The organism is Pseudoalteromonas sp. BZK2 (assembly GCF_014349195.1).
In the GTDB taxonomy this organism is placed as follows: domain Bacteria; phylum Pseudomonadota; class Gammaproteobacteria; order Enterobacterales; family Alteromonadaceae; genus Pseudoalteromonas; species Pseudoalteromonas simplex.
Genome location: NZ_JACSOG010000009.1, coordinates 1 through 57,671, shown reverse-complemented (window position 1 = coordinate 57,671; position 57,671 = coordinate 1). Strand labels below are relative to the sequence as shown.

The 57,671-nt window shown below is 41.5% G+C and carries 43 protein-coding genes (1 of these 43 running past the window's edge); 19 read left to right on the top strand and 24 right to left on the bottom strand.

Annotation, left to right across the window (positions count from 1 at the left end; translation table 11 throughout):
• The 4 genes from BIZ38_RS07070 to BIZ38_RS07055 form a co-directional block, all read left to right on the top strand.
• On the top strand, positions 1-23 hold the 3' end of the coding sequence (locus BIZ38_RS07070; RefSeq protein WP_187489947.1) for an ImpA family metalloprotease. The gene continues 3,535 nt to the left of window position 1, outside the view; only the last 23 of its 3,558 coding nucleotides appear in the window; its start codon lies off the left edge, out of view; it ends in the stop codon at positions 21-23.
• A 139-nt stretch (positions 24-162) separates the two neighbouring features.
• Positions 163-636: a VOC family protein gene (locus BIZ38_RS07065; RefSeq protein WP_054551851.1), complete on the top strand. Its 474-nt coding sequence runs from the start codon at positions 163-165 to the stop codon at positions 634-636.
• A gap of 96 nt (positions 637-732) precedes the next feature.
• Positions 733-2,046 carry a DASH family cryptochrome gene (locus BIZ38_RS07060; protein ID WP_187489946.1) on the top strand — a complete coding sequence of 438 codons (1,314 nt, stop codon included), beginning with the start codon at positions 733-735 and terminating at the stop codon, positions 2,044-2,046.
• 130 nt (positions 2,047-2,176) lie between these two features.
• Positions 2,177-3,859, top strand: a complete 1,683-nt coding sequence (locus tag BIZ38_RS07055) for a sensor domain-containing diguanylate cyclase (protein WP_054551849.1) — start codon at positions 2,177-2,179, stop codon at positions 3,857-3,859.
• Here the strand turns inward: BIZ38_RS07055 and BIZ38_RS07050 are convergent.
• From BIZ38_RS07050 to fucP, 8 genes are all read right to left on the bottom strand, one after another.
• Complete coding sequence (locus tag BIZ38_RS07050; RefSeq protein WP_187489945.1) at positions 3,845-4,414, bottom strand: DUF2799 domain-containing protein; 570 nt, start codon at positions 4,412-4,414, stop codon at positions 3,845-3,847. The genes BIZ38_RS07055 and BIZ38_RS07050 overlap by 15 nt on opposite strands.
• Positions 4,415-4,528: 114 nt before the next feature.
• A complete protein-coding gene (locus tag BIZ38_RS07045) occupies positions 4,529-6,196 on the bottom strand; it encodes a hypothetical protein (protein ID WP_054551847.1) in 1,668 nt (555 codons plus the stop codon).
• A 112-nt stretch (positions 6,197-6,308) separates the two neighbouring features.
• Complete coding sequence (locus BIZ38_RS07040; RefSeq protein ID WP_138619532.1) at positions 6,309-8,192, bottom strand: propionyl-CoA synthetase; 1,884 nt, start codon at positions 8,190-8,192, stop codon at positions 6,309-6,311.
• A gap of 160 nt (positions 8,193-8,352) precedes the next feature.
• Positions 8,353-10,569, bottom strand: a complete 2,217-nt coding sequence (locus BIZ38_RS07035; protein WP_187489944.1) for a tetratricopeptide repeat protein — start codon at positions 10,567-10,569, stop codon at positions 8,353-8,355.
• Positions 10,569-11,327: a substrate-binding periplasmic protein gene (locus BIZ38_RS07030; protein WP_187489943.1), complete on the bottom strand. Its 759-nt coding sequence runs from the start codon at positions 11,325-11,327 to the stop codon at positions 10,569-10,571. The genes BIZ38_RS07035 and BIZ38_RS07030 overlap by 1 nt, the downstream gene beginning before the upstream one ends.
• A gap of 84 nt (positions 11,328-11,411) precedes the next feature.
• On the bottom strand, positions 11,412-11,792 hold the full coding sequence (locus BIZ38_RS07025) for a hypothetical protein (RefSeq protein ID WP_054551843.1): 381 nt from the start codon (positions 11,790-11,792) through the stop codon (positions 11,412-11,414).
• The gene (locus tag BIZ38_RS07020; RefSeq protein WP_171041543.1) at positions 11,792-12,172 is read right to left on the bottom strand and encodes a hypothetical protein; all 381 of its coding nucleotides are present in this window, start codon (positions 12,170-12,172) and stop codon (positions 11,792-11,794) included. The genes BIZ38_RS07025 and BIZ38_RS07020 overlap by 1 nt, the downstream gene beginning before the upstream one ends.
• A gap of 150 nt (positions 12,173-12,322) precedes the next feature.
• Positions 12,323-13,600, bottom strand: a complete 1,278-nt coding sequence (fucP, locus tag BIZ38_RS07015; RefSeq protein ID WP_187489942.1) for an L-fucose:H+ symporter permease — start codon at positions 13,598-13,600, stop codon at positions 12,323-12,325.
• Between the two features lie 155 nt (positions 13,601-13,755).
• On the opposite strand from fucP, the gene BIZ38_RS07010 reads away from it, so the two are divergent.
• The gene (locus tag BIZ38_RS07010) at positions 13,756-14,886 is read left to right on the top strand and encodes an ROK family transcriptional regulator (protein ID WP_187489941.1); all 1,131 of its coding nucleotides are present in this window, start codon (positions 13,756-13,758) and stop codon (positions 14,884-14,886) included.
• Between the two features lie 32 nt (positions 14,887-14,918).
• Here the strand turns inward: BIZ38_RS07010 and BIZ38_RS07005 are convergent, their stop codons facing one another.
• Together BIZ38_RS07005 and BIZ38_RS07000 are read right to left on the bottom strand one after the other, a co-directional pair.
• Complete coding sequence (locus BIZ38_RS07005) at positions 14,919-16,958, bottom strand: prolyl oligopeptidase family serine peptidase (RefSeq protein ID WP_138599923.1); 2,040 nt, start codon at positions 16,956-16,958, stop codon at positions 14,919-14,921.
• Positions 16,959-17,099: 141 nt separating this feature from the next.
• Positions 17,100-18,332, bottom strand: a complete 1,233-nt coding sequence (locus tag BIZ38_RS07000; protein ID WP_187489995.1) for a TMEM143 family protein — start codon at positions 18,330-18,332, stop codon at positions 17,100-17,102.
• A 236-nt stretch (positions 18,333-18,568) separates the two neighbouring features.
• Here BIZ38_RS07000 and BIZ38_RS06995 point away from each other — a divergent pair, with 236 nt between their 5' ends.
• The 3 genes from BIZ38_RS06995 (at position 18,569) to BIZ38_RS06985 (ending at position 21,802) form a co-directional block, all read left to right on the top strand.
• Positions 18,569-19,477 (top strand): GGDEF domain-containing protein, encoded by a 909-nt coding sequence (locus BIZ38_RS06995; RefSeq protein WP_054551839.1) that lies wholly within the window; start codon positions 18,569-18,571, stop codon positions 19,475-19,477.
• 59 nt (positions 19,478-19,536) lie between these two features.
• Complete coding sequence (locus BIZ38_RS06990; protein ID WP_187489940.1) at positions 19,537-20,121, top strand: YqaA family protein; 585 nt, start codon at positions 19,537-19,539, stop codon at positions 20,119-20,121.
• Between the two features lie 94 nt (positions 20,122-20,215).
• A complete protein-coding gene (locus BIZ38_RS06985; RefSeq protein WP_187489939.1) occupies positions 20,216-21,802 on the top strand; it encodes an L-lactate permease in 1,587 nt (528 codons plus the stop codon).
• A 56-nt stretch (positions 21,803-21,858) separates the two neighbouring features.
• On the opposite strand, the gene BIZ38_RS06980 is transcribed toward BIZ38_RS06985, so the two are convergent.
• Together BIZ38_RS06980 and BIZ38_RS06975 are read right to left on the bottom strand one after the other, a co-directional pair.
• A complete protein-coding gene (locus tag BIZ38_RS06980) occupies positions 21,859-23,787 on the bottom strand; it encodes a phytase (protein WP_187489938.1) in 1,929 nt (642 codons plus the stop codon).
• A 58-nt stretch (positions 23,788-23,845) separates the two neighbouring features.
• Positions 23,846-26,146: a TonB-dependent receptor plug domain-containing protein gene (locus BIZ38_RS06975; RefSeq protein ID WP_187489937.1), complete on the bottom strand. Its 2,301-nt coding sequence runs from the start codon at positions 26,144-26,146 to the stop codon at positions 23,846-23,848.
• A 284-nt stretch (positions 26,147-26,430) separates the two neighbouring features.
• On the opposite strand from BIZ38_RS06975, the gene BIZ38_RS06970 reads away from it, so the two are divergent.
• Positions 26,431-27,348 carry a GGDEF domain-containing protein gene (locus BIZ38_RS06970; protein ID WP_187489936.1) on the top strand — a complete coding sequence of 306 codons (918 nt, stop codon included), beginning with the start codon at positions 26,431-26,433 and terminating at the stop codon, positions 27,346-27,348.
• On the top strand, positions 27,332-28,330 hold the full coding sequence (locus BIZ38_RS06965) for an AraC family transcriptional regulator (RefSeq protein WP_187489935.1): 999 nt from the start codon (positions 27,332-27,334) through the stop codon (positions 28,328-28,330). Before BIZ38_RS06970 ends, BIZ38_RS06965 begins: the two co-directional genes overlap by 17 nt.
• Positions 28,331-28,366: 36 nt before the next feature.
• Here BIZ38_RS06965 and BIZ38_RS06960 read toward each other — a convergent pair whose 3' ends face one another.
• From BIZ38_RS06960 to BIZ38_RS06950, 3 genes are all read right to left on the bottom strand, one after another.
• Positions 28,367-29,437 carry a cytochrome-c peroxidase gene (locus BIZ38_RS06960; RefSeq protein ID WP_054551832.1) on the bottom strand — a complete coding sequence of 357 codons (1,071 nt, stop codon included), beginning with the start codon at positions 29,435-29,437 and terminating at the stop codon, positions 28,367-28,369.
• The gene (locus tag BIZ38_RS06955) at positions 29,430-32,081 is read right to left on the bottom strand and encodes a TonB-dependent receptor plug domain-containing protein (protein WP_187489934.1); all 2,652 of its coding nucleotides are present in this window, start codon (positions 32,079-32,081) and stop codon (positions 29,430-29,432) included. Before BIZ38_RS06955 ends, BIZ38_RS06960 begins: the two co-directional genes overlap by 8 nt.
• 291 nt (positions 32,082-32,372) lie before the next feature.
• A complete protein-coding gene (locus BIZ38_RS06950) occupies positions 32,373-35,132 on the bottom strand; it encodes a cadherin-like domain-containing protein (protein WP_187489933.1) in 2,760 nt (919 codons plus the stop codon).
• A 263-nt stretch (positions 35,133-35,395) separates the two neighbouring features.
• Between BIZ38_RS06950 and BIZ38_RS06945 the strand changes: the two genes are divergently transcribed.
• Positions 35,396-36,748, top strand: coding sequence for a magnesium transporter (locus BIZ38_RS06945; RefSeq protein ID WP_054551829.1), 1,353 nt, complete (start codon positions 35,396-35,398; stop codon positions 36,746-36,748).
• Here the strand turns inward: BIZ38_RS06945 and BIZ38_RS06940 are convergent.
• Complete coding sequence (locus tag BIZ38_RS06940; RefSeq protein ID WP_187489932.1) at positions 36,745-37,644, bottom strand: LysR family transcriptional regulator; 900 nt, start codon at positions 37,642-37,644, stop codon at positions 36,745-36,747. The two genes, BIZ38_RS06945 and BIZ38_RS06940, sit on opposite strands and share 4 nt — an antisense overlap.
• A 107-nt stretch (positions 37,645-37,751) precedes the next feature.
• Here BIZ38_RS06940 and BIZ38_RS06935 point away from each other — a divergent pair, with 107 nt between their 5' ends.
• The 3 genes from BIZ38_RS06935 (at position 37,752) to BIZ38_RS06925 (ending at position 40,672) form a co-directional block, all read left to right on the top strand.
• The gene (locus BIZ38_RS06935; RefSeq protein ID WP_187489931.1) at positions 37,752-39,395 is read left to right on the top strand and encodes an amidohydrolase family protein; all 1,644 of its coding nucleotides are present in this window, start codon (positions 37,752-37,754) and stop codon (positions 39,393-39,395) included.
• A 128-nt stretch (positions 39,396-39,523) separates the two neighbouring features.
• Entirely contained in the window at positions 39,524-39,670 is a 147-nt protein-coding gene (locus BIZ38_RS06930) for a hypothetical protein (protein ID WP_187489930.1), read from the top strand.
• Between the two features lie 96 nt (positions 39,671-39,766).
• Positions 39,767-40,672, top strand: coding sequence for a tetratricopeptide repeat protein (locus BIZ38_RS06925; RefSeq protein WP_187489929.1), 906 nt, complete (start codon positions 39,767-39,769; stop codon positions 40,670-40,672).
• On the opposite strand, the gene BIZ38_RS06920 is transcribed toward BIZ38_RS06925, so the two are convergent.
• From BIZ38_RS06920 to BIZ38_RS06910, 3 genes are read right to left on the bottom strand one after another with little or no spacing between them, the layout of a single operon-like run.
• The gene (locus BIZ38_RS06920) at positions 40,669-41,217 is read right to left on the bottom strand and encodes a hypothetical protein (protein WP_187489928.1); all 549 of its coding nucleotides are present in this window, start codon (positions 41,215-41,217) and stop codon (positions 40,669-40,671) included. The genes BIZ38_RS06925 and BIZ38_RS06920 overlap by 4 nt on opposite strands.
• A gap of 59 nt (positions 41,218-41,276) precedes the next feature.
• On the bottom strand, positions 41,277-41,972 hold the full coding sequence (locus BIZ38_RS06915) for a response regulator transcription factor (RefSeq protein ID WP_200909086.1): 696 nt from the start codon (positions 41,970-41,972) through the stop codon (positions 41,277-41,279).
• Positions 41,973-41,976: 4 nt separating this feature from the next.
• Positions 41,977-43,386, bottom strand: a complete 1,410-nt coding sequence (locus BIZ38_RS06910; protein ID WP_187489927.1) for an ATP-binding protein — start codon at positions 43,384-43,386, stop codon at positions 41,977-41,979.
• A gap of 231 nt (positions 43,387-43,617) precedes the next feature.
• Here BIZ38_RS06910 and BIZ38_RS06905 point away from each other — a divergent pair, with 231 nt between their 5' ends.
• Positions 43,618-44,499 carry an intradiol ring-cleavage dioxygenase gene (locus BIZ38_RS06905; RefSeq protein WP_316247574.1) on the top strand — a complete coding sequence of 294 codons (882 nt, stop codon included), beginning with the start codon at positions 43,618-43,620 and terminating at the stop codon, positions 44,497-44,499.
• Between the two features lie 58 nt (positions 44,500-44,557).
• Here the strand turns inward: BIZ38_RS06905 and BIZ38_RS06900 are convergent, their stop codons facing one another.
• The 4 genes from BIZ38_RS06900 to BIZ38_RS06885 all read right to left on the bottom strand — a co-directional run bounded on the left by BIZ38_RS06900 (position 44,558) and on the right by BIZ38_RS06885 (position 51,999).
• On the bottom strand, positions 44,558-47,077 hold the full coding sequence (locus tag BIZ38_RS06900; protein WP_187489926.1) for a TonB-dependent receptor plug domain-containing protein: 2,520 nt from the start codon (positions 47,075-47,077) through the stop codon (positions 44,558-44,560).
• Between the two features lie 135 nt (positions 47,078-47,212).
• Complete coding sequence (locus BIZ38_RS06895) at positions 47,213-48,193, bottom strand: sensor domain-containing diguanylate cyclase (RefSeq protein ID WP_316247573.1); 981 nt, start codon at positions 48,191-48,193, stop codon at positions 47,213-47,215.
• 150 nt (positions 48,194-48,343) lie between these two features.
• Complete coding sequence (locus BIZ38_RS06890; RefSeq protein ID WP_138619565.1) at positions 48,344-48,721, bottom strand: DP-EP family protein; 378 nt, start codon at positions 48,719-48,721, stop codon at positions 48,344-48,346.
• Positions 48,722-48,744: 23 nt separating this feature from the next.
• Positions 48,745-51,999, bottom strand: a complete 3,255-nt coding sequence (locus tag BIZ38_RS06885; protein ID WP_187489925.1) for a winged helix-turn-helix domain-containing protein — start codon at positions 51,997-51,999, stop codon at positions 48,745-48,747.
• Between the two features lie 238 nt (positions 52,000-52,237).
• Between BIZ38_RS06885 and BIZ38_RS06880 the strand changes: the two genes are divergently transcribed.
• Both BIZ38_RS06880 and BIZ38_RS06875 read left to right on the top strand, forming a co-directional pair.
• Positions 52,238-52,666 (top strand): hypothetical protein, encoded by a 429-nt coding sequence (locus tag BIZ38_RS06880; protein WP_054551821.1) that lies wholly within the window; start codon positions 52,238-52,240, stop codon positions 52,664-52,666.
• A complete protein-coding gene (locus tag BIZ38_RS06875) occupies positions 52,663-52,854 on the top strand; it encodes a helix-turn-helix transcriptional regulator (protein ID WP_054551820.1) in 192 nt (63 codons plus the stop codon). The genes BIZ38_RS06880 and BIZ38_RS06875 overlap by 4 nt, the downstream gene beginning before the upstream one ends.
• 86 nt (positions 52,855-52,940) lie before the next feature.
• Here BIZ38_RS06875 and BIZ38_RS06870 read toward each other — a convergent pair whose 3' ends face one another.
• Entirely contained in the window at positions 52,941-54,140 is a 1,200-nt protein-coding gene (locus BIZ38_RS06870) for an MFS transporter (RefSeq protein WP_187489924.1), read from the bottom strand.
• A gap of 267 nt (positions 54,141-54,407) precedes the next feature.
• Here BIZ38_RS06870 and BIZ38_RS06865 point away from each other — a divergent pair, with 267 nt between their 5' ends.
• Positions 54,408-55,259, top strand: a complete 852-nt coding sequence (locus BIZ38_RS06865; RefSeq protein WP_187489923.1) for a universal stress protein — start codon at positions 54,408-54,410, stop codon at positions 55,257-55,259.
• A gap of 104 nt (positions 55,260-55,363) precedes the next feature.
• Complete coding sequence (locus BIZ38_RS06860; protein WP_187489922.1) at positions 55,364-57,496, top strand: TonB-dependent receptor; 2,133 nt, start codon at positions 55,364-55,366, stop codon at positions 57,494-57,496.
• Positions 57,497-57,671 lie beyond the last annotated feature (175 nt).

The following is a 57,671-nucleotide window of genomic DNA, read 5'->3' as shown; positions in this document are numbered from 1 at the left end:
GGACGCAAAGCTGGCCTGAATAATACACCGCGTTGTTAAGTTGATTGGTATTTATATCTAAAACGTCAGCGAAAGATTTCGCTGGCGTTTTTATTATTAGATTAGTGAAATTAGCTACAACTGCTACCTTTATAACTCACACATTTAACGTTGAGGTGTAACATGGCTGTTTCTGCAATCCCAAAAGGTTACCATGCGGTAACCCCGTATTTGGTTATTGAAGGTGCCACTAAGGCGATAGAATTCTACAAACAAGCTTTTGCTGCTGAACTTGTAATGCAAATGCCTCTGCCTGATGGTGGGGTGGCACATGCTGAAATAAAAATAGCCGACTCTCATATTATGCTTTCTGATAATTGCCCTGATGTGCAATTTAAGTCGCCGCAACAACTCGGCGGTACACCGGTGAGCATTATGCTGTATGTTGAAGATGTCGATGCTGTTTTTGCTAAAGCCTTATCGCTTGGGGCAAAAGAGCTACGCCCAGTACATGACCAATTTTATGGCGATAGGTCAGGGACTCTAGAAGACCCTTTTGGCCACATTTGGACTATAGGCACACACAAAGAAGACCTCAGTGAGCAAGAGCTTATGCAGCGTATGAGCGAGCTTATGAGTAAAGAGCAGGATGCTTAATACCTATCTGCAAATTATAGTTAATCATTTTGTTCTGATATTTAAATCCGGATAAGAAGGGTATTCGTATGTATGTTAAAACATATGAGTTATCCCATGAAAAAACGAGTTTTATATTGGCTACAAAATGATTTACGCCTAGCTGATAATGAAGTTTTATCTGAATTAGCAGATTTTGCTGGCGAGCTTGATTTAGTGTTTGTGATTGAACCGCGTTGGTTTAGGCAAACTAATTACCAACAGAAGCCATATGGGGAACATAAGTACAACTTTTTACTTGAGAGCCTATCTGCATTTGCAAACGCAGTTGAGAATCTTGGCCAAACACTTCATGTGATCACAGGTGAGCCTGAGTATGTAATCAGCCAGCGTTTGCAAAAATATAATATTGAAACATTGGTTTGTACCGAGCAAGTTGGCGTTTATGAGCAAAAACAGCTCGAAAAAATTAAAGCTATATGCCCTCAAGCTGCCGTGAAAACTTATCAGCAAGATACCTTGTTTAAAGCAGCGGACTTACCATTTCAGCTTGATGAATTACCAAAAAATTTTACCGCCTTTCGTAAAAAAGTAGAAGCTGAGCCAACCTTTATAGCTGCACCGCGACCTGCGGTCAGCCGATTACCTCACCCAGTACAGTTATGTGCTGAACACAATATTGCTGACGTAGTTACCCAGTCAGCTAGCTTCAAAGGAGGTTTATTTGCAGCTCAGCAACATTGCAGTGCGTACTTTTCCTCAAAAGCACCAAGCAGCTATAAAGAGACTCGCAATGAGTTAGATGGCTTTAGCAACAGCACTAAGTTTAGTGTTTGGCTTGCTGGAGGCACAATTAGTGCTAAACAACTGTATAACGAAGTTGAAAAATATGAGCATCAAAACGGTGCAAATGAGTCGAGCTATTGGATAAAGTTTGAATTGCTATGGCGCGAATATTTCAAATGGCATGCACTGCAAGCGGGAGCAAAGCTTTTTTTATTCAAAGGTCAAAAGCAAAATGCGCCGCTAACAACGTTTAACAGCCAGCGTTTCACTGCTTGGTGTAATGGCTGCACTCCATTTCCATTGGTAAATGCGATAATGCATGAACTCAACACAACAGGCTTTATATCTAACCGCTCGCGGCAGATTGCGGCAAGTTGTTTGGTTAATGAGTTAGCTCTTGATTGGCGCTATGGTGCAGCTTACTTCGAACAGCAACTTATTGATTATGATGTGGCTGCAAATTGGGGCAATTGGCAATATATTGCGGGTGTCGGTGTCGACCCTAGAGGTGGGCGTCACTTTCATATCAATAAGCAAACAGCGCTTTATGATCCGTTGTCACGTTACATTCGCAAATGGAATGGCGAGCAAACGACCACAATGCTTTTTGACTCGGTTGATGAGGTTGACTGGCCGTCAAGGTGAAAAATACCAATCCGCAATAAATCTGTAAGAGTATATTTATTTGATTATATTTTAGTATTTTTTGCCTTTTTAACTAAAATAATGAATAAGACTTAATTGTTTATCATTAGGCTAGTTATTAAGGCAGATTATGGCATTTAGTGAAGCTTACAATGAACTAAAGTCGCAGCTAGGACTAGATATTGCACAGTTGCTTCTCGAAAGTGGTGATGTGGGAGTTTGGCTCTGGAATGTGCAAACAGGCGAAACAATTTTTAATGATAAATGGGCAGATATCATTGGCTATTCTCTGTGCGAACTAGAACCCGTTTCAATTGATACTTGGCTTACCTTTGCTCACCCTGAAGACTTAGTGAAATCTGAGCAATTATTAAATGAGCACTTCGAAGGTGAATCAGCGCGATATGTCTGTGAAGCGCGTATGAAACATAAACGAGGCCACTGGGTTAAAGTGCTTGATAAAGGCCAAGTACAAACGTGGGATAAAAACGGTAATCCAGAATGGATGGTTGGAATACATATTGATATTACGGAACAATGGCAAAAAGAACGCGAAATTGAATTCCTACATCAAGAACTAAAAAAGTTCACTGATAACCTCCCAGGCTTTGTTTATCAATATGTAATAGACAATAAAGATGAAGCGTTTTTCCCATTTGCTACATCAAAAGTATTTGATATCTATGGCTGCTCTCCCAAAGATATTGAGTCATCAGCAGATAGAGTTATGCAAGCGATACATCAAGATGATCTGGAACGTATTGTACGAAGTATTGAGCATTCACGCGCAGAGCTAACTGATTGGTGTGAAGTGTTTCGCGTTAACCACCCCAAAAAAGGACAGATCTGGATTTCGGCAAAATCATCTCCGATAGCCCGAGCTGATGGCAGTGTAGAATGGAATGGTTATTCTGAGGATGTTACAGAGGAAGTTAAAAGTAATGAGAGAATTAAACTATTAACGGCTGTTTTTTCTACAACTAGCCGAGGGATTCTGATCACCACCGCTGAGTCTGTGATTGTTGATGTAAATCCTGCTTTTGAGCAAATAACAGGGTTTAAGAAGCATGAGGTAATAGGTAAAAAACCTTCAATACTTTCTGCAAAGAAGCAACCAGATGAGTTTTATCAACAAATGTGGACTGAGTTGCTCGATAAAGGCTGTTGGCAAGGAGAGGTATGGAATAAGCGAAAGTCAGGAGAGGTGTTTCCTGAGCAATTATCCATAGATGCATTGTATGATGAAAATGGCTTAGTTTCTCATTATATCGGTGCATTTGATGATATCTCTTCGGCGGTAGAAAAGCGCCAGCTTCTCAATGAGCTAGTTAATCAAGATCCACTTACTAAGCTATTGAATCGCAGAGGACTCGATATTCAATTGCGTGCTTTCTCACAAAGAACGCCAGCAGAGCATAACCAATTTGCATTGATCTATCTTGATCTTGATAATTTCAAACTCGTTAATGATACATATGGTCATGAACAGGGTGACAATTTATTACTGGACATTAGTCAGCAATTGCGTTTACAAATGAGAGATAAAGATGTGCTATCGCGCATTGGTGGTGATGAGTTTGTTATTGTTTTACCTTCATTAACAAAGGCTAGTTTGTGCCAAGATATAGCGCTACGATGTCAGCAGGCGGTTAAAAAAGTAGCGCAAGATTATGAAACGGTTCAACCGGTAAGTGCGAGTTTTGGTATCGCCATGTATCCTTTACACGGACACAGTGCAAAGGAACTTTTGGCCATCGCAGATAAACAAATGTATGAAATGAAATTGGCTCTAAAAGTCTCACCACTCGGTTGATATTTCAACACTAGGCAGTTTATTCAAAAGCGGAAGTAATGCGCGTTCTTTGCGCAAATCTTTACGCTCGTTTTCTAAATCTTTGCGTTCTCGATAAAGCTCTTTTTGCTGAGTATTATTAAGTTGGTTACTGTTAAGCTCGCCACGAATATCTTTTAATCGACGGTCGATATCGTCAATGCGATTATCAATATAACTCAGTCTTTGTTGCACTTGATATCTATCGTTACCTTCTTGCCATGCTTTACGAAACGCTGTGCTATTACAGACACCATTGTATGACGCGCCTTGCATGCCTAACGTAAAGCCATTTTCCGGTTCACAGTATGTAGCGAGGCCCTGATCGTATCCCACTTTATATTTAGCAATGTCAGCATTTACACCATACTCACTGCATTGTGATAGTGCATCTATGCCATCGCGATACTCAGTGCCATCTGCACCATGTTTATAACCAATACCATACCAGTCAGCTTGTAAACATTCATTTTTGCTAACCGAGGTGCAGCCTGCTAATACGATTAGGGGCAGTAGAGGAAGAGTCCATTTTCTCATTAAAATCTCAGCTTATGATATTAATACTTAATAGATTCTAGCCCGAAAAGTTCGTTGTTAGAAAGCTGTTTTTACTTCAAAGCAGTTAATTCAAAATGATGGCCTGAACTTCATTCACCATTGGCAGAATTTCTGAGCAACACGTAAATTAGGCTGAACATTCTTTAAATGAGTTAACTGTAAGATGCAAAGTAAAGTGAAATGGCAGCGCTTTATCAATAAATGGCGGTCAAAAAACATAATTTTAAACCATAGCTTTAATAGTTCTGTGGGCGACATAAGTTTTGCGCTATTCAATTGCCATTGGGTTTGATGCTTGACGGTTATTGGGCAAGGCAAGTGTCCTGGGTAAGTTTGCCAAGGCGCAAGTAAAGCTCGTGGGTAATCGGTTTTTAACCATCGTTGATAAAAACGGTGTTTGCGAACATACTCCACCGGTAAACCCAACGGATACTGTAGGACCTTCCACGAATAAAATGGATGGAAAAACTCCATTTTAAATTCGCAAACCTGCTCGTTAGGAACACTCAAATGGTGGTGTTGATCGTTAAGCAGCAAGAATAATTGAAATGCTTTTTCAAGTGGTAATTCAGCGAGTGGTTCGAAGCTAATTTTTAAGTTAGCTATCAGTTTTTGTTGTAATTGTTCAGCATTATGAACAACTGACTTAGGTAAAAAAGCGTATTGTTGTTTGAGGTAAGCACTGATTAGTTTATCTAAGTTGTTTTCTTTTGCTGCAGCATAAATTTCATCACCGTAATAAATAAGCCCGACACCAACACTACCGCCATTTCCTGACCAGCTTATTTGTGGTCTGCATACGTTAGTGAAATCTTGATGTTTCGCTTTACGCCAATATTTGCCAAGGCGCTGTTCGACTGATAGCCGCTGGGTGTCTGAAACTTGTATTACTTCTAATGGTACTGCATTTTGTGATGCATATTGTTTAGCACAAAATAGATCTTGGCTATCAGATTGCGAAAAGTTAAACGACTTCAATTGCACGCCTTGGCGCAATAACTCACTGTTAATAAGCCTAGAGTCTAAACCGCCAGATAAAGTGCTAAGAATTGTTTTATCTTTATGTTTTGCCTTTGCAACTAAAGTTTTAAAAGCCTTTGAGATCCCTTCAATTGCATCTGGTGCAACGAGCTTTTGTTTTGCAAGTGATACCCAATCAAAATATCTTTTTCTAGTTACACCCTGTTTTGCATTAAAGCATAGCATTTCACTTGGGTATGAGCATTTTACGTCTTTAAACGGCGTATGATCTAAAAGAGGATAACCAAGCACGGCAAGCTCAGTTAATGCATCCGGATTGTTCTGTAGTTGGATATCCAACTGCTTGAATAAATTAAGGTTAGTGGAAAATAGTAAACCATACTGTGTTTGTAAGGTATAAAAAGGTTTTAATCCAAGTGGATCAGTCGCTAATGTTAGGCGCTGGCTCTGCAGATCAAATTGACAAAAGCTAAATACTCCTTCGCATTGCTGCAAAGAAAAGTCGAGAGACTCGCAGCCCGCAAGTGTAATTAGGTCCTGTGTTCTAGAGCTTGATATGAGAGGGTGTCCAATGAGTGTTGCAATTTGCGACTCAGTTCGCAACCAGCTCGCCTGCTGATAGGCATCAAAATCATACTGAAAAATGGCTCCATACTCGCAATTAAAAAAACGAACATGTTTTTCTTCATAGTTACTAAATACATTAGCTAGTTGATTTATATACTTAAAGTCAGTTTTATCTGAATCATTGAATTGGAAATAACCTGCAATAATAGCCATGTTAACCACCTTTTCGTTTGCTAACTTATTAGTAAAGTTGCAAGCCATAGGCCAAAACGAATAAAGGCCTTAAACAAGGCCTTTGGTAACATTACAAAATTACAAACGCAGATCAGCGATTGTTAAGTTGTTGGTTGATTTCATCAAATATACTCGCATCATCAATGGTAGATGGAATTTGTAGTTCTTCACCATCGACCAATTGGCGTAAGTTCTTTCTGAGTATTTTTCCTGAACGGGTTTTTGGTAGGCGCTCAACATGCAAAACATTCTTTAAGCAGGCAATGGCACCAATTTGATGCCTTACAGAATGGACTAGCTGTTGCTCGACTTCTTTGCTATCGCCAAGGTAATCGTCTTTGAGCACTATCATCGCCATAGGTAATTGCCCTTTGAGTGCATCGTTAACGCCAAATACTGCACATTCAGCAACAGCAGGGTGGGCTGCAACAATTTCTTCCATTTCACCAGTTGATAAGCGATGACCCGCAACGTTAATTACATCGTCGGTACGACCCATAATAAATAGATAACCATCGTCATCAATATAGCCGCCATCACCAGAAAGGTAGTAGCCCGGATACTCGCTTAAATAACCCGCTTGAAAGCGTTCATTGTTTTGCCAAATTGTTGGTAAGCAGCCAGGAGGTAAAGGCAGTTTAATTACCACCGCACCATTTTCGTTTGCTGAGCACTGCTGCCCATTCATATCAAGAATTTGTACATCAAAGCCCGGTGTTGGCACTGTTGAGCTACCCGCCTTAGTGGCAAGCTGTTCAATACCAATTGGATTACACGCAATGGCCCAACCTGTTTCTGTTTGCCACCAATGGTCAAGTACGGGCAAGCCGGTGTTGTCTTTTAGCCATTCATACGTGGGAGGATCTAAGCGTTCACCGGCCAAGAATAAACGTTTTAAACTCGAAGTATCGTATTGTTTAAAGCCCTCTGCGGTAGGGTCTTCTTTTTTAATAGCGCGAAACGCAGTAGGAGCACTGAATAAGGCGGTGACTTTGTAATCTTCAACAACACGCCAAAATGCACTGGCATCAGGGGTTCTTATGGGTTTGCCTTCATAAAGTACGGTAGCGCAGCGATAAATAAGCGGTGCATATACAATGTATGAGTGACCTACCACCCAGCCAATATCAGAAGCAGCCCAAAATACTTCGCCGGGTTTCATGCCATACACGGTCTCCATGCTGTAATGCATTGCAACAGCGTGACCACCGTTTTCTCGAACCACCCCTTTAGGTGTGCCTGTGGTGCCTGAGGTGTAAAGAATATAAAGCGGGTCGTCACCTGCAACCGGCACGGCATCGACTGAACTTGCTGCATCAGAGGCTGATTGCCAATCGATGTCTCGGCCATCTTGCATCTCGGCAATGGCTTGCTCACGCTGAAAGACAATACAGTGTTCAACAGTATGCTGGGCGTTTTCGAGTGCTTCATCAAGCAGTGGTTTATATTCAATCACATGATTGATTTCGACCCCGCAAGACGCAGTAAGCACAAGCTTAGGCTTTGCATCATCAATACGCACCGCGAGTTCGTGCGGTGCAAAACCACCAAATACAACGGAGTGAATGGCACCAAGGCGAGCACACGCTAGCATACCAATAACCGCTTGTGGGATCATTGGCATATAAATGACTACGCGGTCACCTTTGCTTACGCCAAGGGATTGCATGAGTCCTGCAAATTTAGCAACTTGAGTTTGTAACTCGCCATAAGTGTATTGTTGTTTAGTATTGGTAACAGGGGAGTCGTAAATTAGTGCAGTTTGGTCGCCATAGCCTGCTTCGACATGTTGGTCGAGGGCTAGATAACAAGTGTTTAGTTGACCATCGGCAAACCAATGGTAAAAATCATTATCGTCATATTGATAAGGGGCACTTGGCTCTTTAAACCAAGGAATTCGTTTACTTTGCTCAAGCCAAAACTGACCCGGATCGCGCTGGAACTGTTGGTATTGTTGTTGATATTCGCCCGCCATTGTGAGGCTCCTATACTTTTTAGTGAGAGATTTGTACAACGTACTAAAAAATATAGGGCGGTTTTTGATTAAATAATATGCGACCTTGGTCGGCATTAATGGGACTAAATGTCGTTAAATCGCCCGGATTTGGGGCGATTTCAGGGAATCGAGATGCTAATTAAACCTGTTGTTCACTAATAAGCGGTAAGCAAATAATGATCTTAACGCCACCTAACTCACTGTGCTCAGCCTTGATAGTACCTTTGTGCGTTTCTATTAGGCTTTTACAAATCGCAAGTCCAAGGCCTGAGCCACCCGTTTGGCGGCTACGCGATTTATCAACGCGGTATAAACGTTCGAATATTTCAACTAACTGATTGTTGGTCACGCCGGGTGGGGTATCTTCAATGCTAAAAGTAATACTCTGCGCTGAGGCTGTCGCTATAAATCTAATTTTGCCCGGTTTATCAGTATAAAAGGTACTGTTTGATAAAAGGTTAGCCAGTACTTGCTTAATTTTATCGATATCCCATGTCACCTTTAAATCAGCAGTAACATGAATGTCACTGGTAAATTCAAAGCCTTTGCTTTGTACAAAAGCAGCAAAGTCTTGCTGCCAAACGGATAATACATCAGCAAGTAAATAGGGTTTTAGGTTCAGGTATAGGCTATCTGAGTCTGCTTGTGCTAGTTGGTGGATATCACGGATCAGTACATTGATATCGGTTAGCTTTCGATTAATGGCATCGTAAGAGGCATCAACGTCTTTTGCGATATTGTATTGCAATGCTTCAACTTGCAATTGTAGCGCTGTGAGTGGTGTGCGAATTTCATGGGATACATCGGCTAGTAAGCGGTTCTTCTTATCAACGACTTCTTGTAATAGTTGTGCTCGCTCGCTGGCAAGTTTACGCTTTTTAAATGAGCGGTAACCAAAGCCTGATATCAATAAAATCACACAGCTTAGGCCGAGTAACCAGGCTTTAAATTGCCATTCACTTTCGCTTAGTTGTGCTGCTTGAATTTGTTTATCTGCGCTTAATTGGTTTATTTCTTGCTGATTTCGCATAAAGGCGACTTGGCTTTGCATCGCGGCCACAGTTAAGTCGTGCTGATTTTTACCCGTTTTATTTTCAAGGGTTTGATAGCGGCTTTGCGATTCAAATGCCTGTTTATAAAGTTGTAATGCAAGGTAAGAGTCAGTGAGTAATTTATTTAAGCTAATTTGATCTTCGACATCTTGTAACTCATTAGCCTGGTTTAAGGCCTGTTCTGCGGTTTTAATTGCTTTTGCATGGTCATTAAGAGCTTGATAGATACGTGTTTGGGTGATCGCTAAAGACACTAAATGGGAGCGGAAATTAAAGTCAGTGGCGATTGCCATGGCGCGATCAATATAGGCTTGCGCTTCACTAATGTTATTTTGTTTTAGAGCAATTAACGCCATTAAATTATATGAACGGCACAATCCTGTGTTTGAAGATGAGGGTAGATAATAGCTAATCGACTTTTCTGCATAGTCTGTGGCTGTTGTAAGCTCACCTTGTTTTAGCGCTGCATAGCCGACCTTCATGGCACTATTACCGATATCGACTTTAGAGCCAATTTCTAAATCCAGAACGTGCGACATTTTAAAGTGCTTTAACGATTGGGCACTGTCACCCATACGTCGATAAACTTCGCCAATTTCATAAAGTGCATCAGCAATGCCTTTTTTATCGTCAAGTTTTTGATGTAAAGAAAACGACAAAGTAAGATTGGCTAGTGCGTCGTGGTGGTCACCAATAATTGCTTCAATAATACCTAAGTTCTGCAATGCAGAGGCATAAGATTTATCGTCATCAAACTCTTGTAAAATATTGACTGCTTTTTGTGCTTCATTGAGGGCAGCTATGTACTTATCTTGCCAGCGTAAAATGGCTGCTAATCGCTCATAGGACTGGGCAATCAGCACTGAGTTATTTATCTGTTTGGCAATGGATAATGCATCGCGGTAGTGTTGCTCTGCCTTAAGAAAGTTACTTTTTCTGCCTTGTGCGTAACCTTGAATAAGCATTGCTCGTACTGTTACTGACTGGTTATTGTGCTTTTCCCCGTAATTAAGCAGCTGCTCTGCATAGCTAAGAGCTTGGTCATAATCGCCACTGCCCATATTCATAAATGCCAGCGATTCGAATGCCTCTTGTATGATGTTAGGTTCATTGGAAAGGGTCGAGTCGTTAGTTAATTGCTCAAATATTTTAGTGGCTTGGTTTGGATTACTGTTACGTAACAATTGTGCTTCGTTAAGCTTTTCTAAAGCTTGTTCAGGGGTAATAGCAAGGGTATTTAGCGATAAGCAGCTAAGCAAAATAGCTAAAGCTAAGCCTTTGTAAGGTGATTGCGTGTTTTTCATTATAATCTAGGTAAAGGCAGATGCCATTTTTGTAAAATTGCTTGGTATTGACCGTTTTGTTTCAATGCTTTTATGGCATCACTCAATTGCATAGCAAGTTGCTTGTCCAATTTTAGATTCGCGGCTAAATAAAGGCCTGATGGGTAGTCGTCTAAGTGGAGGCTCTTATTAATGTCATTAGGGAGAACTCCTGATAACGCGAGTTCGTTTTGTAAGGTAAGCGTGTTGGTTAGTACAAAATCAATTCGTCCTTTCTCTAGCATTTGCCAAAGTTGATGGTAATGACTGACCAGCACCAAATTTTTATTTTCATTAAAGCCGGCTTGTTTCAAATAATGTTCACTTGAATAGCCACGAATTGTTGCCACACGATATTTCTTTGCTTGTTTTAAGCTTTTTATTTCGTGGTTTTGTTTGGCAAGCCCAACTAAATAAGCATCGGCAAAATAGGTTTGTGCTAGCCATTGGAATTTATATTCACGAGACTCATTTTTTAGCAATGAAATCATCAATATGCTTGGGTCATTTTGAAGCTCATGAAAAGCTCGGGCCATTGGCATAATTGCGAATTCGCCAGCGATGTTTGTTTTCGCTAGGGCAGACTTTATCACTTCAACAAGCGCACCATCGGCTTTACCTTGCTGATTTTTAAAATGGTATGGGGGTAAATCTTCGGCAATAAAGGTCAGTGTTTTCGCCGTCGTAGCACTACTGATAAAGCAGAAGATAATAACAATCAGCAATGAACGAAGAAGCATAAAGAACCTACACCTTTAAACATATTGTTAACATAGTAATGAATATTAATAAAAAGGTATAGGTTTTTAATCGGTGAATCGGAATTAGTTGTTCTTTTTGCTTCGTGGCGCACCGAGTAAAATACCGATGTGGCAAACACAGACAGATAAAAACGCACTCAACCCTAATGCACCGCCATAGCCATGTAAGCGCGGCACGAGGTACTCAAACAACAAAGCAAATAGTAATGACGCAATGGCTAATGTAAAAATGCCAAAGCGTTTTGGTGCACTCATACCGATGAAAGTACCGCCGAAAAATGCCACGCTGTATAGCTCAACATCAACGGGGAATAGACTCAAAATCGCAAATGCAATAATGCTGGTGGCCGCTGATGCGCGAATGCCGTCGAAGCGATTATGATGTGCTAAAAAGTAGGTTGAGTAAGCACCTAATAACGCTGTTATCGCAATAAATATATTCATCAAAAAATCCCTTTTGCAAGCATATAAAGCGCCACACTGGCAAAAGCCACACTACCAAGTCGGCCGCCAAAACCTGCAAATAGATTCATAGTCAAAATATAAAGACTGGCACCGATCAATGAAATAAGACTTAGCTCCCAATAACTGTTTATTAAACTTGAAGAGCACATGCCAGCAAAGCTACCAGCGTAAATGGCCGCATAAGGGTGTGATTTTAACGTTCTTGAAAAAGGTAAAAACGTACCGATTAAGCCTGTCGCAGCAGCGGCTACAACAATAGGAACACGAAAATATTCGTGTAAGACGAAACAGATAAAGCAGCCAAAAAAGAAACAAATATACTTTATTAAAAAAAACCGAAAGTGCTCAAAGCTACTCATGTTTTTAAGCTTTGCTGTGTAATTTAAGATAAAAAGCTTAAGTGATTTCATACTCACTTATAGGTAGTTAGAAAGATAGTGATTTTCACATTATCTAACCACAAAGTACAATTATAAAAGGCATCTGACTTTGCAAGATGCCTTCAAAAATTATGATTGCTGGTGTCGTGGTGACCTAATGCTGTGGTGCCCATAAAGAGATACGATAAGAAAACATCCAAGTGGTACAACAAACGAAACCGCAGTGTTAAAAGCATCTATGGTTGCGGCTTGGATCAGAGGTAAAAATGCGCCCCCTAAAATTGCCATTACTAAACCAGCCGCACCAACTTTTGCATCTTCGCCAAGGCCTTCAAGTGCTGTGCCGTAGATGGTTGGAAACATCAAAGATAGACAGCTTGAAATAGCTACAAGTGCGACTACGCCCACTAAATTCACTTGTGTGGTAACAATAAAACACAGCACGGCTGCAATTAAAGCCATAAAACGCAGTAATTTAGCGCCGCTAATAAAGCGCATTAGCCATGTCATAATGAAACGAGATACTAAAAACACCAACATCGAATATTGTAAGACTTGGCCGCCGGTAACTTCTGTAGTGTTAAGTGCTTCCATGGTGTAGCCAATGGTGTAGGTCCATACACAGGTTTGCGCGCCAACATTAAAAAATTGTGCCAGCACACCAAATCGATAATGCTTGTTTTGATACAAATGTTGAAAGGTCTTTTTAAGTTTACGCGGCTGCGCTGTTACTTTTGTTTCTGTTGCAGGAGAGCGGCTAAAGAAGATGCATAGCCATAGTAAGATTAAGCAACAGGCCATACCCACATACGGCACCATCACAGCATCGAGCTCTGCACTCACAACGGTTTTTAATTGCGCTTCACTCATCAGGGCACGGCTTGCGCTATCAGCTTGATTTAAGTTCGGTAAGATTAACGTCGCCGCTAAAAACACACCAATATTAGTCCCAACAGGGTTAAAAGCTTGCGCGAGGTTAAGTCTGCGGGTTGCTGTTTGCTCGCATCCTAACTGCATAACATAGGGATTGGCAGAGGTTTCTAAAATAGACAAACCACCAGCAAGAATAAACAAGGCCAATAAAAAGTGGCTATAGAGCATGGTTTGACTAGCAGGGTAAAACAATAAGGCACCACAAGCGGCCATGGCTAAACCCACTAACAGCCCTGTTTTATAATTAAATCGTCTATTGATCATGGCCGCCGGTAAAGCTAAGCAAAAATACGCGCCGTAATAACTAAACTGCACCAGTGCTGATTGCAACGCACTCATAGAAAATGTTTTGCTAAAAACTTTCACTAATGGGTCTGTCATATTGGCCGCAGTACCCCAAGCAGCAAAGCAAATCGTAAGCAGAATAAAAGGCCAAAGCATTTGGCGCGATACAATAGCGGACTGTGTTTGCATAGTTCACCAGGTTAATGTGTTCATATTGTTGTGGCCGACAGTATTCACGACTATAAATAATAAATCAACCTAGTTGATTTATTATTTTGACTGGTAGATAGTACTGCAAACAGGTCTAATAGGCCGCTTATCAAGCTTGTATCAAGAAGGATGTTATGAAGAGCAGTTTATCGCGAGCACCAAGAAGCAATAACGAGCGCGCAATCTTAAGTTTAATTAGGCAACAGCAAAGCATGCCTAAAGCACAAATAGCAAAAGCGTTAGCCTTGTCTGCTCAGGCGGCAACAGTGAATATTAATAAGCTTGAAGAAGATAAGCTGTTGCTTCGTGATGCACCTGTTAAAGGGCGAGTAGGGCAGCCAAGTGTGCCGTTTAGGCTCAACCCAGATGGTGCATTTAGTTTTGGTTTGAAAATCGGGCGACGACGCTTTGACCTGATACTCGTTGACTTACAAAGCACGCAAAGGACGTCTGTATCTGTTGAGGTGCATGAAGCATCGGTTGAAGAGCTTAAATCATTTTTAGAAACACATACCCCAAAGCTAATCAGTCAATTAGAGCCTGAGCTGCGCTCACATGTGTGTGGGCTTGGGGTCGCTATGCCGTTTGATATTTGGCAATGGCAAGCCGCTTCAGGCTCAGCAACCAATACACTTAGTCAGTGGCAAAACTTCGACTTAAAAGGTTACTTAGAAAGCCAGTTCCAGCTCCCTGTTTATATTAGTAACGACAATAACGCTGCCTGCTGTGCAGAGCTAAGCCTTGGTAACCCTAATAACTACAGCGATTTTTTGTATGTTTATTTGGGGGCTTTTTTAGGTGGGGCTGTGGTGATTAACCAGCAACTTCTCGAAGGTAAAAGTGGTAATGCCGGTGCTATAGGCTCAATGCTAAACACTGATCGTGAACAGTTACTTAGCCAATGTTCATTACTTTCACTGCAAAGCGAGTTTGATAAGCTGCAGTTGGGTATTTCAGTGTATGAGCTAACAGACAGTCAGTTTTCAGATCATAAACGACTTGTTCAGCCTTGGCTTGAAAAAGCCGCTGAGGCTATCAGTATTGCCATGCATAACAGTTTAAGTTTATTAGATATGCAAGCTGTGATTATTGATTCGCCGTTACCGAGTAAAGCACTTGAACAGCTCAAGCAGTTATCAATTGCCGCATTTGCACGTTTAGATAGTCGTGGACTACGTAGCTGTGAAGTGGGTTTAGGCGTGTGCGGGGAAAAAGCGCAGTCGATAGGTTCTGCTCAACTTGCGCTTAGTCATCATTATTTTTAAGAGGAGTGAGCATCTCACTCCTGCTTAATTCATTACTTCTGATATTGTTTGAACCACGCAAGCGTGTATTCAATTTTCGAAATCATACGTGATGGACGACCCGCAATACCATGGGGTGAGCCCGGTACACGAATAAGCACGGTATCTACCTTTTGCAGTTTTAATGCTTGATAGAATTGCTCTGATTCTGAAATTGGCGTGCGGCGGTCTTCTTCACCTGTCATGATCAATGATGGTGTGGTGACGTTACCCACTAATGAAAGCGGCGAACGTTTCCAGTAGTGCTCAACATTATCCCAAGGCATGCCAGGGAACTGGTTACGAATTTGACCAATATAGCTGTCAGCTGAAAGCGTTTTACTTAACCAGTTGATCACAGGCTTGGTAATTGCCGCAGCGTTGAAGCGGTTTGTTAAACCAACCGCATAAGCCGTTGCAATACCACCTGCTGAACCACCCGCAATAAATAGGTTATCTTTGTCGATAAAGCCTTTAGCAATCATGGCATCAACTGCTGAGTTGTGGTCAGCAAAGTCTTCTTCTGAACTGTATTTACCATCTAGCAGTAGTGCAAAGTCTTTACCGTAACTTGTTGAACCACGGTAATTCACATACACAACCACATAACCTTCAGCGGCATAACGTTGTAATTCAGCAGTAAAGCTTGGGCCATAGGCTAGGTGTGGGCCACCGTGAATTTCAACCATTAATGGGTATTGTTTGTTTTCATCAAAATCAGGTGGCGTAATGTACCAACCTTGAATAGCTTGGCCATCGAACTGTGACTTAACATTTAGTTCGTGCACTTTACCAAGCTTTTTATGGCCTAACACATCTTCATTTAATGAAGTTAGCGTTTTACTTTTACCCTTGTATAGGTAGCCTAAATCAGCTGGACGGTACTCGCTGCCTGTGGTGTACGCAATAGCGCCATTATTGGCCATGCTGAAACTACCACTGATATACGGACGACCAATTGAAGTGCCTGATACCGTATCCGTTAAGTCAGTGACCTTACCGCGGCTGTTTACTTTAGCAAGCTTACGCTTACCAAAATCATCGTACTGAATAACAAAGTCGCCGTCGCCTGACCACTTATAATCAGCCACTGAACGGTCTAATTTTTCAGTAATATGCTTGATTGATTTATCGTCTAAATCGAGCATAGATAGTGTTGAGTTAATGTAAGGCACAGGGGCGTTGTCACGCGCAACAAAGGCTAGTTCATCACCGTCTTCAGCGTAACGCGGGTTACTCTCACGGCCTGGTAAATCAGTTAGTTGCGTAAGCTCGCCTGATTTTACATTGATTTCATAGAGGTCTGACTCAGTTGTGCGATATTCCCACTCATCATTGCGATCAGCAGAAAAAGCTAGTTTTGTGTTACTTGGATCCCAAGCAAGTGGGCCATAGTGCTGATAATCACCCGATGTTAATTGGCGTGGTGTGCCACCCGAAACCGGAATAACAAAAACGTGACGATATGAAGGCTCTAAAAAGCCAGCGCCATCAGCTTGATAGCGTGCTTTTTCAAACACTCTCACTGGTTTTGACCACTCAGCGCCTTTTGGTTTTTTCGGCAGTTTTACCGATTTAGCGAACGCAGATTTACCTTCAGGAATGCTCATGGTGAAGGCAATTTGTGCAGAATCATTTGACCACGTTAAGTTACGTACTGATTTTGGTAGTTGCGTTAATAATGCTTGTTTATCTTGCGCTAACCAATAAACGTGAAGTTGATTCGAACCGCTTGAGTTGCTGGTAAAAGCAATTTTCTTGCTATCTGGAGACCAAGTGGGTTGGCTGTAGTTATGCTCATCAGAAAACAGCGGCGTGTGTTGACCTGACTTTATATCGTACAGCCAAAAGCTACGCTTGTTACCATCTTTCATGATGTCGTAGCCGCTGCGCACATAAACGATTTTTTTACCGTCAGGGCTTATTTGTGGGTCGCCTGCGTATTCAAGTTGAAAAATATCTTCAGAGACAAACTTGTCGTTAGCATATACTTGAGCCGTCGTTGCTGCGCACAGCAAACTTGCTCCAATAAGAATTGTTTTTTTTAATTGCATGGAATGGTCTTTTTTTAGCCGTAAAATTTTATCCTAAAAGCAGAGCATTCGCTGCGCAAGCACATTGAGATAAAGTTGCATTTACCCCAGTTGAATTGACTCGAAGTTAATGTGTACTTGCTAGTACCTGATTTTAAAGGCTTAGGCAAACTTAAAATAGTCATCCCAACGACTATCTAAGCGCTGTTTGGCCTTATCTAAATCAACGGCTGTATAAACGTTATTTTGTTGATGAACCAGCTCAAGCTTGACGAGTTTGTCTAAAGCATCATCAATTTCAAAGTCGAGCTGGCAATGATGCTGCGCGTTAAACCACTGTTCAATTTGACTATCTAATTGCTCTGCAGTCATCGCTGATTCGCTTTTTAGTAAAAAGGTGTAGGCAAGTAGCGCTTCTTTAACATCTTCTTCTTCAGCTGCATCGACTAGGGTATGAAAAACCCCGGCGTTGTTATCGAGGTTTTTAAAATACAAGTTGTCGGCTAATGCTTTCATAAAACGAATTTTACGGTTTTTAAACTTGCTCCATTCTTTAAAAATAAAGCTGCCAAATACCCCCATGCCGATTGCAAAGGTAATAAAGTGTTGCTGACTCATATGCACTTCTTCACTGCGCCAACCACCCCAAAAGGCAATCATAGCAATCAGGAGTAAAATTGACGCACCTAATTTTGTTACCAACACCACAGCTCCACCAATCAGTGCTGATGAACCAATAATCAGTTTATCTATTGGACGCATTTTTACTTCGCTATTCGGAAACAGCATTTCTAAATCGGCTTTTGGCACATTCTGGAATAATTTGACGATGGTTGAGTTTGGCTCAAAGCCTACCGGCATTTTGCCTTTTTCTAAAAAGTACTGCTCGTCTTTAAAGCGGATGAATATGGCAACGCGGTCATAGTTAGTAAACTGAATCTGCTTTTTCTTAAGCCCCCAAAAACTGCGTAGCGTCTCGGTTTTTTGCGATTCGCCGCGACGGTAAAAGACCACTTCTGCAAAGTCATCAAACTCAACGGCTAAACGTACTTTAAATAAAGACTCTTCATTCAGTGCATCTTGTAAGTCTTGATTGGTAATGGTTTCAAAATTGGCAGCATTGAGTACTTTGGCAAACTCTTTTGCAAAGGCAGATTGGTAGCTGGCACGTTGCTCGTTGGTAATCGGTGTTAGCGTGCGGGTGTCGCTATTTGGGTCAAATGGCGCATAGTTGTTTTTTAAAGACTCCAGCAGCTCGTGATATTGATAATGAGTCACGCTTTGTAAAAGAGTAGCAAACTCCATAAACGAAGCTGATTGCGGCTCACCCAAGTAAGCTTGGCAAAGATTTATGATGTCGTGTTTTCGAAAAGGGATGAATCGCGCGTTGCTCATAGATTTGTGTAATGTCATTAAAACTGGCTGGGATAATAAAAAAATAACGATAAAATTGCGACCGTTAGTGGCAAATGGCATGAACTTAGACTTTTTTACTGACTAAAACGGCTTATATTTAGAATATTTACTCCAGTAAAAACGCTGGTTTTTCCCCTTTATAGTGGCTTTATCATGCACTTTTAAATTTGCTTTGCTAATGTTTAATTCATTGCAGCAAGTTGTCGTGATTAATTATGAATAAGCAAGCACCCCCTCCAGAAGTAAAGGCTGAGTTAAATTCAGTACCTCTTGTAGTAAAGCAATTCTTTATTAGCTTTTTTGTTGTCGTTTTATTGATGATAGTCGTGACTTATTTGTATAACTTTAATCGGCTTGAAAGTGATGTTTACTTAAATGGTGTGCTCAGTGATGCTATTAATTTGCTCATTTTGATTTGTATTTTTGCGTTTGTGCAAACTTCGGTGGTTGCTAAGCGCAGTTACTTATTTTTAAGTGTGGGTATCTTCCTTTGGAGCGTCGGACTTACATTTGATTTTTTAGATGAGCTGGTGTTCCAACCAATCTGGGTCGGCATTTATATCGAAGATATTACCCGCACCTTAGGGATGCTTATCACTGGGTTTGGTCTTTATTTAGCGCTTACTGATTTAGCTAAAACCCGAGAGCAGCTCGAAGAAGAGCTAAAAACCGATGTATTAACAAAGGCGTACAATCGTCGTTATTTTTACCATTATGTGCAGCAAAACCAAAGTAAACCACATAGTTTAGTGATCGCCGATATTGATCATTTTAAGGCGATTAATGATGAATATGGCCATGATGTAGGCGATCAGGTATTGATAGACTTTGTTTATCAGTGTCACCAAGCATTAGGAGAAGACGTTCTATTTGCGCGAATTGGTGGTGAGGAGTTTGCAATGTATGTTGCCACAGATGATGCAGATGAATTACATGCTACCTGCGAGCAACTGCTGAGCCTTGCCAGTAATGTGATGGTGACACCGAGTAAAACGCTCAGCGTGAGTGTTGGTTCAGCGATCAAACGTGCTACTGAGACCTTTAGTAGTACCTTGAAACGTGCTGATCAAGCGCTTTATTTGGCTAAAAATCAGGGTCGTAGTCGCTATGTTCATAAACCGTAAGGGACGGTTAAGACTTTTTGTTGTAACCTAAAATGCAACAAAACGATTAAGGATGAATAATGGCGATTGCAAAAAAGCTTAAGCAAAAAACACGGCAGTTTATTGACTCAAAACATATGCTTAAATCGATTACGGTGGCATCATTTTTAGAGTCAACCATAGTGCCTATTCCTCTTGAAGCTGTGCTTATTCCGTTAATGCAAGCCCGCCGTGAAAAGCTTTGGTTAATTGCCTTAATGGCGACCATAGGTTGTATAATCGGTGCTATTTTTGGCTATGCCCTTGGCTATTATCTATTTGATGTAGTGGGCGATTGGGTGATTAATACCTTCTCAAACCCTGAGCAATTCGAGCAAGTTAAGCAAAAAATGCAGGCACAAGGCTTTTGGTTTGTATTGACGCTCGGTATTGTGCCCATCCCATTTCAAATTGCCATGCTTGCCGCTGGGGCTACTAAGTATTCGATTTTTCTATTTTTACTGGCAACGGTCATTGCGCGTTCAATTCGCTACTTTGCTCTTGCTGCCGTTGTTTATTTCGCGGGTAATCAGGCTGAGCGAATTATTCAAAAGCACAAAACCAAAGCCTTAGTGGCTATTTCTGTGTTAGTACTGTTACTTTGGTGGCTCAGTACACTCATTTAATACACTCATTTAACAAATAAAAAATACTGATTAGGGTTATCCTGTCTATACTTTGAATTAAGGAAAGCGCTCAATAAAAACAACAGGATGACCCATGAATACCCTAGTGGCTGCACTGCCTATTTTGGTGCTGATCTGGATGATGGTAAAAAGCAGCCCCATCGCCTCTTATATTGCCTTACCCATAACAGCGCTACTCGCCTCTTTACTGCAACTGTTTTACTTTCAAGCTGATTTAAGGCTGTTGCTTGCTAATTCGTTTGCTGGTGTATTGTCTGTTATGACGCCTATTTCGATTATTGCTGGGGCTATTTTACTTAACCGCATGTTGGCAATATCAGGGGCCGAAACCACGATTAAACATTGGCTCGAATCTATTAGCAGTAATCAAGTTGCACAGTTGATGATCATCGGCTGGGCATTTGCATTTATGCTCGAAGGTGCATCGGGATTTGGCACGCCTGCGGCCATCGCTGCGCCTATTTTGGTCGGGCTTGGTTTCTCGCCTTTTAAAGTGATTGTTTTCACTCTTATTTTAAACTCGATTCCCGTATCTTTTGGTGCAGTAGGCACACCAACATGGTTTGGCTTTTCAGCGCTACAATTAGATGATGGGCAAGTGCTGGCTATTTCAAGATGGACGGCGCTTTGTCATGTTGTTGCTGCTTTGGTTATTCCTATGATTGCGCTGTGTCTTGTTTTGCCATTAAAAAAGGTGCGTCAAAATAGCATATTCATTTATTTAAGTGTGTTTTCATGTGTCTTACCTTATTGGTTGTTTGCCCAGTGGAACTATGAGTTTCCATCACTGATTGGTGGTGCGGTGGGGCTATTAGTTACTATCTATTTAGCAAGTCGGGGAGTGGGTTTAGATAACTCAGCTGTAAATGCACAAAGCACGAAAGGCAAAGCTGAGCTCACACCCAAAGCGCTATTTTTAGCATTATTCCCGTTATTACTTTTGATTGTTGTGCTGGTGATAACCCGTATTCATCAGTTGGGCATTAAAGCATTGCTTAACGACGAAACGCTCTGGCTGAGTATTCATTTGGGCTTTGCACAATTTGAATTAAGCAAAGCGCTGATCTTATCTTTACATGAGATATTTGGCACCTCAGTGGGGTGGTCGTATAAAACCTTGTTTGTACCAGCCTTGATCCCGTTTGTATTGGTGGTGCTGATCTGCGTGCCGTTACTTAAAATGAGCAAGCCACAAGTAAAGCAAATGTGCTCCGACACCTTAGGCCGTATAGCTATGCCATGTATTGCTTTGATCGGGGCGCTGGTGATGGTGAATGTTTTAATGCAAGGCGGCCATAATGCGCCCATATTTTATATGGCGAGCACCTTTGCTGATTTAAGCGGGGAGCACTGGGTGTTATTTGCCTCGTACTTGGGGGCACTCGGCACTTTCTTTTCAGGCTCTGCAACCGTATCTAATCTTACCTTTGGCGGTATTCAATATGGTATTGCACAGCAAGTGGGCTTGTCAGAAACCTTAGTGCTTGCGTTGCAATCAACGGGGGCGGCGATGGGGAATATGATCTGCATTAGCAATATTATTGCTGTAGCCAGTATTGTTGGAGTGAATAATCAAGAAGGGCCCGTGCTTAAGAAAACCTTTTTGCCTATGCTAATTTACGGTGCAATAGTTGGGTGTTTTAGTTATCTATTTTACTGATTAAACATGTTCAGATAAAAAGGTGCCCAGATAAACCGAGCACCCTACAGAGTAACTTATTGAATAGCTTTTTTTACCTCGCGCCAGTCAATAATCTTAAAGTTTTGCGGTGCCTGTGGCATACGGTTGTAACCATCTTGCACAATTAGCACCCCTTCAGGGTAGCCCGGTAGTGCAGCCGGTGTGACCGTTAGGCCATCGGTTTCTGATACGCCATCTATTGCTAACTCTAGGTTATTACTGATTGCAAACTTACCCGCAAACTCAAGGCTTGGGGTATTGCCATCAATAATTTTATAAAGCACATAGCTGTAATCACCTTGGCTAGAAACCACTAAATATCGAGCATCTTTTGCGTGGTAGATTTCCATGCCTTCTACATCATCAACCAGCATATCGTTCACGGTTTGTAGCATTACAGGTTTATTTCCTGCTGTTGGCTCAGCGCCAATAAACCAAATACCTTCGTCTTCTTCACCTAAAAATAGCTGTGCGGTTTTATCATCAGCACTGCAACCTTCTGGTTGGCTTGGAACACTAAACTCGCGCACTAGTTGTGCTGATACGCTCTCATTATCACCTGTTAGTTTGTATTGCTGAAACAGGCCTGATTTGTCATTCATAAACACATAGTTGCCTGTGTTTGATGAGTACATACACATACCGTAAATTTCGTTTAGAGTCGTTGGCAGCTCAGCAAAATGTTGCACCTGATTGTGAGTATCGACGCTGTAAACACTGATGCTGTTATGAGTACGGTTACTACCTGCAATCCAGGTATTCGTTGCGTTGTTGATACTGGCATGTTGGCGCACATCAACATTATTTAAACGGCCTGTTTCTAGCGCTTGTAGCTCTTTGCCTGCAAGGTCATACACCATTAAACCGCGGCGTTTATCGGTACCTAAGATCAGGCTTTTTGCTGCATTTTTAGGGTTTACCCAAATAGCAGGGTCATCGGCGGCATCACCAAAAGCACGAACAGCATCGGTTTGCGCTTGTGCATTGATGTAAGTAACAGCCGCTGTTTTAGCGCTATTATGTTGTTTAGCCTGCCCATCTATTTGACCTTTTACATAATGACCTGATTCATCATCGTATAGCACAATATCAGCTTGATTATTGTTAAAGCGCACTGCGGCAGATTCAATCGCCAGTTCACCAGCAAATTGCCAGCTGCTAAAACGTTTAGTACTGCTTTCGTAGCGATGTAATTGGTTATCTTCAGAGGTGGTAAACCATAAGCTGCCATCTTCTGTTGTGCTTAAGCCGCCAACTTCAGGCGCTAAGCTGCCAAATGGCGACATCATAGCAAGGGGCTTTTTATCGGCGCGCGATTCAGCGTCGGCGTTAATTTGCCAAATGCCTAGCTCGCCTTCACTTAAATAAAGAGTTTTACTGTTATCATCAACCGCGCAGCCTGATGTTTCACTTACACCGGCAAACTCACGTAATTCAAGGTTTAACGCGCGCTTGCTTGCCATATCAAACACCAGTGATTCGCGGATAAGACCACGAGCGTCTGCCACAAATGCTGACACGGCTTGAGTGGTCAGGTTGGCAAATAAGCACACCGCCTCAGGTTTTGCTTTTGGTGGGCTGATACGGCTAATTTCAGTTAGTTGCCATTTAGCTGCTTTTTGTAAGCTAAAAATCACCGCTTGGTCGGCTTCGTTGTCGATGCTGGCAACAAGGTAACTGTTTTTGTCGATCGCCTTAACAGATAGCGCTTCGAAGTTACCTTTTTGTAATGCGTGCTGTTTACCAGTGACATCAATAAGTTGTAGGCCTTGGCTTTGTGAGCTTAATAGCCAAGCGTCATCAGCAAGGGCTGCTGCTTGTGAGCCTTGCATATTTTCAGTTGTGCCAAAGGCTGTTAATTGGTTTTTACTTGGTGCCTCAGTTGCCGTTGTTTGGCTACACGCTGCTAGGGTGCTTAGCATCACTGCACTGGCAACAAGATTAAGTAGTTTTTTAAAATTCATGGGATCCCCAAATATACAACAAGGCAGCAATGCGCTGCCTTAATAACTATTATGTGTATTAAAACGCGTAGCGCAGCATTAACTGAATAACAGGGCCTGCTTCTTCAGACTCCAGTTCATACTCGTCAAAGTCGCGGTTGATTTGGTCATCAACCGTGTCGAACTTGTTAAAGGTTTCGTCTTTGCTTGCATCAAGTAGGTTTGAGCCCACTAAACGAAGCGTGACGTCTTGCCAGCGTTTTTCTACGAATACTTCTAGGTCTGCGCCGTAGTGTGTGGTTACTTCTTCACCCACGATACGACCATAAGCATCACCTTGTTTACGGTACGTTGCACCGAACGAAGCGCCTAAATCAGGTAGGTCTTGAATAAAACCAACGTTAAACACGTAGTCTGATTGGTCGTTGAATTTACGGCTACCGAAAGTGTCATCTACTTCTGAATCAAGCCATGAGTAGTTAAAGAATACCCCTGTGTTTGGCATGCTAATAGCGCTTAGCGGCGTTGATAAATCAAGCTCGATACCTTTTACGTTGCCATCACCGGTGTTACGCGGTTGCAAAATGTAAGTACCATCACCTTCTGAGCCTTGTTGGCCTGTATTGGCTATTTCGATAAGGTCAGTGACATCGCGATAGAACACATTAATACCCACGACGCCGCTTTTACCTAAGCGATATTCATAGCCTAAGTCCATACCCCACGATGATTCTGGTTGTAGGTCTGGGTTACCTAAAAAGTCGTTATCGCCTAGCTCTTTTTCAAGTAGAGCAGGGGTGATGTAATCAAAGTCAGGACGACGTAAGCTACGTGCAACCGATGCACTAACACGGCCGTTTTCAGAGACGTTATAGCGTAAATGTGCCGATGGTAAGAAGAAGTCATAATCGTTTTTAGCGCTTACACCTTCTACTTTGTCAGTAATGGTTGAATCAGTTGTTTCGTAGCGCACACCCAGCTCCCATGAGAAGTCTTGGTCTTCGTGCTTAACTAATGCAAATACATCTAGGCGGTCTTCCTCGAGTTTATTGACACCACCAGCGGCTGCTTCAAACTCGTTATTAAAGCCTGCCAGTGACAGTGGTGTTTTGTTGAACTGATCCCAGCTAGTAAAGCTTTGTTCGCTTTCACCTTCGGCTTGATAAACAGCAGTATCGCGCTCTTTACCTTGTACAAAGGCACCGAATTGAATCGTTTTGTTCTCGCCTGCAAATAAGCTATGTTGCCATTGTAATGACCATTCTTTGTCATCCAGGTCTACGGTTTCTTCTTCTTCCTCAAACACCATAGGTAGCTCAGAGGTATCGATTTCTACTTCTTGCTCGTAAACAGACTCTTCAAAGCTTGCAAAACCAAGCTTAAATTTACTGGTGCCACCAAAAAGGGGTAACTCATAACCCGAGTTGATGTTGTAGTTGGTTTGATCGATGAAAGATACATTGGCGTTGTCGGTCTCAAGGTTACCGCCTTCAACAATTGAGTTATTGATTGCTGTTGGATCGTCATATTCGAATGAACGCTCATCTTCAGTACGGTCGGTATCAACCCAAATCGCGCTGATATCGAACTTGCTGCCGTCATCAAAAGCTATTTCGTAGCTGGCGTTTAGCGAGGTGTCGTCACCATCGCGCGTGTCTGTTTGGTCTTCACGGTTATCGAATTCTTCGGTTTTGTAATTGGCGTTATTCTCTGGGCTGTCGCCATAGCGTAGGCTTGATTTTTGTTTTGGGTTATAACGACCTTGTAAGTTCGCACCAAGTAGTAAACGGCCGCCAGCAAACTCAGTGCCGTAAACACCAGCAAAGCTTTCTTTTAATTCGCCATCGTCATAACGCAGGCCACCTGCACGCAAGTAACCACCATCTAGGCTGTAACCGTCACGCAATACAATGTTTAGCGTGCCGGCAATGGCATCGGCAGAGCGGTTTGCACTTGAAGCACGAATAATTTCTACACGCTCAATTAGCTCGGCAGGAATACGGTCAACAAAGAATGAGCGGTCAGCACCTGCACCAGGTACTTCTTCACCGTTGATAAGCACCTTTGTGTAAGCTGGGCTTAAGCCACGCATACGTGCGCCATCAGACTCTAAAACATCCGATAAAAACGTCACACTCGGTACACGTTTTAATGCATCACCGGCAGTCAGCGGTTCAAAACGTTGAAAGTATTCTTGTGAGTATTCAAGCGTCGGTGCCAGCTCTTGTGAGCGGTTGCGATAGCCGATTTCGCCATATACAACAAGCTCTTCAGAGACTTTTACTTTTTTCTCATCGCTGCTTTGTTCGTCTTGTGCGTAAGCAGCAAATTGGCATAAGGCGAGGGCGCTTACTAACGCCTTCGTTTTAAATTGTTTCATGGGGTTGCTCCTGGTTGTCCTTGGTTTGATGAGCAAAGTACGCAGCTTAAATGACGCTAATGTGACAGAAAATCGCTAACAGCCTGTAAAAACAAGTGATTAGCGGGCTTTAAAAGTACTTTTGAGCTGCAATAACCCCATATTTTTAAGGTAAATACAGTGCTTAAGGGGTTTAACAAGGTTTGACTGTCGCTTTGCTGTCACATCATTGAGCTAATATGACCCTGCTGCTTTAAACGCTAACGAGTTAGCATGGCAGCGTGAATTATTGTTAGGTACTGAGAATGCGATATAACCCTTTTACTCATCATCGGTTTTTAACCAATGCCGTTATTGCTCTGTTTGTAATTGCGTTTTTGCTAAGCGCGCAAGCAGGAGAATTAAAGCCTCTTGCTGATATCGCATGGTTAGATATTTTAGGCGAGGGGGGCATTGTACTGATGACCCTGACTTGGATAGCTGCACTGCTTATTTCGAGGCCGCCCGGCAAAGTCACCAGCTTTTTAGTGCTAGGGCTTGGGCTTTTTATGTTTTCAGCTTCCCTTGATTTATTTGATGAGTGGTTACATCAACCAGCCAATACGTGGCTTACTTGGATTGAATCATTGCCTGCGCCGATAGGCATGATTTTCACAAGCCTTGGGCTGTATCAATGGCATCAAGAGCAATACGTACTGAATAGGCAACTAAAACGCCGTGAAGCACAGCATCGGGAGCATGAATTAGTGTGCTCAATAACCGGGCTTTACAAGGCTAATTACTTACAAGCAGTGCTAAAAGAGCAATTAAGTGAGCCGCAGCCATTGCAACTGGCCGCTATTGATATTCGTGGTTTTGCTGATTTTAACGCTGAATTTGGTTTTATCGAAGGCGACCGCTTACTCCGTGAAGTGAGCGAGCTTTTATTGATGAATTGTCGCCTTAGCGATGTGGTGTGCCGCTATGCAGGAGACTGCTTTATGGTGCTAATGCCAAATACCAGTGCAGCACAAGCGAAAGAGCTGGTGGCGCAAATTACTTCGGCGCTGAGCCATTGTGCATTTAAGGTCGAAGGCGAAAAACACGCTAAGTTTCAAGATGTAACAGCGGCCTTAGTAGGAAGTATGCAAGGCGATACACCACAAAGTTTAAGCTCGCGTTTACACGCTAAGTTACAACAACAAAAACAACAAAGAGTCAGCCACTGTGAAGCCGTATCTTAATCAAGATGACAAATACCTCACCGCACAGGGGCTGATCACCACGCTGGTGGAGCTGGCCTTAAGTCGCGGCATTGCACTGCATAAGCTACTCAGAGGCACTGGGGTGTTTGAGCAAGACTTAATGAGTGTGCAGCATCAGTTTAGTATTTCGCAGCAAGTACGCTTATTGACGCAGTTTAAGCAGTTGATGAAATCTGCCGACAGCGGCTTTTTATTAGGCAGTCAACTAGCAAACGATACCTCTGTTGCCGCCCAAGGCGTGTTACATGCAGCGCACATTGGCCAAGCTTTAAAGCAGTTACACAATTTGCGCATGCAACTAGCCCCTTTGTTATTTAGTTATAGTTATGTACATAACGAGCAGTATTACATTGTGCTGCAAAATGCAGTGGGCTTGGATGATGAAATAAGCCAGTATGTTATGGAAATTTACAGCGCCGCGTTTTACCAAGTTCTTAAAAAAGTGGCGGGTGAGCGAGTCCCTTGTCAGTTTGAGTTTGCCTGTAAACGCGCCAGACATAGCCAAGAATACGAGCAGCATTTAGGCCTTAAAGTCGCTTTTGAAAAGCCTATAACCCGTTGGGTATTGAATAAACACGCGCTTAGGCTTACTAACCCCGCGTTTAGTAGTTTTAGGTTCTCACAAATTAACTCGCAGCTAGCGGCATTAAATTCTGCAAATAGCACGTTTGTGGAAGCCGTAAGTCGATTAATTTATCAAAATCCGGCGTTAAATTTAGACCAAGTCGCCAGCCAATTTGCCATGAGCCCTGCAACCTTCAAGCGTAAATTAAAAGCTCATGGCGTACGTTTTTCTACCTTGTATGATGAGCAAAGTAAGCGCAAAGCGATTTACCTACTTGCCATGCGCGAGCAATGCAATGAGCAAGTTGCCATGCGCTTATCATTTTATGATATTGCTAATTTCAGACGAGCGTTTAAACGCTGGACCGGGCTTACGCCAAGTCAATTGAAAGGGTAAGAAAGCCCGCTCTTATCGCTAAGAGCGAGCGTGCAGTTAAAGGGTTTCTAAAAATGCGATAAGCGCATTTTTTTCATCTTTACTAAGTGCTAACTTATGCAGTAACTCTGTTGTTTGTGGGTAGTTTGGATCATCTTTAAATTTTTTGCTCGGTTTTGGCCTTGCTCCACCTGCATTATAAAAGTTGACTATCCCCAGCAAACTTTGAAAGCCACCATGGTGCATCCAAGGCGTACTTTGTTGTAACGCTAAAAGAGAAGGGGTTCTAAACTTGCCTATATCAGCTGGGTCTTGGGTGGCATCAAAACGTCCTAAATCTTGAAGTTTTCGACCATAAAAATGCAGCCCCGTAATATGAAATTCATTGTCGCTGAGTAAAGCACCTTCATGGCAAGTCATACACCTTGCTTTGGTTCTAAAAAGATGCAAGCCTTCAAGTTGTTGATCGTTTAAAAGTGCAACCGCTTCACTAGGACTCGTTTGCGCTTTATCGATAAAGCGTGTGAATAATGATTCTGGAATATCAAAGGTACGTTCAAAGGCAACAAGCGCAAGAGCCAATAGTTCTTTGTTTAGTGCTTCTTTGCCAAAGGCATTGAATATTGGACTTTTATAGTCCTCAGCACTGTTTACTTTGTTAAGCACAAGATCAACAGAAGTGCCCATTTCTATCGGGTTTTCAATCGGCATTAATGCCTGCTCTGTCGCAGTTTTAGCCCTGCCATCCCAAAAGAAACTTTGCCAATGGTCAACACCAATAATGGCTTGGGTATTTCGGGTGCCCACTTGGCCATCAATGCCGACAGCTAGTTTTCGCCTATCTGAGAATGCTAAACGAGACTCATGACAGCTTGCGCAGCTTACCGTGTTATCTCGTGACAAACGGGTATCGTTAAATAGCTTTTCGCCTAATGTGATGATCTCATCACTTTGATTAAACGGTTTAGCTTTTAAAGGTTTGAGCGGGGCCGCTGGCACATCTTTACTGCTAATAATCGCAGGCCACTCATGCTGTGGCTTTGCGTATAACTTGCGTAATGATTGCTCTTGTGTGAAGGCGCTCGTTGTAAAAATGCCGCAAGTTAAGAGAAATAACCATTTATTCATAGTTATAAGATACCCCTAACCAAAACATTCTACCTGGTTCAATACCTGAATTTCCTTCTGTAATAGCGTGACTTCTGGCATTAAATAAGTTGCTGATATCAAGGCGAACTTCAAGAGATTGAGATTGACTAACTTGATACTCCCAACGGCTACTTAAGGCAAACATAATGCGAGCGTCAAAGGTATGTGCTTCGTACTTTGGCACAAATATTTCAACTGCTTCACACGTAGTACACTCACTACCAATACCAATTAGTTGATCGCTACTAGACTTAATTGCAGTTGTGTAACTGCCGCTGTAGGTTGCTGTTAAACCTGTTGAAAACGTATCAGTCCAATCTGTATTCCAACCAAAGTTAGCAGTTACTGGGCGACCAAAATTCGCTTTAAGGGTATCTAACTCAGATAAGCTCATCAGCTCACCCTCATAGTAAACCAGCGACTCAATAGGGGTGTTGTCGGGTGTTGCAGTGTAGTCACTATTGCTTTCACTATTTTGGCTATAAGATGCATTGGCCCATATTGAATGGTCGCCAAATTTTGCATCCCAAGACAGCGAGTATCGCTCGCTTTCGCCAGTACCATTATTATAAATAGTAATATACTGATAACCGTCGTTTTTTAGGTTGGTTTCTTCATTTCTGGATAACTGGTCTTTTTTGTCGCGATGTACGTATTTCACTGCAAAGTTACCGAAACTCTCGGTAGCATGGCGAAGACCTAAGGCAATTTCATCATCGTAGGGGCTTTTCACATCGTCATAAATATAACGAAAGTTACCTGTGTAAGAAGAAGGAAGCCAAGCTTGTAAGTAGCCACTTTGAATAGGGCGGTACTCACGATAAGCGAACTTTTGTTGCTCTTTAATTTTATAACCGAGTAGGCCTGCATCGTAATAACGGTTCAAACCCGCAGTCAGTAGTGTATTACCATCGTTAAATACGTCATAACCCATTGAGAAGCGTGGCGCGATATTGTGATTTTTGAAAAAATCATCGTAGTCGTATCTAACACCAAAGTGAAAATCAAACTGCTTCCAAGTGATGACATCGGTTGCATACAGTGCTGCTTTATTTAAGCTTACATCGATATATTCACTGGGTGTGACAAGACGAGAGTTAAAATACTGAGCAGTTGTCGCTACGTTATTCGAGTAAGCAAGTAAGTGCTCTGGATTATTAAAATCGATACTGCCGCCTAATTGCTCGGCAAGGGTATCTAAATCAACATAAAAACTTTGTTCAACACAATCAAGAGTATAGCCACTACAGTTTAGTTGTGCGTTAGTTGATGAGTATTGAATTGGTGAGTCATACTTATAATAGTTTTGTTGGCGAGTTCGCTCATAATTTTGATGGTTGAGTTCAGCACCCACGCGAATTGCATGTTCGGTATTGCCCCACTTTTTACGCTCAAGTGTTAGGGTGTTTCGCCAATTAAAGGTGGTTTGCGTGTTATCAAGGTTGCCATAGCCGCCGTACTCTGAAACAGGAATTGAGTCGACGCTTTGATCGGCTAATTGACCCCACTCTTTGCCTTTTGCTTGAAGCCAAGTATAAAAATGCGCAGGCCCTGTGCGATTATTATCACTTTGGCTCATATTAAACTTACTGCTGAAGTGACCAAAGCGTGTTTCTTCACCTAAATTAGCCGTAAAACCAAAGCTTCCTCCTTCGACTTGGTAGTCACTATTAAGCACGTCTTTCAAGTATGAATCTGAAGTATAAGGGGCATACATAACGCTTAAATCGAGTGAATCAACCCAGCCATCGCGATAGCTGTATTTCAGTAAGGCATTGATGTTTTCTCTACTTTCGACCTTCTGTGCCGAGAGTGAAATATCCGAAATATCACTTTTTAAATAGCTCACGCTCATTAGTAAAGCATGTTGTTCATTTAACTTTTTTTGGATTGAAAAATCGATATTAGTTTTTTCATAGATTGGTGGCTCAAGGTCGTCTTTGCCCTCTGCGGTGTCATCAGGTTCATCGTTATCGATTATATGGTACTCCCCCCAATCACTGCGGTTACCACGAATACCAAAGCTCACACGAGTATCTGTAGAAAAAGGTGAAATCGTTTCGGCATCGACCACGCCACCAGAAAAGTCACCAAAGTCTGCTGGAATGTTATGGTCGTAAACAGTAATCGACTCAACAATTTGACTGTTAATGTTCATGCTCTGCACACCGCCTGATACCTCATTTTCAGAGGCCCCAATACGGCTCGCGCTGGCAGGATCAAGACGATTGTTATAATTCATGCCATCAATCATAAAGCCTGTTTGCCAAGGCTTTGCACCCGAGATACTTATTTCTGGGGCGCTAATTTCAGCAAGGTTATCAATTGAGTAGTAGTCTTCACTTAATTGCACGCCCGGCAGTAAGGCAATTAATTCATTAATATCACCATTACCTTTGGGGGTTGCTTCGATAAAGTTTCTATCTAAATAGGCACGACCTATCACCTCAGGTACTTCAATTCCGATGTATTGCCCTTTAACAGTAATGCGCTCTATCTCTTTGCATTGCTTATTGTTCTTATCGTTACATTGAGGATCTGTTGTTTGTTGCTTTACTTCATTAGCGTGTAAAGGGGCATTAAGTAAAAGCATCAAACACGCTGATAAGTAGCGCATTTGCATGGTAAAACTCCTGAAATAGTACCAATTAGATTAAAGAGAAGGCCGCTTAAGAGCTGGCAATAGTTAATTACCTTTATTAAATTAGTTGCTTCATTTATTGCGTATTTTGCATAAAGGTAAGGGTAGGTGATTGTATCAATTAAAAATGCGAATAGAAATAGATCTCAATTGTATTTTGTGGTTTTTTAACTTTTTAAGGAATATTAAATTCCTTTAATTTGGTATATTTTAATTTTTTGGGTTTTTCACATGGTGGGCGAGGCATAGCTGCCTCGCCGTATTATGAATGGGCTATTCTCCTAAAGGAGTCACATCGATACTGTCTTCAATACCATCATTGTCGGCATCGTCATCAGCAATTAAGCCCGATTCAGCAATCGCTTGCTCTGATGCGCCTGATAAGAAGAAGTTAGGTTTGCCATCGTGGTCCGTATCGATACTTGCGATCGAAGATGCAGGGAAGTCATTTTTAGTTGCTCGAATTGCAGCAAAATTCGCATAAAGCGCTAATTTATCGGCTTCACCAAGTACAGATTGATTAATTAGCTCAGTAACTGCTGCATCGTCTTCAAGTCTTGCAAATAGTGTGACTAGCATAGCAGTGTTATCTATGACTAATTTTTCAGATTGCTTCATTAATGCCTGATTTGCATCATTAGCTAAATCATGAAGTGCAGCTATAACTTCATTATAAATTGACAAATATTGAGAGTTGGACGTTTGGTATTTTTTCAAAGATGTAACAAACGAATCTTGATAATAAACTCCTGTAGTTATTGGGGCATCACTTATTGAGGCTATTGCCGCCTTTTCTACTAAATCTATGTAATCTTCAAATTCTAAAGATGTTTTGAGATTTGAGATAATAAAATATGTTTGTAGTAGTTGTTGCTTAGCTACCTCTACTTCGCCTGCTCTAACTAAGTAACCAGTGATCGCTAAGTATTCTTTAACTTTTTCACTATCATCAGAGAGTAATGCAATATGTTGATTAATTATCTCTAATGCAGCTGTTAGCTCAGAGTTATCATTAATAAAGTCGTATATATTAATTAAATTACGATAAGCCTCCAGTGCCACTTTCGTGGTGAATAGCTCTGAGTTCGGAGAGAAATAAGTCGCGAGCATAGTTTTACATCTGCTTGCATAACTTTTAGCATGATCTAAGCCACCTAAAGAGATAGCTTTTTGCACTATCCCTGCACATCCATAAGTGCCTGTAATATATCTTGCATATTTTTGCTCTGTAATGAAAGCTTCAGAAAATAAGATGTCTGCAGCATAGTCTAGAACCTGCAACGCGAGTTCGTTTTCTCCTCTAGCTTCAAGTACAAGTACAGCGCCATCTTGGTTAGATTCCCAGGTTAAAGCTTTGTAAAAGCTGGTTATATTAACTTTGCTATCTTCTGTAAAATAAGTCTTTGCGTATGATACTGCATCGTCAATTCCCTGACCTGCAATGAGGTTTTTAGCAATGTCTTGTCCCATACTGTACTCAAGTGCGTCACTTATATTTGCTTCTTTTGTCATTAATTTCAAAGCAGGGTTTTCGTCGAGAGGTATGTTGTAAAGGCCGTGAATGAGCCCTGTAAGGCCTTCTAAGGGAAATTGATATTGATGTTTGGTTGCTTCATAGTAGGGACTGGCTTGGTACACATAGTTACTATCTAAGCCTGTAATACCATATAGTGATAAAGCTAAATTAACATACTTTTTGGCAAGTTCTGTTTCGTTTAGACGCAATAAAGCTTCAGCTGCCCTTAAGACGTATAGTGCTTTGATTCGATCACTAGGTAAGCCTTTAAAGTCACCACTTTTTTCGATGAAGTAACCTGTTTGCTCAGCTAGTTCACCCATAGCAATAACGCTCTCAATTGCTTCCTGTCTTTTTTCTTCTGTTCTATCAGAGTAATAGTCTTCTCTTAATGAGTTAGATGTTTTGTAAAAAGAAGCTAAATATTTTGCGTAAGCGACTGTGTATTCATCGCTTTTTATTTCGTTTGCAAAAGTAGTGAGGGTATTGAGTAATTCCTTTGCTAAATTTGTTTGACCTGCACGATTATAGAGTTTGATGACATTCTGATAAAAATCAGGATCGTCTGAACTGATATTATTTAGCCCTTTTTCTGCAAGGTACTGATTGTAGGCTATGACAGATTTAGCACGAAACTCGGCTGCTATGTCATACTCCCCAAAGGAGTCATATTGTGAAGATGTGCTTCTGTAAGCTCTGGCTTTCTCATCTAAGCTGGTAATAGCATTAAAGTGTTGATTTGATTTTTCTTCGAAACCAGCAACAACATAACCAAGACCTAAGCTTGCATTAATTGTATTCAAATACACATCGTCATTGATATTTTCACTAATCGCTTCAGCTTGTTTTAAATGAGACTTATCTGAGCTGTAGTAGTAATTGAGCTTATCTTCGTTCGTAACATACGAAGGTTTTAATTCAATGGTTGCGCTGATAGGCGAGCTAATATTGCCATCGGTAAATTCAATAACAAAACTGTCGTTAATTTCTGACAGCGTTTCTGCGGTAAATGTAAATGCCCCCGTTTGCTCATCTAGAGTTAGGGTACCGTTAGTAGGAGGCGTTACTAAAGACACAGTTATAGTGTCACCGTCGGCATCATTAAAAGTTAATGAACCTTCAGTTGTCGTTGAGGTGGTTACCGTGATTGATTGGCTCGTAAGTGTTGGTGCATCGTTAACGTTGTTAACCGTAAAAGTAAGTTCAGCATCAGTACTTAAGCTGCCGTCAGTGGCGGTAACGGTTACTGTGTCTTGGCCTGCAAAATCTTCTTTTGGGGTATAGCTAAAACTACCATCAGCATTTAAAGCAAATATCCCGTTACTTGCTGCAGAGCCGAGGGTATAGCTAACAGCATTATCACCTGTTGCCACAACTTGACCTGTAATAGATGTATCTTCATCTAGAGTGAACGCTGAGTTGCTTGTGAACTCAGGTGCATTATTACTATCTGAACCGCCACAGCCAGTGAGTGCAAATGCAATCACAAGTGGTAAATACTTTATTCTGTTTTTCATGCTGATACCCGTATTTATTATTGAGAAAGTTAAGAAGGGCTGAGATGTTATCATTATAATGCGAATGATAATAGATCTTGATTGCGTTTGAGTGTGCTTTTTTATGCAATTGTGATTCTCTAGCTTGAAACAGTAATTTAAAAACGATGTTTTACAGCTGGGGGGTAATTGCTTGGTTTCAAAAAAATATACCTTTTCAGAGCAGTTATTTTTTGCCAGCTGCGTTAGACTGTTGTTATTGATGTAATTAACCGAGGTCTCAAATGATTGAGTATCCTGTTGACCAACTTCCCCAGTTAATTGATGACTTGCTTCAGTGTGACACCACAACACGCAAAAATAAGTTACTTGCTGATGCTAAGGAAAAGCTTTCTACTGAACATTTATCGTTATTGTTCGAAGCGTTACCTAAAGAACAGCGTTTAGAAATATGGCAATTACTTGATGAAGATACACAACATGAAATCTTCATTAACCTAGGTGGCGATAGCTGTCGCTGGTTATTGCAAAGCTTAGATGAAGCTGAAGGGTTTAAGCTACTTGACGAAGTGAGCGTAGAAGAATTACTTGAACTTGAAGAAATTATTCCTGAGCGCTTTGTTGATTATGCACGTAAACAACTTGATGAAGTTCAAACAAAACAGTACGACCTTGCACAGCAATATAATCCAGAGCAGTTAGGTCACTGGCTCGATTTTGATGCGCTAAAAGTGTCAGAAAAACTCACAGTGGCAGGCGCGCGTAAAATTTTTCAAAAAGGTTTACCGCAATATACCGAGGTGATTTATTTAGTCAGTCGTAAGGGCACTCTCATTGGTGAAGTGGCTATCAATGCTTTGTTTAAAGCCAATGATAACGACAGCCTACTGGATTACGCGAACCTTGATGTATCGGCTTTACATGCTGATGACGACTTATACGAAGCTGCTGAAGTGGTTATTCACAGTGAGCAAATGGCGATGCCTGTTGTGAATGCCGATAACAAATTATTAGGCCGATTGTCAGTGTCATCTGCTTATGAATTGCGTCAAGAAGTGACCGACGAAGCCGCTGCAAAAGCCGGTGGTCTTCGTGAAGACGAGGATCTGTTCTCAAGTGTCACTAAGTCGGCAAAAAACCGCGGTATTTGGCTTGGTATAAACCTAGCAACGGCATTTCTTGCATCTTGGTTTATTGGTTTGTTTGGCGCAACCATAGAGCAAGTGGTTGCGCTGGCGGTACTGATGCCGGTTGTCGCTTCTATGGGCGGTATTGCAGGTAGTCAAACGTTAACGGTTATTGTGCGAGGTTTAGCACTTGGTCAGGTTACCGACTCCAACCGCAAAGCACTGTTAAAGAAAGAGCTAAGAGTAGGGGCATTAAACGGCTGTGTTTGGGCCTTTGTGATTGGTGTACTCACTTATTTTTGGTTCAACGATGGTATGTTAAGTTTAACAATCACTATCGCTATTTTACTTAACTTAGTTGCCGCGTCGTTATCAGGGGTGGTGATCCCATCGATTTTAGATAAGCTTAAAATTGATCCAGCCCTTTCAGGTTCTGTGATCCTGACCACAGTCACCGACATCGTCGGTTTTGTTACCTTCCTAGGTTTAGGTAGTTTACTCCTTCTTTAAGGGATTGGATGCTGGCTAAAGTAGTGTTTAGCCAGCTCAATAAATGATTTCACCCGATTTGACAGCGCATACCTATGCGGATAAACCGCAGCAATCGTTAGTGGATTTAGGGTGTGTTGTGCTAACACTTCGACTAATTCGCCTGATTTTAAAAACGGGGCGACTGAATAACGAGGGGCTTGAATGATCCCATCACCCGCTGCCGCTGCTTCATTTAAAAATCGGCCATTATTAGAAGTCATTGCCCAGTTAAACTTGCGGCAAACATGCTGACCATCTAGCAAAAAAATCCATTGGTCATGACGAATATGATGACTGAAAAACAGTAATCTATGCTCCGATAAGGCTGCTATATCTATTGGCGTGCCATGCTTTTTTAAGTAGGTAGGACTTGCCCACAAAGATAATGATGAATGGCAAACTGTCTGCGCTATATGGTTGGCATCAGGTAATGAAGGAGCAACTCTAAATGCTAGATCAATTTGGCTATCAAATAAATCAACGGGCGTATTAGACAATACAATATCTAATTTAACATCGGGAAAAGCATGCTGATATTGGCTGATCAAAGGTGTTAAATATTGGCAACCAAATTCAATACTGGCTGATATAGCCAGCTTGCCGCTAGGCGCTTGACTAAGCCCGCTTATCTCTTCATCAACTTCATTAAATTTATTCAGTAAAGGCTTCATTTGCAGAACATAGTTTTGCCCTGCATCAGTTAAGCAAACTTTACGGGTGTTTCGCTTTAGCAGCAAGCAGCCTAAGTTTTGCTCTAACTGTTTAACATGGCGGCTTACCATGGTGGTAGACAGCTGCATCTGCTTAGCAGCCCGCGTAAAGCTTTGATATTCAGCGACTAAGCATAAGGCTCTAACGGCTTCTAGTTTGTTCATTGTTATTATTTTTAAACTATAAGTTCATACACTATAAACTTTTGTGAGATGTAAAACCAAGTAATTCAGGTGTAAGTTGGGAGTTAAAACAAGAATAAGAGGTGATTATGAAATCGGGCATCAACACATTACTTGCCAGCATTGCATTGGGTTTATCGTCGTCGGTGATGGCTCAAACCATTGCATTACAAAATGTGAACCTAATCGACGTGGAAGCCTTGTCGGTTAATAAAGCACAAACCATCATCATAGAAGATGACAAAATCAAACAAATTGTTCCTGTGAGATCTCGTCGCTTTGCCGATGATGTCATTAAAATCGATTTAGCAGGTATGTATGTAATACCCGGTTTAATCGATACTCATGTGCACCATGCTACTTCGCCTGATGATTCTGATAACGATGAAATCACGCGCACTCGCTTGCGTCAGCTTTTACAGGGGGGTGTAACAAGTGTGCGCGATATGGGCGGTGATACCCGTGCTTTGAGCTCACTTAAAAGACGAGCCGATAACGATATTATTCAATCACCGGATATTTACTATTCTGTGATTATTGGTGGTAAAGCGTTCTTTTCTGACCCTCGCACAGTCGCCTCTGCAAAAGGTGAAATCCCCGGTGCTGTGGACTGGATGCGTGCCGTTGATGAACACAGTGACTTTGATGCCATTATGCTGCGTAGCAAAGGGCTGGGGGCAACCGGCATCAAAATTTATGCAAATGTGCCAGGATCTGTGGTCGCAAAGTTATCTCAAGCTGCTAAAAATAATGACCTCAAGGTGTGGTCGCATGCTTTTATTGGCCCAGCAACACCGCTTGAAGCGGTTAATGGTGGGGTTGAAACAATTTCACATGCTGCCGATTTTGCTGCGCAAGTAATTGAAAATTTCTATGATATGCGCCGTAAAAATGTCGCCTTAACAGAGCAGCAAAAAAGCGATGCAAAGCAACTAGATGCTTATCAAACACTTATAAAAGAGATGAAAAATAAGGGCGCAATTCTAGATTCAACCTTAACGGTGTTTGATAAAACCAAAGCCTCTCGTGGTGAAAAAGGGTTATTGCTCAATAAGTGGGGCGGGTTGTTTACGCAATTGGCTCATCAAGCCGGTGTAACTATTGCAGCAGGTACCGATGTGACCAGTGATAGATTTAATACTGTAACGCCTATGGTGCACCATGAAATGCAGTTATTAGTTGAACGGGCAGGTTTAACACCTTTAGAAGCTCTACAGGCTGCAACCATTAATGGTGCAAAAGTGATAGGCATTGAAAAGCAAACAGGTTCAATAAAGGCAGGGAAAACGGCGAATCTTGTGGTACTTAACAGTGATCCAAGTATTGAAATCACCAATAGCCAAAACATTGTTCATGTAATTAAAAATGGCCAATTTATCCACTTGGGTGATAATGAAAAATTACCGTTCGTGATGGCGCGTGAAGCGGCTGGGTTATTATTTTTATCGGGGCAATTAGGCAACTTGCCAACCACCATGGCGTTGGCTGGCAATGGCATCAGCACCCAAATGACGCAGGCAATGAAAAACATTGGCTTTGTTTTGCAAGATCACAATTTAGATTTTAACGATGTTGTTAAATGCACCCTTATGTTGGCAGATATAAAAGACTGGCCTTTAGCCAATAAAGCTTACACGCCATTTTTTACTAAGTTACCCGCCAGAAGTGCTTTTGCAGCCAGCGGCTTGGCACTTGGCGCAAAGGTTGAAGTGGAGTGTATCGCTGCGTTGTAGTGATGCACAGGAAAACTATATACTCTAAACCTAACTTTATATATCTGATTGTAGTTAGATAAAAGGAATATAGAGTTAGGTAAAGAGGCTTTACTAATTAAAGATCATTGTCCGAAAAATGGACATTAATGACTGCCACAGCGTATTCGGTAGTGTCTAACAATTATTCAGGTTATTTCGCCGCTATTGGTGAAAGTTATCAATTTGATAAACAACAAAGTTTCAAGCCATTTGCTGTAACAGAAGACCGTGACTACGACTCAGTTCAAACTTAGTGCTGGGTTACAATTATTAATTTAGTTAAAAAATACTGTTATAAAGCATTAAACTTTGTTAGCTTTCTGAAGGTGTTATCACTGAGATAATTGTGGATGAAGAAAAAGTTAGCCATGTTATTGCTGGGGTTATCTAGTTTTAATGCCTCAGCCTCTGAAAACTTTAGTGATCATGAGATGTTTTGTGAGCGGCAATCGCAAATTAGTTGTCTAGATTACATTAATCAGCAGCTTGCCAGCAGCGAGATTGACTCTGCGCGTTGGTATGAGATTAAATCGTATCAGTTAGATTACTTCTACGACAAAATGGAATTTCAAGCTTTAAAGGAAAGCGCTGAGCCTTTTATTACAAGTGAAGAATTGCCAGTCGTCTTTCAAGTACAAGTTTACTTTTATTACGCAAAATCAACACACTATTTAGGTGACTCAGAAACTGGTCATAAATATGCGACGAAAGCGTTTGAAAAGCTACAAGCTATTTTTGATTCGTTTGGTAATCCGATGCGTATGGTCGAGCTGGCCAATTTGCAATTTGTGTTTGGTAATAAAGAAACAGCGTTGCAAATTCTTGATAGGGCAGAGCGCCGTTTTGGCAAAAGCAAAGACCCCATTTTTCATTTTGAATTAGCGTCGAATAAAGCGAATGTTTTTCATTCATTAGGGGATATAGATGGTGCACTTGTAAACCGACAAATTGCAGCTGATTGGATTTTAAAAACTAATCATAATCGTAAGATTTCTGTAGCATTAGGTAACTTAGCCCGTACTCATCAACTTCTTGCTGATTATGTGAAAGCTGATCATGTTTATGTGCAGTCACTCAAATTCATGGACACGGACTCAGATCGCAACGCAGTTGCTATTTATAAATTACGCCTTGCTGAAATCAATTGGCAAGCTGGCAAGCCAGCACAGGCTTTAAAGTGGTTTAAACAAGTGCATAAAGAAGACATTCGTCAATCACATGCGAAACTTTATGCACATCTTAGTAATGTGCTTTAGATAGTGTAAAAACACCCAGATTTTTCATCTTCACCTGGCGCTAAAATTTGTAGATGGGTTGAATCGCCGTGCTCCATCAAAGGTTTCATAGTTTTATCAAACTGCTTAGCGGCATGTTCAATTAACTTTGCTTGCTGCTCTAGCGCTTTAAAATCGGCATCATGAGCAGCTATCAGTTTATTGAGCTCTGTAGCCAACTTATCTTGCTCTTTTAATAAGCTTTTATTAATTCGCAGGTGATTCTCGTCTTCAATAACAGCTTTTTCGGCGATCGCTTTTATTTGCTCAGAGTACTCAGTCACTTGTTGTTCTATGTTGCTAATTGGTTGCTCTAGCGCTTCTAGTTTTACTTGCTCATGTTTAAGCTCAAGGTATGCAGCAATCTGTTCGTTATTGAGGGTAATTTCGCTCACCTTTTTACAGTCTTTAAAAGTGATAACGCGATAATCACCTTGGTCGTTCGCTGTACTGGCACTAGAGAGGCCGATACAAGCGGTAGTGGCAGCAATTAAGAGTGCGCTTGCGCTGATGCGTACTAAATTCATAATGATATCCTACAGGGTTATGTTATTTAGTTAGTCGTCGCAAGTATGAAAAAGGTTGTTTAAGTTTTAAATTTATATCCCACACCATAAATTGACTCAATGTAATGACTATTAGGGTCGGCTTGTGTCAGCTTTTTACGCAAGTTTTTAATGTGTGAATCAATACTACGCTCGTAGCTTTCAAAGTACTTCCCTTGGGTCATGGTTAGTAAATCTTGGCGTGAAAAAACCTTATTGGGTGAGGCAATTAATATTTTTAATAAGCTAAATTCATTAATTGTTAGTTTTAGCTCTGCATTATTTACCAGTACTTTGTATTCGCTCGGATCAACAATAATATTGCCCGCTTTGAGCGTATTTGGTGCGGTAGTTGGCATACGGCGGCGCTTTAAAATAGCCTTTACACGTGCCATTAACTCTTTTGGTTTAAATGGTTTAGTAACATAGTCATCGGCACCGACATCAAAACCAATTAAGTGGTCAATTTCTTCAACCCGTGCCGTAAGCATAATAATAGGCACATCACTGTATTGTCTTATCTTGCTACACAGCTCGATGCCGTTAGTGCCTGGCAACATGATATCGAGAATAATGAGGTCAGGGTTTAGCTCATTAACAGCATCAAGTGCGCAGGTGCCATCGTGAATTAAGCTTGTTTTAAACCCTTCCAGATATAAATACTTTTCTATTAGTTCGGCAATTTTAACTTCGTCTTCAATAACGAGAATATGCTGTTTTGCTATGGTTTCTGACATATTATTACGCCTCTGCAAGCGGGAGTTTTAACGTTATACACAGACCGCCTAACCGGCTTTTAGTTGCATTTATTTTTCCTTGGTGGGCTTCAACAATTGTTTGGCAAATCGCCAAACCTAGGCCAAAACCGCCGGTTTTTCTGTTGCGAGAGCTATCGGTGCGATATAAACGATCAAACAGTTTTTCAAGGGCTTCATCGGGGACACCGGGGCCAGAATCTTCTATCGACAAAAATACATGATGCTTAGACACGGTTAAATCTAACCAGACTTTTTGCTGTTCATCGGTATAGCGTAAATTATTTTCTAAAATGTTTTGTAGTACTTGTGTAATACGATTCTGATCAGCCAAAATTATTACGGGTTGCTCAGATAAGGTTGCATTGAGGGTGATGTTTTTTGATTGAAATTTAAAGGCATATTTATGCGCTTGTAAAGTTACTAAGGTATTAAAATCAATCTCTTCCATCTGGTAGTTGAAGCTGTATTTGTCAAGTGTGCTGACTTTATGTAAGTCGTTCACAAGTCGACTTAACAGCGCCACTTCTTCTTGTAGTGAACTTATCGCTTTTTGGTTGGGTTCGATAATGCCATCGTTAATTGCTTCAAGTTCGCCCTCTAAAATAGTTAAAGGCGTACGCAGTTCATGAGAAATATCCATAATCCATTGACTTTGCTGCGATTCAAAACGCCTAAGCTCTGTGGCAATACGGTTGAAATCTTCCGCTAAGGTGGCGAATTCATCGCTACTATTTACTGTAATTTTGGTCTCAAACTCGCGCTCAGCAAGGGCTTTTGCACCTTCTTTTAGTTGTGAAATAGGATTAGTAAAATGACGTGCGAGTAAGTAACTAAACAATAAAGCAATTAATAAACCAATCCCCGCTGTCCACAAACTGATATTAATTTGTGTATTAAGGTAATGCTGAGTAAGCGCGCTGACATGGTTACCGTTAGCATGCAACTGCAGCACTGCAACAACGGCACCATTGTGAGTGATTTCTTGCTCGTTCACGACCTCAGTATCGGTATTGCCTGCAATCAATATTTTGCCTTTTGCATCAAGCAAGCTGAGGCGTTTTTCAAAAGGCATAAAGTCATCAGCCATCGGTTTATTGCGAGGTGGTGGCATTCCCTCATTTTGCATGTGCTTTTGAGGGGGGCCTTCTAGTGAAAAAGGTCTGGGCTCTCTTGGTTTTGGTCTGTTCGGCGAAAACAATAAACGGCTTGAGTGAAAATTGCGGTTAATTAGCTCATACCACAGAGCTTTAGAGTCGATAAACATACCAATCGAACCCGTTTGCTGGTACTGCTGGCTAATTTCAGTGGCTATAAGGTTAAATGCTTCGTTGTCTATATCCTCAAATACACTATTGAGCATACGCTTATTAGTTATTGCATTAAGACCAAACATGGTCAGTACCAGCAGCAACGTAATAATAAGATTCGTAATTAAGAGTTTGTGAATTAACTTCATAGGTATAATAGTAAAATGTAATAGCCAAAATTGAATATACTATAAATGTCTATTTTTTGGCATGTGCATCCTAATCACTCTATAAAAGCACCACTTTTTCTACACAAAGTCTCTACATTTGTTCTTTATACTCGACGCTAATTATTCAAGTTAACGAAGGGGCACAAGGTGACTTTAAAACCTGAACTTTATACTCGTAGAAAAATGCTAAAAACATTAGGGGTTTCTCTTGCTACTGTGCCTATGTTGGCATTTTTAGGCTGTAACTCAGACACAATATCGTCAACGGACACAACCTCAGACACCGACTCATCAACGGGCACAGGCACCAGCACTGATACAGGCGATACAACAACCACGAACGACAGTGAATATGTATCGGGCACAACAGCGCTTATTACTGATGACTTTCCGGATGACAGTATTTTTGAAACATCCACCGCATGTGTGTTAGCACTTACTAAAGCAACAACAGAAGGCCCCTGTTACTTCCAAGCTGATGCAGACGAAGATATTTCGGATGGCTTAACTGGTTTGCCTATGATGCTTTGTTTACAGTTAATTGATAGTGACTGTAACCCATTAGCAAATTACGAAATATCGGTTTGGCACTGTGATACCCGCGGTATTTACTCGGGTGATACAAGTAGTAGTTCTGATAGCTCACGTTTTGCGGGTGATTTCTGTACTGATGGCGATACCGAAGCAGAGGCAAGCACCTGGTACCGAGGTTCATTGATCACAGATAGTAGTGGTCGTGTGAACTTTAAAACGCATTTTCCAGGTTGGTATTCGGGGCGAACTATTCATATTCATTTTAAAGTGTCGAACAACAATAACGACTATGTAATTAGTCAGTTTTGTTTTACAGATGCGTTCGCTAAAGAAATTTGTACTACTCACAGCGAGTACAAATCACGAGGTGAACAAGATACAACCCTTGCTAGCAACGATAATGTGTTTGGTAGTGATTATGAGCAGTTTATTTTAAATACAGCACAAAATAGCGATGGCACTTTATTGGCCTACCACACTATTCAGATTAATTAAGCAACCCATCATTGTAGGTTAGGGCGTGTTAGCAATTACTGCTTTCACGCCCTATTTTTTAAAAGCTATAAGTGATGTTACCGTAAACAAAACGACCATCTAAACTGTATGGCGTAAATGCACTGTAGGTAAAGATTTGATTGAAATCACTATAACCGATATTGCTTACAGTATCTTGAGGGTACTGATCAAATAGGTTATTAGCGCCTAATGCAAATTTCCACTGCTCATCGGGACGATAAGCTACCTCTAAGTCAGTGATCCATTTAGCATCAATAATTTCATCACCTTCAGGCGTACTTGAAGTGTCAACGACTTCGCCATAACGGGTTGCACGTAATGTGGTCTGAAAGTTTTCATAATCCCATGTTGCAGATAGGTTCCACTTATCAGCAGGAGTGCCTTCTTCAAAGCGAGTGATTTCACGACGTGCGAAGTATTGATAGTTATCACCTAGTGCTTCTAGCTCTGCTGGGTTTTCTTTAACGTGTGTGACTTCTGTGTCGTTAAAGTTAACCGCAGCACTTAAGCGTAAATCACCATAGTTTTCTAAACCTAATGAGTAGGTAGCTACAATATCAACACCTTGCGTACGTGAATCAATAGCGTTTGTAAAATATCGAACGCTTTGAGTGTTTTGTTCACCAGCTGCAGCTAGAATCGCTTCAACTTCGGGACCACTTAAGTTTTCAGACAATACGATACGGTCGTCAATTTCAATGCGATATGCGTCAAGCGTCAGGCTAAAACCGCCTTGCGTAAAGATAAAACCCGCCGTCATATTAACTGATTCTTCAGCATCAAGTTTGCGTGCCCCTAGAGCTTGGGCTGCAGGTTCATCAACTGGGAATAAACCGACCTCACTTGGAATACCGTTTTCAAATACAGTACTTACTGATTTATAAGAAGTTTGTGCAAGTGAAGGCGCTCTAAAACCTGTGCTAATTGCACCGCGTAACGACAATGACTCGTTAATGCTGTAGCGCGTAGCTAGTTTAGAGGTAAAAGTGCTGCCAAAATCGCTGTAATCTTCAAAACGACCAGCCAACACTAGATTCCAATCTGTTGTTAGGTAAGTATCAAACTCAGCAAATACCGCAATGTTATGGCGGCTTTCGTCAGTTGCACTTTCTGGAGAGAAACCAGCTAACACTTGTGCGCCACCAGCAGCAACAGGGTTGCCATCGTCATCCAATACGGTGATGTATGAAGCCTCTTCACCTGCTTTGATTTGATAATTTTCATGACGATACTCAGCGCCCACGGTAACAAACACATCATCAGGTAAGCCAAGGTCAAGAGTATTGCTGGCATCCATGTTAATTAAGTATTGCTCATAGACAAGGGCGCCGTTATCAAATTCAGTTGGGCTGCTAACACCCATCGACGTATTTAAGCTATTACTGACCCCTAAGCCGAAATCGTTGCGACCATAATTGGTACTTACATCCCATGTCCAGTCATTGGTTTCGCCGTTAACACCGATCGCAAATGAATAGTCATCAACATCTGTATCTATTTCAGGTAAGAAGCCATTAGGGTATACTTCGGTTAAGTTACGAGAGTCTTTGGCACGGCGATAAAAGCCTGCCGAATTACCTTTACGGTTTGAGTAACTAGCAAACGAGTAAAGTGATAGTGAGTTATCAAACTCGTAACCTAGATTATAAAAAAGTGCATAGTCTTCGATATCGGCTTTACCAAAACGATGATTGTAACGGTCGAAATCAAATTCACGTGAGTCTAGGTTGCCATTATCATCACGACTGTATTGCTCGCGTTGATCAATTCCCGAGCGGTTTGTTGGCTCGTTATTGCGAGATTCGATAGAGATGTTTATAAAGCCGTTATCACCTAAAGCAAAACCGGCATTCGCGCTTGCTGTTCGCGAAATACCATCGTTTAATTTACGATCACTGCCTTTTGCAAAGCTCAAGTTACCATCGTTATCAGCGCTTGTGCTTAGTAGTTGCGGCGAGCCAGCCATTTGCGTGTCGTATTCACCGTAAGTGTAGCTAACGCTACCGCCCTCATCAGCGTCTTTTAGTACAATATTGATCACGCCAGCAATGGCATCAGAGCCATATTGTGCTGCAGCACCATCGCGAAGAATCTCAACGCGCTTAATAGCTGAAGTAGGAATATTGTTTAAATCAACGGCCGTCGAGCCACGACCCACTGTGCCACCTAAATTTAATAGTGCGCCTGCATGGCGACGTTTACCGTTTACTAATACCAGAGTGTGATCAGGAGCAAGGCCACGTAAAACGGCTGGTTTTGCATGATCAGTACCATCGGCAAGAGTGGCGCTAGGGTAATTAAAACTTGGTAACTGTGAAGCAAGTACTTGGCTAATTTCAAGCTGACCAGTACTTGCTAAGTCGCGGCTTGTTAGTAGATCAACTGGCACTGTACTTTCAGAAAGGCTACGTAAACTCCTACGTGTACCTGTAACAGAGATAACCTCAATATCTTTTGCTGTATCTTCTGTATTTTGCTCAGCAGCGATTGCAGTCGCTGATGCAGCTAACGTACTTGCGATTGCAAGTTGCAAAGGTAATTTTTTGAATAATGTCATTATTGTTCCCATCTGACTTATCTAACTGAATTTAGTCTATAATACGAAACGGGAACAAACAAATAACATTAAAATATAGTATATGTGTTACTTATGATTGTTGTTGAATTTATGTTTTTATTGTTACTGTTATGTTTACGCGCTAATGCTTATTTTATTTCTGCCCTCTGTTTTTGCTCGGTATAAAGCAGTATCTGCAGCGCAAATTAATGCTTCTGAAGTACGATATTGATTATTGAACTCGCAAGCAATTCCTTGGCTTACACTTATTCTAAAATCACTCGGTAATCCTATGTCAGTAAATGGCATGTTATTTATTTTTATTTGAATATGTTTAGCAATAGCGGCGGCTGTGTCTTTTTGACAACGGGGTAATATAATAGCAAATTCTTCACCGCCATAACGGGCTGCTAAACAATCGCGAGAAGGGAGTGACTCTGCTATTATACTTGCTACTTTTTGTAAGCATTTATCGCCTTTTACATGACCGAATCGGTCATTGAATAATTTAAAGTAATCAATGTCGATTAATATAGTGCTAATAGCCTGATTGGTTTGTACGCTTTCTTGCCAATGCTCTTTTAATGACTCTTCAAGGGTTAATCTATTTGCAAGGCCGGTTAAATGGTCAGTGGTAGCCTGTTTAATTAAGCGGTTATATTGTTCTTTGTGTGATGATAAATCGTGTAATACACAAATAAATAAATTTTCTGCAACGGCAATGTTTTTTGGCAGGCTCGATATACATAAATCCGCCTCAAGGGTTTTACTGTCGGCACGGTTTATTTTAACTTCGTTTGGCCCAAGACTTATCGGCGAGTCTTTATGGTCTAACCAACTGAGTAGGGTATACATGTATTTATCACGGTCGGTGTCGTGTAGGTAATGTAAAATGTTTTGCCCAATTAACGCTTCTTGGTTGTCACCTAAAAGCTGTGCTGCCATCGGGTTTGCAAATTCAAACGTGCCTTGGCCATTAATGATAAACACTCCTTCAGGGATGCTCTGAAACATTTGTGCAATCAGTGCAAGTTGCTCTGAATTGATAGACTGCGCAAGTGCGCTTTTCGTTTCTGATTTAGCAGTGCTTGGTTGTTCATTTTTATTAGTAGACACGTTCGTTTCCTTTTTACCGATGCAAACGATTTTGGTGTCTATAAAGTTACTTAAAAAAGTGCAAATTAACCTTCCGGTAATCTTCTGGTTTTAATTTGTTGTTTTATAATGTAAAAAAGCTCCTAAAAAGGAGCTTTTCACGAGAGGCTTTTAGTTTTCTTTTTCGTTCTCAACTTGTGGATCTGCACTTTCATAGCTTGTGCCATTGCACTCTACGATGAAAATCATACACGCAGTACCGCTATTTTCATCTGAATCGGCAATCTCAATTGTTTGACCATTGTTAGTGACTTTAAAGCTAAAGTCTTGCTCGCAATCACCTTCAAGGTTTGCAAATTTAGCACCTGTAAATTGAAAGCCAGCATCCACTGTTGCATCATCAAGTGTATAAATACCTAGGCTGTTTCTTTCATTCACAGTGCCGCCTCCAGAAACTTGCTGACCGTCTTGGAAGTATGTGAATAAAGCTTCATTTTCAGTGTTAAGTTTAATATTCACTGAAAAATTGTAAGTTTGACTTTCGCTCATTGTTATTACCTTCTAGTTGTTTTTTATAGATCAAAGTTAGTAATACCTAACTCTATTAGTTTACTTTTAATTGTACCTACCTCACTTTCCTTGTTTAAACAGGTGTAGGCTTTAATAAGTGGGTAAGTTCTTTTTATACTTTTATCGCCGTTATTATTTTCTTCAATTGCATTAATAGCTTCTTGGCATGCTTGTTGTCTTGCTATCTTGTCTTCAGCAAGCTTTGCTTTAATTAAATTAACCTTTATCAGAGCAGCGAGGTTTTCTATTTTGCTAGTGTCAGAAATTCTCTCTATAAAGTCTGAGTTGCTTTCTAACTTTAACAAAAGGTCTTCGGCTTCTCTTAAAAGGTTTCGATTGATATAATAATGAATCACCCCAATTTGAATATTTATTGAGGTTGTATCTGAAAACCCTTGGTTATTAATGTAACTCAAAACATCTTTTACTCTTTCACTTTTTTTGCTTTTATCTAACAGCATTAATTGGTATGCAAGTGATCTATAAAAGGTGCGTTGAAACTTTTGATTTTTTGGATCTTGTATTCTTGCTTGATTAATCGCATTGGTTGCTTTTTCTGCTTTTAAAAATGCCGCTTTCTTATTTGGGAAGTAGCTCAATAAAAAGCTTTGCTGCATATAAGTGTTTGCTAAATAATTATATATGCTTGCATCATTCGGTGACGTTTCAAGCATGTTGATTAGCTCTTGAGAGGCTTGCTCAAGTAGTTCAAGTGCAGCGTTTAGATTCCCTTGGCTTTCTTCTGTGGTTGCAATCCAGCTGATAGTATCTGTCTTATCGCGTAATAAATTTTTGTTATTAGGTTTAAGCTCAAGGGCTTGGTTTTTAAGTTTTAAAGATTCAGTAAAGCTCTGCTTTGCGAGCGCGTAATTAAACTGCTTTAAATACAGCGAGCCAAGTGAATTGTGTGAGTAAGATAGCTCCATAATTGAATTAAAGTCATTAGGGGCAAGCTGATACATTTTTTCACTGTAAGCCAAGTAACGTTTGAACATTGGCTCAGTCGCTAAATAATTACTTTGCTCATAAGTTAAATTACCAAGCCAAAAGGCATTGACCCCTGCGAGCATTAAAACATCTAGGTTATTGGGTTGAATTTTTAGTAATGATTCTAGGCGCGTTCGCGCATTTTCAAAGGCGGTGAAGGCTTCGTCGGTTTTGCCGCGAGAGTAGGCCACTTCACCCATGGCCTCTAAGGTTTGAGCGTATTGAAAACGGTTATTAAACTGGGCTTGTTTATCGCTAAAGTCAAACAACGAGGCAACTTCCTCGTCTTGATTGGTAAAATACTCAAGGGCTTTGTTGCTAATACCATCCAGTAAATCCATACGCCTTACGCTTCTGAGTTTGTCGGCAAATTCACCGACCATAAAACCCAATAAACTCTCAGCTTCTTGGCGTTTTTGTTTTGCTACTTGTTCGGCGTGATAGCTGCGCACGCTCATAAATGTGGCAATAAAGGTTAAGCACACAAGTGCAGCCGCCGTTATTTGTAACACGCGCTTTTTACGTTTGGCTTTGTTGTTAGAAGCTTTAATTAACGCTTGCTCGTCACTCGATAAGCTAAACATAGGGTTACTCACAAGGCTTTGTGCTTCTTGCAGCGGTTTGCCTTGCGCTAATAAAAAGTCGCTGTGCTTTTGTTCAAGCAGCCAGCGCTCGGTGGCAAGTTGCACACGGCTTTGAATTGCTAAGCTTTGTTGGTGCTCTTGCACCCAATCTATGGCGCGTTGCCAATGGCGCAGCAGCGCTTCGTGGGCAAGGCTAAAGCAGGCTTGCTCATTTTTAAGGTGTGACACAAACAAGCGGCTGTCGACCATAGCCTGAACAAGCTTGGTCGCAGCTGGGCTGGTTAATTCGCTCCAATGTGCTGCACGGCTGGTGAGTGTTTCGCCATCTGGGTTTAAGGTGATCAATTTTGAAAGAACTGCAGCAAGTTCAGTTTGTTGGTCTTTGGGTAATTGGCAAAATACCTGTTCGGCTTTTTGGCCGATAGCTCCTTCGATGGTGCCAAGCGCTTGGTATTCAGAAAACAATAATTCGTTGTCTGGGCTTCGCTGTAAATAAAGCTGTTGCAAGGTGTATTGCAGCATTGGCAATGCATCTGGGTTATTGGCAGTATCGTTACAAAGTTGTTCATCAAGCGGTGTGTGATGCTCTGGGTGATGTTGCCAACTTAAGCCTGCTGCAAGTGCTGGCAAACGGATCATTTGCTTAAGCTCAGAGCGAGTTGGCGCTAATAAATCAAAGTGTGCGCCGTTGGCTTTACCTGCCATTAAACTTGGTTGACTCACTACTTGCGGGTAAAAGTCATTACGACAGGCACTAAAAATGATCATGCAGCCACTTGTTGCTAAGCGCTCAATAAGTGCTAACAGCTGGTTGCGCTCGTCATCGCTAAATAAAGGTGATGACAATAGCACTTCGAGCCTGTCGATAAATAAAAATAAATAGGGTGTAGTGCACTCTTTATTTAGCGTTGCAAGTGCTGCTTTACAGCGGGAAATAACCTGTTCTGGATCTGTTAATAACAATTCAGCCAACGCATCGGCGCTTATATCGCTAAGTACAGGTGCGTCGTTTATTTCTAAATCGAGCAAGGTTGAGGCTAAATCAAGCAGTAAGCGCTCTTTGCTGACATCGGCAAAGTCGAGTTGGCAGTAACTATGTACTCTAATGCCATCGTAGCCATTACTCGACATTAAAGCGGGCAATACACCTGCGTTAACTAACGACGATTTACCTGAACCACTGGCTCCCAAAATTAAGCAAAATGCGCGACCAAACTCTATTTGAGCCGATACCCGCTGTAGCAAAGTGGCAATTTGTTTGTTTCGACCAAAAAACACATCGGCTTGCTCTGGTGCAAATGCACTTAAGCCAACAAAGGGCGAATCACCTTGCCAACTGGTTTGGCTGGCTTTTTGTTCTTCGTTGAGTGGAAAGTTGATTTCGGCAATAACCCGATAACCGCGTTTACGAATGGTTTCTATGTAATGCGGATCGCTTGCTTTATCATCAAAGGCTTTACGTAATTGGGTGATCACTTTATGTAGGGGGTTGTCACCGAGCGCCACATTTGGCCAGCAGTGGCTGATAATTTCTTCACTTGTTAGTAGCTCACCTTGTTTTTCGCAAAGCAGCAGTAATACATCCATCGCCTTGGGTTCAAGATGCTTTGTTTGTTCACCGCGTCTGATTGAATTAGTAGCCGGAGTAACTTGCCATTCGCCAACGAAAAACAGCGCCGTATTCATAGTGTTATCTTCATTGTTATTGTTAGAAACGCAGTCCGATTGGACCGATTTTATATTAGATTACGGGATACTTTGATTAATACAATATTATGAGATCAACAGCAAGCGCCTTGCCTTTTCTGACATTAAAAAATCATATTGATGTCGTGTATATAAAACTTTTTGTAAAGTTTGTTTGACTTTTTGTGTTACTAGGTTAATCTTTAGTCAAGTTTACTTTACTTTTAAGGTGAGAATAATGAATCAAACAGGATTAACCTTTAAACAACGTAATAAGCAGAACACGCTAAACCTCGCTAAATGGACATCAGCATGGGTGATTACATTAGCAATTGCCTCATTTGGGCCGCATTTTTTATGGCAAGAGCAGGCTATTTTTAGTGTTGTGGCAATCTTAATCAATGTAGTAGTTGGCATCATGATGATTTTATCGAACAAACGACAACTACAAGGAATGGATGAGCTGCAGCAGCGTATGCACCTTAATGCAATGGCCATTACCTTGGGTGCAAGCTTGGTATTTGGTTTAGCTTACTCGGTGGTGCAATCAAGTGGTTTAATAAGCTTTAAAGAAGATATATCGCACCTCGTGCTCTTTATGGGCTTAACCTATTTGGTGAGTCTTTTAATGATGAATAAGCAGTTAAACGACGAGGGCGAAGAATGAAAAACCGCTTGAAAGTGCTTCGTGCTGAGCACAACTACACCCAAGCGAAACTCGCAGAGCTTTTGGATGTGTCTAGGCAAACCATTAATGCGATTGAAAAAGGTAAATTTGACCCAAGTTTGCCATTAGCATTTAAAGCCGCGCGTTTATTTAACCTGAGTATCGAAGAGATATTTCAGGATGAGTAAGTCTGATAGCGTAAGAGGCGTTTTAACGCCGAATGTTAAATCATTCAGGTTAAACGCCATTTATCCTACGCGATATAAAATCGCTACTACATTTTTGAGAGCTTACAGCTTTGTTTTTTCATCTGCATCGCACTTAACGACCACATTAAAAAGCCACCTAAGAATAATGCCGCCGAAACATAGCCTGTTTGACTAGGGAGTGCGCCCCCAGCAATAGCCATGCCGCCAAGCCAAGGGCCTATGGCATTGGCAGTATTAAACGCACACTGTACTAGCGCACCAATCATGGCATGCCCTTGTGGTGATACATCCATTAATAACGATTGGATCACGGTACCTAAACCAACACTAAAACCAATAAAGAAAATCACCGCGTATAACAGCCAAATATTATGGCTTGCGCTTACATAACTGGCTGCAAATACTACAGCACCAATTAGCGCAGCCCCTGTGGTTTTCAGCGGTGAGTGGTCGGCGGCTTTACCTAATAGGTAGTTACCTAATGTACAACCAATACCAAACATGATCATAGCAATAGAGATAGTGTAAGCAGGGGTATGGGTGACTTCTAAAATAGTGTCGGCAATGTAAGTGTAAACACAAAATACACCACCAAAACCAATAATGATGATACCTAGAATGGTCCATACGAGCTTGTTCTTTAATACACTTAACTCATCGAGAATCGATGTTGGCGCGGTATTTTTTACGTTAGGTACGTATTTCACAATCAATACCAAGGCAACTAACGCAAGTAAAGCGGTGCCTGCCAAACAATAACGCCAGCTAAAGTTTTGCCCCACTAAGGTGACCATGGGCACACCAACGATAGTGGCAATGGTTAAACCCATAAACACTTTTGACATAAAGCTTGCGCGTTTATCGGCAGGGGCGATGTCGGCAGCCAATAAAATAGCAGCGGCGAAGTAGGCACCGTGTGGTAAACCACTTAAAAAGCGAAATAAAATAAGTTGCTCAAGCGAGTTTGCAAAAGCACTTAAGCCATTGAATAAAAACATCATACTGACAAACATCAACAGTGCATTGCGCTTACGCATGTTGGCGGTTGTGATCATAAATAGCGGTGCACCGACGACGACGCCTATCGCGTAAGCGCTGATGGCATAACCACTTTGCGCTGGCGTAGACGAAAATGTTTCGCTGATCAGGGGCAACATTGGCATCATAGAAAATTCTGATAGGCCTAAAATGAATGTGCCTAAAGCCAATACTATCAGAATGGTAAACGTGCTTGCGTTGCCTTGGGAGTTGGCTACGTTAGTCATGTAATTCCTTTAAAATAAATTTAAAAACAAAATAGATTTTTGATAATTGAAAGTGCCAGTAACAAATACTTTGTTCTGGAGTAGAGATGTGTGCCCAGCGCTATTTTAATACAAATTAATGGGGTTGATACAGTACTTTTTGGAACGTTCTATATTTGTTTGCTATAAGAAAATAACCTGAACTTCTTAAGTCTTTGCTGTTCAAAATAAATACAGAGAAAAAGCCAACTATACTTGGTGAATTAAATTGGTTTAAAGGAGAGTGTAATGAAAAAGATATTTGCTTGTATCGACGGTTCATGCATGACCGATGCGGTGACAGAAGCGGCTATTTGGATTTCTAAGCGCTCCAGCCATCCAATTAATTTTCTGCATGCTTTAGAGCCACCTTTGCCGCAGGGCAGTGATGATTTAACCGCAATTATTGGTTTAGGTTCGCAAACTTCATTGTTAGAGCAATTGGCAAAACTTGAGCAAGAGCGCAACAAAGTAGCGTCGCAGCACGGTCAATTATTGCTAGATGAAGCAATGAAAAAAGCCGAGCATGCAGGCTTAAACGAGATTGAGCAACAGCAGCTTTCAATGAGTCTTGTTGATGCCTTGCTTGAACATGAAGACAATGCCCGCGTGATGATTATTGGCCGCTCTGGTAAAGGCCATTACGATGATTTTAAAGTACTGGGCTCACATATTGAAACGCTGATCCGTCAGGTACATACCCCGGTTGCGATTGTGCCGCCGCAATTTCATGAGCCCACAAACTTTATGCTGGCTTATGATGGCAGCGAAAGTACCGACAAAGCGATTACACAAATTATCAAGGGCGGGATTTTATCCGGCTTAGATTGCCACTTGGTGATGGTTGATAAACAAGACGGTCACTGCCAAGACAAACTTGATACTGCCTCAGCAAGGCTGGCTGAAAACGGCTTTAATGTGAGAGCGCGCATGCTCGATGGCGATGTTTACCAAGCGCTGTGGCGGTATAAAAGTGACCACGCCGTTGACTTAATGGTGATGGGCGCATTTGGTCACTCTAAATGGCGGCAGTTCTTTTTAGGCAGCACGACCTTAAAAATGCTTGAAGATAGCCGTATTCCTTTAGTGGTGTTGCGCTAAGTTATTTACCTGTGACAGGGTGCGACAATATGTCACGTGTTCAGACTAATTAATGAGTTTTATAATCGGCGTCATTAATTATTTGCTTTGATTTTAAAAGAGTTATGAACACGCAATCTTCTCGCCCTGGTTTTTTATTTTCCAAAATTGCTGCAGCACTTAGCTGTGTTTTAAGTATTTCAGCCTTTGCTGATGATTCTATTGAAGTGATAGAAGTACAAGGTCATGCCCAAAATAACCATCAATTAGTTGGCTCTGCAGACGCGTTACTGAAAGATTTAGGTGTTGATTTTTCAGCGGCCGGAGGGGTGTCTAACTTGCCAGTAATGAACGGCATGATGGGCGATAGAGTTAAAGTTTTAGTTGATGGTGCTGATGTCACAGCAGCGTGTGCTAACCAAATGAACCCGCCACTCTCTTATGTGTCGGCAAATCAAATTGCCTCTTACAGTGTCGTTGCTGGTGTATCACCGGTAAGCAGTGGCGGGGATAATATTGCCGGTGTTATTAGGGTAAATACGATTGCCCCTGAATTTAGTGATTCAGACTCAGTGAACTGGCGCGCAGGCTATGTTACCGCCCAGTACAAAAGCGTTAACGATAGCCAAGCATACGCGCTAGGTGCCAGCCTTGCGAGCAAACAGTTTAGCTTGTCTTACCAAGGCAGCTTTGAAGATGCTAACAGCTATGATGATGGCCATGGTGAGCGTGTACTTGATACCTTATATCGAGTACAAAATCATGCCTTAACAGGCGCTATTCGTAATGAGAAACAACAGCTTGTGGTTAAGCTGACGCATCAAAAAATTCCTTACCAAGGCTTTGCAAATCAATACATGGATATGACCGATAACACCAGTTATGGTTTCGTTGTTCAGTATCAACGTGAGCTTGAAAATGGTGATTTGCAGGTGCAAGTGAATGCGCATGATGTAAAACACGAAATGGGTTTTTTCAGTAATGAGAAAACCGGCATGATGCCGATGAATACCGATGCACAAGATTACAGTTACCAAGTTCATTGGCGCACTGACTTATCAAAACAGTCATCACTAATGCTAGGGCAAGAATATTACGGTTATCGAATTGATGATTGGTGGCCAGCGGTTACAGGGTCAATGATGATGGGCCCAAATGAATACGTAAACATTAACGATGGCAAACGTGACCGCCTTGCGGCATTTGCGGAGTACCAAAACCAAGTAAACCAAGCATGGTGGGTGTCGGCAGGTGTTCGTGTTGAGCAAGTCACCACAGATACTGGCGAAGTGCAGGCTTATAACGAAGGTGGCATGAGCGGCATGGCTAATATGGGCTCAATGATGGATATGTCAAAAACCGACGCCCAAGCTGCGATGGAATTTAACCAATTAGACCGTAAACGTGACGACACTTTAGTTGATATCAGCTTGCTTGCTCGCTATCAATTATCGAATAACGATGAGCTGCAATTTGGTTTAGCTCGTAAAAACCGCGCACCTAATTTATATGAGCGTTATAGCTGGGGTGTAGGTACGATGGCAACCACCATGATTGGTTGGTTTGGTGATGGTAATGGTTATATTGGTAACCCAGATTTAGAAGCCGAAACAGCTCACACATTAAGCTCTAGCTACACCAAACTTGCCAAAGACGATAGCTGGCAAGTTACGGCAAATGTTTGGTACACGCAAGTAAATGATTATATTGATGCTGAAGTGACTAAGAGCTTTAATCGCACCGACATGGCGCATACCAAGCGTAATATTCTTACTTTTACGAACCTAGATGCCACTCTTTACGGTGCAAAACTGGCGGGCTTGGTAGAGCTTTACAACTCAAAGCAAGCAGGAAAATGGCAGTTAAAAGGCTCACTAACCAGTACTCATGGTGAGCGTGATGATAGCAATGAAGACTTATATCAAATTATGCCACTGCACACTGAGCTGAGCCTAGAGCACGAATACAAAGGCTGGCAAAACGCACTGAGCTGGCAATGGGTTGATAGTAAAACTCATGTTGATGAGCGCCGTTTAGAAAACCAAACCGACAGTTATCAGTTACTGGCTATCTCAAGCCAGAAAACGTGGCAAAATTTAACCTTTAAGTTAGCAATTACCAACTTACTTGATGAATATTACCAACAGCCACTTGGCGGTGTAAGCATTGCTAATTACAAGCAAGATATGAGCAATGGCTTTGAGCAACTTGCCGGACAAGGCCGTTCGTATAATGCCAGTGTGAGTTATAGGTTTTAGAGAAAGCTATCAGCTTTCAGCTGTCAGTTTGAAGCTGAACGGTGTTGCTTACAGGCCTTTACCAAAGGCCTAGCTCGTAGGAGATGTATGGACTCCTCCCCCAAATAGGGTGAGTACGGTATAAAGAGATTGGACAATTACTTTTACCAATAAGGAATCCATACATGTCAAAATT

Bases quoted from the DNA above. Each gene is read 5' to 3' on its own strand.
- BIZ38_RS07065 (WP_054551851.1), top strand. From the start codon at position 163: ATGGCTGTTTCTGCAATCCCAAAAGGTTACCATGCGGTAACCCCGTAT.
- BIZ38_RS07060 (WP_187489946.1), top strand. From the start codon at position 733: ATGAAAAAACGAGTTTTATATTGGCTACAAAATGATTTACGCCTAGCT.
- BIZ38_RS07055 (WP_054551849.1), top strand. From the start codon at position 2,177: ATGGCATTTAGTGAAGCTTACAATGAACTAAAGTCGCAGCTAGGACTA.
- BIZ38_RS07050 (WP_187489945.1), bottom strand. From the start codon at position 4,414: ATGAGAAAATGGACTCTTCCTCTACTGCCCCTAATCGTATTAGCAGGC.
- BIZ38_RS07045 (WP_054551847.1), bottom strand. From the start codon at position 6,196: ATGGCTATTATTGCAGGTTATTTCCAATTCAATGATTCAGATAAAACT.
- BIZ38_RS07040 (WP_138619532.1), bottom strand. From the start codon at position 8,192: ATGGCGGGCGAATATCAACAACAATACCAACAGTTCCAGCGCGATCCG.
- BIZ38_RS07035 (WP_187489944.1), bottom strand. From the start codon at position 10,569: ATGAAAAACACGCAATCACCTTACAAAGGCTTAGCTTTAGCTATTTTG.
- BIZ38_RS07030 (WP_187489943.1), bottom strand. From the start codon at position 11,327: ATGCTTCTTCGTTCATTGCTGATTGTTATTATCTTCTGCTTTATCAGT.
- BIZ38_RS07025 (WP_054551843.1), bottom strand. From the start codon at position 11,792: ATGAATATATTTATTGCGATAACAGCGTTATTAGGTGCTTACTCAACC.
- BIZ38_RS07020 (WP_171041543.1), bottom strand. From the start codon at position 12,172: ATGAGTAGCTTTGAGCACTTTCGGTTTTTTTTAATAAAGTATATTTGT.
- fucP (WP_187489942.1), bottom strand. From the start codon at position 13,600: ATGCAAACACAGTCCGCTATTGTATCGCGCCAAATGCTTTGGCCTTTT.
- BIZ38_RS07010 (WP_187489941.1), top strand. From the start codon at position 13,756: ATGAAGAGCAGTTTATCGCGAGCACCAAGAAGCAATAACGAGCGCGCA.
- BIZ38_RS07005 (WP_138599923.1), bottom strand. From the start codon at position 16,958: ATGCAATTAAAAAAAACAATTCTTATTGGAGCAAGTTTGCTGTGCGCA.
- BIZ38_RS07000 (WP_187489995.1), bottom strand. From the start codon at position 18,332: ATGAGCAACGCGCGATTCATCCCTTTTCGAAAACACGACATCATAAAT.
- BIZ38_RS06995 (WP_054551839.1), top strand. From the start codon at position 18,569: ATGAATAAGCAAGCACCCCCTCCAGAAGTAAAGGCTGAGTTAAATTCA.
- BIZ38_RS06990 (WP_187489940.1), top strand. From the start codon at position 19,537: ATGGCGATTGCAAAAAAGCTTAAGCAAAAAACACGGCAGTTTATTGAC.
- BIZ38_RS06985 (WP_187489939.1), top strand. From the start codon at position 20,216: ATGAATACCCTAGTGGCTGCACTGCCTATTTTGGTGCTGATCTGGATG.
- BIZ38_RS06980 (WP_187489938.1), bottom strand. From the start codon at position 23,787: ATGAATTTTAAAAAACTACTTAATCTTGTTGCCAGTGCAGTGATGCTA.
- BIZ38_RS06975 (WP_187489937.1), bottom strand. From the start codon at position 26,146: ATGAAACAATTTAAAACGAAGGCGTTAGTAAGCGCCCTCGCCTTATGC.
- BIZ38_RS06970 (WP_187489936.1), top strand. From the start codon at position 26,431: ATGCGATATAACCCTTTTACTCATCATCGGTTTTTAACCAATGCCGTT.
- BIZ38_RS06960 (WP_054551832.1), bottom strand. From the start codon at position 29,437: ATGAATAAATGGTTATTTCTCTTAACTTGCGGCATTTTTACAACGAGC.
- BIZ38_RS06955 (WP_187489934.1), bottom strand. From the start codon at position 32,081: ATGCAAATGCGCTACTTATCAGCGTGTTTGATGCTTTTACTTAATGCC.
- BIZ38_RS06950 (WP_187489933.1), bottom strand. From the start codon at position 35,132: ATGAAAAACAGAATAAAGTATTTACCACTTGTGATTGCATTTGCACTC.
- BIZ38_RS06945 (WP_054551829.1), top strand. From the start codon at position 35,396: ATGATTGAGTATCCTGTTGACCAACTTCCCCAGTTAATTGATGACTTG.
- BIZ38_RS06940 (WP_187489932.1), bottom strand. From the start codon at position 37,644: ATGAACAAACTAGAAGCCGTTAGAGCCTTATGCTTAGTCGCTGAATAT.
- BIZ38_RS06935 (WP_187489931.1), top strand. From the start codon at position 37,752: ATGAAATCGGGCATCAACACATTACTTGCCAGCATTGCATTGGGTTTA.
- BIZ38_RS06930 (WP_187489930.1), top strand. From the start codon at position 39,524: ATGACTGCCACAGCGTATTCGGTAGTGTCTAACAATTATTCAGGTTAT.
- BIZ38_RS06925 (WP_187489929.1), top strand. From the start codon at position 39,767: ATGAAGAAAAAGTTAGCCATGTTATTGCTGGGGTTATCTAGTTTTAAT.
- BIZ38_RS06920 (WP_187489928.1), bottom strand. From the start codon at position 41,217: ATGAATTTAGTACGCATCAGCGCAAGCGCACTCTTAATTGCTGCCACT.
- BIZ38_RS06915 (WP_200909086.1), bottom strand. From the start codon at position 41,972: ATGTCAGAAACCATAGCAAAACAGCATATTCTCGTTATTGAAGACGAA.
- BIZ38_RS06910 (WP_187489927.1), bottom strand. From the start codon at position 43,386: ATGTTTGGTCTTAATGCAATAACTAATAAGCGTATGCTCAATAGTGTA.
- BIZ38_RS06900 (WP_187489926.1), bottom strand. From the start codon at position 47,077: ATGACATTATTCAAAAAATTACCTTTGCAACTTGCAATCGCAAGTACG.
- BIZ38_RS06890 (WP_138619565.1), bottom strand. From the start codon at position 48,721: ATGAGCGAAAGTCAAACTTACAATTTTTCAGTGAATATTAAACTTAAC.
- BIZ38_RS06885 (WP_187489925.1), bottom strand. From the start codon at position 51,999: ATGAATACGGCGCTGTTTTTCGTTGGCGAATGGCAAGTTACTCCGGCT.
- BIZ38_RS06880 (WP_054551821.1), top strand. From the start codon at position 52,238: ATGAATCAAACAGGATTAACCTTTAAACAACGTAATAAGCAGAACACG.
- BIZ38_RS06875 (WP_054551820.1), top strand. From the start codon at position 52,663: ATGAAAAACCGCTTGAAAGTGCTTCGTGCTGAGCACAACTACACCCAA.
- BIZ38_RS06870 (WP_187489924.1), bottom strand. From the start codon at position 54,140: ATGACTAACGTAGCCAACTCCCAAGGCAACGCAAGCACGTTTACCATT.
- BIZ38_RS06865 (WP_187489923.1), top strand. From the start codon at position 54,408: ATGAAAAAGATATTTGCTTGTATCGACGGTTCATGCATGACCGATGCG.
- BIZ38_RS06860 (WP_187489922.1), top strand. From the start codon at position 55,364: ATGAACACGCAATCTTCTCGCCCTGGTTTTTTATTTTCCAAAATTGCT.